Source organism: Azospirillum brasilense, assembly GCF_003349955.1.
Taxonomy (GTDB): domain Bacteria; phylum Pseudomonadota; class Alphaproteobacteria; order Azospirillales; family Azospirillaceae; genus Azospirillum; species Azospirillum brasilense_B.
This window is the reverse complement of sequence record NZ_QLKQ01000061.1, coordinates 1-45,561: the sequence shown is the minus strand read 5'-3', so window position 1 is coordinate 45,561 and position 45,561 is coordinate 1. Positions and strand designations below refer to the sequence as shown.

Below are 45,561 nucleotides of genomic sequence, written 5' to 3'. Positions count from 1 at the left end.
GCGCTGCGCCTCGCGGTGCGCGACCTGCGCGTCGCCTTCCCGCTGGGGCGGGGCTGGCGCGGCGAGGAGCGCTGGCTGACCGTGGTTGACGGCCTGTCCATCGCGCTGGCCGAGGGCGAGACGCTGGCCCTGCTCGGCGAGACCGGCAGCGGCAAGTCGGTGCTGGCCCGCGCCATCCTGCGGCTGGTGCCGCCGGTCGGCGGTCAGCTGTCCTGGCTGGGCACCGACCTCGCCGCCGCCCCGCCGGAGGCGATGCGCCGGGCGCGGCGGGACCTGCAAATCCTCTTCCCCGACCCGCTGGCCGCCTTCGACCCGCTGATGACCATCGGCGCGCAGCTCGCCGAGACGCTGGACTCGCTGCGGCCCACCCGATCGTCAGCCGACCGCGCCGCCCGGCTGGCCGAGGCGCTGGAGGAGGTCGGGCTGCCCCTGGCGGTCCTCGACCTTTATCCCGGCGCGCTCGGCCCGGCGGAGGCGGCGCGCGCCGGGCTGGCCCGCGCCCTGCTGCCGGAGCCGCGCCTGCTGGTCTGCGACGAGCCGGCGGCGGCGCTCGACGGGGCGGAACGGGCGGACTTCCTGGCCCTGCTGCGGGCGATCCGCCGCCGCCGCCGGCTGGCCCTGCTCTACGCCACCCAGGACGCGGCGGAGGGCTTGCGGATGGCGCGGCGGGCGCTGGTGCTCCTGCTCGGCCGGATCGTCGAGGCGGCGGACAGCGCGGTTCTGGCCGCCGGGGCGCGCCACCCCTACAGCCGCGCCCTGATCGCGGCGGCCGGTCTCGCCCGCCCGGCGCTGCACGGCGATCCGCCGTCGCCCCTGCGCCCGCCGACCGGCTGCGCCCTGCGGCTGCGCTGCCCGCTCGCCCATGACGGCTGCGCCCAGGTTCCCCCGACGCTCGACCCCGTGGCGCCCGGCCACCGAGTCGCCTGCCATGTCGCCCAGGATGGCGCCCAGGACGACGCGCAGGACGGTGCCCGAAACGGCGGAACAGCGTCCTAGGCCCCTGTCCGGAGCCCGCCGACGCCTTGGGCGCGGCCGCAATTCCGTCCCAAAAAGGTCTGAAACTGCGCGGGTTGGCAAGGAGGCGGGCACGGGATAACGTCCCCGGCCTTCACGCCCGCATTGCTGCAATCACGGAAAAGGACAGGGATGCTTCGCGCACGCACCCGGTGGACGGTCCCCTGCATGGGCGCACTCGCCGTCCTTCTGCTGCTTCTCGCCGGCTTCGCCGCACCGTCGCTGGCCGCCGGCCCCGTTCCGGGGGCCGCCATGCCGGCCCCCGCCGCAGCCCCCACCGAGTCCACAGCCTCGCCCGATCCGACGCCCGAGCAGATGCAGGCGATGATCACGACGCTGGAGGACCCGGCGGCCCGCGCCCGGCTGGTCGAGCAGTTGAAGGCGCTGGTCGCCGCCCAGAAGGGGCTTGAGCAGGCCAAGGCCGAGGAGGCCCCGGCCGCCAGCACCCTGCCCGAGACCATCGGCGCCAGCGCCCTGTCCTTCCTGGCCGAGCGCATGGACGTGCTGAGCCGCCAGCTCGTCCAGGTCGGCAACGTCTTCAAGGAGCTGCCCGGCGCCATCGACTGGGCGAACCGGCAGATGGTCGACCCGTCGGCCCGCGACCGCTGGGTGCAGATCGCCATCCAGCTGACGATGATCCTGACCGCCGGTCTGGCGATCCAGCGCGCCGTCGGCTGGCTGCTCGCCCGCCCGCGCAACGCGCTCGCCGCCCGCCGGGGCAGCACGGTGCTGGTGCGCTTCCCGCTGCTGCTCGGCCGCGCCCTGCTGGAGCTGGCGCCCATCGCCGCCTTCATCGTCGTCGCCTACGCCATCCTGTCGGTCAGCGAGCCGGGGCCGCGCGTCCGGCTGGTCGCGCTGGCCGTCATCAACGCCACCGTCATCCTGCAGATCCTGCTGGTCGCCGCCCGCATCCTGATCGCGCCCTTCGCGCCCTCCCTGCGCATGGTGCGGGTGGGCGACGCCAACGCCCAACGCCTCTACCGCTGGGTCCGCCGACTGGCCGCGGTCGGCGTCTACGGCTATTTCTTGGCCGAGGGCGCCTATGTGCTGGGCCTGCCGCTCGGCGCCTACGGCGCGCTGCTGAAGCTGCTGGGGCTGGCGATCGCCGGCATGCTGATCGCGCTGATCCTGCAGAACCGCCGCATCGTCGCCGACTGGATGCACGGCAACCCGCTGTCCGGCGACGGCGACCCGGCGGCCACCGCGGAGCGCGAGTCGGAGGGCCAGGGCGCCGTCCTGCGCTCCGCCCGCCGCCGCTTCGCCGACGTCTGGCACGTCCTGGCGATCATCTACGTCGTGGTGACCTTCGGCGTCTGGGTGCTGAACGTCTATGGCGGGTTCGAGTATCTGGCCCGCGCCACCGGAATCACCATCCTGGTCGCGGTGATCGCCCGGCTGCTGGTCAACGGCATCAACCGCGGCCTGCGCCGCGGCCTGCGCATGGTCCCGGAGAGCCAGGGCGCCCTGCCGCCGCTGAAGGACCGCGCGTCCCTCTACCTGCCCTTCCTGCACCGGGCGGTGAAGACGGTGATCTGGGTGGGCGCCGCGATGATGATCCTCTACGGCTGGGGCTTCGACACGCTGGCCTGGACGGACACCCGGCTCGGCCAGCGCATCCTGCGCAGCACGGTCACCATCGGCCTCCTGTTCGTCGGCTCCATCGTCGCCTGGGAGGTGGTGAGCGCGATGATCGAGCGCTTCCTCGCCTCCACCGACCGCAACGGCACGCGGATCGAGCGCAGCGCGCGGGTGCGCACCCTGCTGCCGCTGCTGCGCAACGCCTTCCTGATCCTCCTGGTGACCATGGTGTCGCTGATCACCCTGTCGGAGCTGGGCGTCAACATCGCGCCGCTGCTGGCCGGCGCCGGTGTGGTCGGTCTGGCCGTCGGTTTCGGCTCGCAGACCCTGGTCAAGGACATCATCACCGGCCTGTTCATCCTGTTCGAGGACAGCATCTCCATCGGCGACGTGGTGGACGTCGGCGGCGGCCACTCCGGCTCGGTGGAGGCCATCTCCATCCGCTCCATCCGGCTGCGCGACGGGTCGGGCGCCATCCACACGGTGCCCTTCAACTCGGTCAGCACCGTCAAGAACATGTCGAAGGACTTCTCCTACGCCCTGTTCGAGGTGCGGGTCGCCTACCGCGAAGACCCCGACCGCGTGATCGAGCTGCTGAAGGAGATCGGCGCCGGCCTGCAGTCGGACGCCCAGTTCGCGCCCGACATCATGGGGCCGCTGGAGGTGATGGGCCTGGACAAGTTCCAGCCCGACTCGACCCAGCTCATCACCGCGCGCTTCAAGACCCGCCCGACCCGGCAGTGGGGCGTGTCGCGCGAGTTCAACCGCCGCATGAAGAAGCGCTTCGACGAGCTGGGGGTCGAGGTGCCGACCGGTTCCATGCAGCTCATCGTCGGCGGGAACCATCCCGACCGCGCGCTGGCCGAGGCGCTCAGCCAAGGCTCGTAATCGGGAGCCGTGTGGCCGGGGGCCCTACGCCTCCGGCCCGCCGCGCTCCAGGACCGCGACGAAGGCGTCGACGACGCGCGGGTCGAAATGCCGACCCGACTCGGCACGGATCAGATCGACCACCGCCGCCGGCTGCCACGCCTCCTTGTAGGGGCGGCGGTGCAGCAGGGCGTCGTAGACGTCGGCGACCGCCACGATGCGACCCGACAGCGGGATGGCGTCGCCGGCCAGCCCACGGGGATAGCCGGTGCCGTCGAACTTCTCGTGGTGGCTCTCGGCGATCTCCGCCCCCATCGACAGGTAGCTGCGCCCGCCGACCGGGCCGGAGGCGTCGCGCAGGATGCGCCCGCCGATGGCGGCGTGCTCGCGCATCTGGGCCATCTCCCCGGGGTCCAGCTTGCCGGGCTTACGCAGGATCTGGTCGGGGATGGCGACCTTGCCGACGTCATGCAGCATGCTGGCCAGCCCGATCAGCTCGCAGAAGAGGTCGTCGGCCTCGCCCCCGCAGGCGCCCCGCGCCTGGAGTTCCCGCGCGATGGCGGTGGCCCAGCGGCCGATGCGCCGGACATGCTCCCCGGTGACCTCGTCCTTGTATTCGGCCAGCTTGCCCAGGGCGTGCACCGTGGCGATCTGGGCGAGGCGGAGCTGTTCGTAGAGGGACACGTTGTCGAACCCGACCGACATCCGGGAGCAGAAGATCTCCACCAGCCGCCGTTCCACCTCCGGCAGGCCGCCGTGCCCGCCGATGAACAGCGCGCCGGGGCCGGGGCTCTGGGTCTGGAACAGCGCGACGCTGTGGTCGTCGCGGTGCAGGCTGCGTCCTCGGGCCAGCGCGGCGGCGATGTCGGCGCAGGCCGCCTCGGGCAGCACAGCGCTGACCGGCCGGCCCGCCGCCCCGGCGAAAACGCCGGTCCCGCACAGCACCTCCGCCTCCCCGGTCCGGCCTTCCGGATTCAGGCCTTGCGGATTTAGGTCGGGCGGCACCGCGCAGAGAAAGGCGCCCGCCGCCCGCGGCAGCAGGGCGGCGGCGCGCTCCACCACGCCGAGGGCAAAGCGGTCCATCGAGCGCTGCTCGAACAGGGTGCCGGCGGCGTCGACGATCGTCTCCAGCCCCTGCCGGTTGCGCTCGATGGCGTCGATGTGCTGGTAGGAGCGCAGGGCGGCCACCGTGGTGGTGAACAGCTTCTGGGCGGTCAGCTCGCTCTTGGCCTTGTAGTCGTTGATGTCGTAGCTGACGATCACCTGCCGCTCCGGCGCCTGGCCGGGCTGGCCGGTGCGCAGGATGATGCGGACCCGCCGGTTGCCCAGCACCTCGCGGATGTGATGGACCAGCCGCAGGCCGGCGTCCTCGGTTTCCATCACCACGTCCAGCAGGACCGCGGCGATGTCGGGATGCCCGCTCAGGATCGCCCGCGCCTCGACCCCCGAATGGGCGGACAGGAACTGCAGACGGCGCCCGTCGAAGGTCACGTCGTTCAGCACCACGCGGGTGATCGCGTGCACCTCCGGATCGTCGTCGACGATCAGCAGCTTCCAGGGGGCGGCGGCGGGGCCGGACGTCGCGGACGACGGGTCCGGAGCGTCCTCGTCGGCGAACAACAGCTCGTCGTCATCGTCCTGGCCCCAGCCCTGGATGTCCGACATCGCCGCTCCCCGCCCCGCTCTGCCAAAGCTGCATGGCTACAATTCGATTCTCTTTTTCAACGTTTGTCGCGGTTCGTGTCAACCGGTCTGGTGCGCCGGCGCACACGACCGCAGTCGAAGGGAGGCTGCGGCGCCTTGTCCTTCCCCGTTCCGGCTACCGCCAAAGCGTCCACCCCGGCGCGTGTGGAGGGGTTGCGGCCCGCCCCGCACGGGGGATCATCGGGGACGGCGCGAGGCCGACAACGACGAAAACAACGGGGGCAGGCCATGATTCCGGACGCTTGGGACATCGAATTGCGCGAAGGGGCCATCGGCGTGGCCCGCCATCTGATCGAGACCGGCTGCGTCCGGTACGACCCGGACCATCTGTGCCGCCACGGCTCCGGGCTGGTCAGCCCGGTCCACCTGGAGGGACGGCGGCTGCTCTCCTACCCCGCGGTGCGCGATGAGGTGCTCGATTTCGCGCTGCGGATGATCGGGCAGGAGATCGGCGACGGCGAACTGGACGCCATCGCCGCCGCGGAGGGGGCGGGCGTGCCCTGGGCCGCGCTGATCGCCGACCGGATGGAGCTTCCCCTCGTCTTCGTGCGCAAGGAGGCGCCGGAGGGCCAGCAGGAGTACAAGCACCGGATCGAAGGGCGGGTCGAGCCGGGCTGGCGCGTGCTGCTGGTCGAGCAGATCGCCGCCGACGGCCACCGCAAGGCCCGCTTCGCCCAGCCGCTGAAGGAGGCGGGCTGCGACGTGCGCGACCTGTTCGTGCTGTTCCAGTACGGGATCTTCGACGAGATCCAGGAGCATCTGGCCCCGCTGGGCATCACCATGCACGCGCTGGCGACCTGGTGGGACGTGCTGGAGGTGGCGAACCGCGGCCATTACCTGGACGCCCAGGCCCAGGGCGAAATCCACGCCTTCCTGCACGATCCCAAGCGCTGGACCGCGGAGCATCAGAAAGGCCGGAAAAGCGAAAAGGCGGCCTGAGGCGGGGCAGGCCCCCTCTCCCACGCCAAGCGGGAGAGGGGGAACCGGTCACGGTCCGGCGACGCGGACCCACTGGTGGCCGGCGCGGGCGGTTTCGCCGCGGCGCGCGGCCAGGACGGCGGCGGCGTAGGGCACCGCCAGCAGGAGCTGAAGCCCGGCCCAGGCCAGCGCTTCCCAGTTCGGGCTGGTCCACACCACCTCATGCAGCGCTTCCAGGAAGGGAAGCTGCCCGTAGATCAGCGACTCCATCGGCACCACGCCCTCCGCCAGCACGGTCAGCAGCGCGCCGAGCAGCAGCAGGACGGCCAGCGCCGACTCCAGCGGCAGGCGGCGGACGGCGCCGCACAGACCCGCCGACAGTTCGGCCACCGGCACGGCGGGGCGGAACAGCCCGCCGATGCCCCAGGCGGCCAGCGCCCCCGTGCCCTCCGGACGCCGCGTGGCGCGCATGGCGCCGAGCGCCGGCAGGCCGAGCGCCGGCAGGGCGAAGTACCAGTTGGGGAAGTCGCGGTAGCGCCCGTCGAAGACGATCAGGACGCTCCAGACGATCCCCAGCAGGACGAGAACCACGGCGGCGGCCTTGCCCACCGTCTCCAGCCGCGACAGCGCCGGACGGCCGCGCAGCGGGGCCAGCGGCTCCAGCGCCAGCCCGCCGCTGCCCAGCGCCCGCCGGGCGGCCAGCAGGACGGCCACCGACAGCACACCCGTCGCCGCCAGCATGACGACCGACAGCGCCACGTCCTGCGGGTAATGCTTGCCGTGCAACGCCCCCCAGACGGCATGGACATAGAGGGTGGACAGCGCCTGCGCCAGGACGGCCAGGGCGGCGAAGGCCCCGGCGGTCAGCGGACGGCCGCGCAGGGTCAGCCCAACGACCAGAAGCAGCGCGAGGCCGGAGGAGACGCCGAACAGCATCGGCCATTGGCGGTTCTCCACCACCGGCCCGGCCAGGGCGAACTTCGCCTGACGGTCGGCGGTGTAGAGGCCCCAGTGTCCGCCCACCGTGCCCTCCAGCTTGGCCTTCCAACCCTGGTCGAAGGCCTCGATCACGTTGTAGTCGAAACCCTCCTGCTCGGCGAGGCGGACGAAGCCGTTGACGAACTTGGCCTTGTTGACCAGCCCGGTGACCGCGGCGCCGCGCGACCGGCCCTCCGTCGGCCAGCCGGTCTCGCCGACCAGGATCGGCTTGCCGGGGAAGCGCTGGGCGATGGTGCGGTAGCTGCCGCGGATGCGCTCCATGGCGCCGGCCACATCGGTCGGCACGTCCTCCCAATAGGGCAGCAGATGGATGGTCAGGTAATCGACGTGATCCGCGATCTGCGGGTATTTCAGCCACCATTCCCAGACGTCGGCGTAGGACACCGGCTGCTTCACCGCCGCCTTCACGCGGTCGATGTAGCCGGCCACCTGCTCCGGCGTCAGCTCGCGGCGCAGCAGCACCTCGTTGCCGACGATCACGCGGGTGATGACGTCCGGGTAGCGGTTGGCGAGGTCGATGAGGGAGGCGACCTCCTTCTCGTTCTTGTCCAGCCGGGACGACAGCCACGCCCCCATGGTGACCTGCATGCCGTGGCGGCGCGCCAGTTCCGGCACCACCTCCAGCCCCTCCAGCGAGGTGTAGGTGCGCACCCCCGCGACCTGCGGGGCGAGGGCCGCCAGATCCTCGTCGATCTGCTCGGTGCTGGGGAATGTCTGGGTCAGCGGGCTCTGGCCGTCGCGGAAGGGCGCGAAGGACACGCTTTTCAGCTTGCCGCCGGGCGGCGGGTCGAGCGGCACCGGCTGGTTCGGCAGCGACCAGACGGCAAAATTCGCGAGGCCGGCCACGAGCAGCACGGCGAGGATCGTGATGAGGCGCATGGAGGGGATGTCTACACCAAATGCGGGATCGGCAAAACGGTCTGGCGAACCGGGCAACTCCAGTAAGGAAAACGGGCGCGCCCCCGGGAGGGAGGCGCGCCCGTCAAGGACCAACCCGGCCCAACCGGGCCGGCTGGAGTTGATGACGTGCCATCGTCACGTCCCATCAACGAACCGCGGCCCGCTTTATTCCGGCAAATCCGTTCAGCGTTCCACAAAAGCCTTTTCGATCACGTAATGACCGGGTTCGCCGTTGTGGCCCATGGAGAAGCCCAGCTCGTCCATGATGCCGCTGGTCTCGTCCAGCATGGCCGGGCTGCCGCAGATCATCACGCGGTCGACCTCGCGGTCGAACGGGGCCAGCCCGACGTCCGCGAACAGCTTGCCGTTGCGGATCAGGTCGGTGATGCGGCCCTGGTTGCGGAACGGCTCGCGCGTCACGGTCGGGTAATAGATCAGCTTCTGCTTCACATCCTCCCCGAAGAACTCGTTCTCCGGCAGGACGCTGTTGATGATGTCGCCGTACGCCAGCTCGCCCACCGTACGCGTCGTGTGGGTCAGTATCACCTTGTCGAACCGGGCGTACATCTCCGGGTCCTTGATGATGCTGAGGAACGGGGCGAGGCCCGTGCCGGTGCTGAGCAGGTACAGGTTGCGGCCCGGCAGCAGGTTGTCGGTGACCAGCGTGCCCGTCGCCTTGCGGTTGACCAGCAGCGTGTCGCCTTCCTTCAGATGCTGGAGGCGCGAGGTCAGTGGGCCCTCCTGCACCTTGATCGAGAAGAACTCCAGCGTCTCCTCGTAGCTGGCGCTGACCAGGCTGTACGCGCGCAGCAGCGGCCGGCCGTTCACCTCCAGGCCGATCATGGTGAACTGTCCGGGATCGAAACGGAACGAGGGATCGCGCGTGGTGGTGAAGCTGAACAGCGTGTCCGTCCAGTGGTGAACGCGCAGGACGCGCTCATGAATCAGATTGCTCATGGAATCCGCAGGTCCGTTTCGGTGACCGGCATGCCGTGGCCGGTGTCGTTTCAGAAGCCAAGCCGTGCCGCATTGCAGCACACTTCTTTAACAACAAATTCGTCAACAGACCACTAATTTATACCAACAATTTTGTTGTGGCTTTTCGGTTACCACAAGACGATATCGCACAATAAACGGCGTTACTCTCCCGCCGGCGGGGCGAAGAGGTAGGGCGACAGACCGCGCAGATTCTCATCGACAATCAGGCGATGGTTCAGCGGCGGGAAGGCGCGCTGCGAGCAATCCAATCGTGGACAGAGCCGGCAATTCACACCGATGGGCGTCGCCGCCTCGGTGTTTTCGAGATCCACACCGTCCGCATAGGTGATCTGCGCGGCGTGCTGGAGATCGCAGCCCAGCGCGATGGCGAATTGCTGCGGCGGGCTGCGGAAGCCGCCGCCGGCCTTCACCACCGTGCGGGCGATGGAGAAATAAGTGGTGCCGTCGGGCATCTGGGCCAGCTGGCTGTGGATTTTTCCCGGCGTGCGGAAGGCGTCGTAGACGATCCAGCGGGCGCAGCCGCCGCCGAAGCGCGCCAGATGGAAACCGGCGCCGGAAAAGCGCTTGGACACGTTGCCGGCGCTGTCCACCCGCATCAGGAAGAAAGGAACGCCCTTCGCCCCCGGCCGCTGCAGCGTGGTCAGCCGCTGGCAGACCTGCTCGAACGAGGCATCGAACCGGCGCCGTAATATTTCGATGTCGTAACGGACCTGATTGGCCGCCTCCCAGAAGCGGGCGTAGGGCATCAGCACCGCCGCCGCGAAATAGTTGGCGAGGCCGATGCGGGCCAAGCGCCGCGCCTCGTCGCCCGTCAGGCCCGACGACTCGACGATCTGGTTCAGCAGGTCGCGGTGGCGCAGCAGGGCGATCTGGCAGGCGAGTTGGAAGTTGCGGCCGGACGGCGCCAGCATCTCCGACAACAGGATGCGCCGCCCGTGCCGGTCGAACCGCCGCACCGCGTAGCCCATGATGTCGGACGGCAGCAGCCGGACGCGGACGCTGTGGTTGTTCAGCAGATAGTCGGTCAGGCCCCGGTAGAGGTCGCCCTTCTCCAGCCGGCCCTCCTGCCACAGCTCCTCCGCCGCCGCCTCAAGTTCGGCGAAGTGGTTGGAATGGGCCTGGAACAGGTCGCGCACCTCGTCCTGCGGGAAGGAGGAGGTCTGGACCAGATGCAGCTTCTCGCGGTCGGCCACCCGCTCCGACAGGGTCTGCAGATCGTCGCGGCTGGTGCGGAAGGCGCGGTAGAGCGCCACCACCGCCTGCCCCAGCGTCGGGGCGACCGCCGCCAGTTCGCGGAAGTCCTGGTTCTTGATGTCGGAACCGTCGAACAGCGGGTCGGCGAAGACCTCGCGCAGGCCGGCGACGAGGCGGCTCTCCTCGTCCTCCGCGAAACTCTGCAGGTCCACCCCGAACTGCTGGCCCAGCTTCAGCAGCAGCGGCACGGTGACCGGGCGCTGGTTGTGCTCGATCAGGTTCAGGTAGCTGGGGGAGATGCCCAACTGCTCGGCCATCTGGGCCTGGGTCAGCCCATGGTCGCGGCGCAGCCGACGCACCTTCGGACCCAGCATCGCCTTCTTGTCCATGGCCACCCGAACTCCAGCTTGGCTGATTTACAATATTTACTGATTTACAGAACTTTTCTGACGGTAGTTTACAAACAGACCCTTTTACAAACAAGGGCATGTTGCAAGGCAGCGAAGGCCGTTTTAGTTGTTTTGTCAGGGCAAGCGCTCAAAAGCAGCGCAACGGTGATGAAAAGAAGGAAAACGACCATGTCGCTCGATGAAAAGACCAAGGCCGCTCTCCGCGCCGCGCGCTTCGAAGGCATCCGGCGCGATTACACCCAGGACGATGTGAAGCGCCTCAGCGGCTCGGTCAAGATCGAGTACACGCTGGCGGAACTGGGCGCGCAGCGCCTGTGGGAACTGCTGAACACCGAGCCGTACATCAACACGCTGGGTGCGCTCACCGGCAACCAGGCGATGCAGGCGGTGAAGGCCGGCCTGAAGGCCATCTACCTGTCGGGCTGGCAGGTCGCCGGCGACGCCAACCTGGCCGGCCAGATGTACCCGGACCAGAGCCTGTACCCGGCCAACTCGGTGCCGGCGGTGGTCGAGCGCATCAACAACACCTTCAAGCGCGCCGACGAGATCCAGACCGCCGAGGGCAAGGGCGACACCTACTGGTTCGCGCCGATCATCGCGGATGCCGAGGCCGGCTTCGGCGGCCCGCTGAACGTCTTCGAGCTGATGAAGGCGATGATCAAGGCCGGCGCCGCGGGCGTCCACTTCGAGGACCAGCTCGCGTCGGAGAAGAAGTGCGGCCACCTCGGCGGCAAGGTGCTGATCCCCACGCAGCAGCACATCCGCACGCTGAACGCCGCCCGTCTGGCCGCCGACACCATGGGCACCTCGACCATCGTGCTCTGCCGCACCGACGCGGAGTCCGCGCAGCTCATCACCTCGGACGTGGATGAGCGCGACCATCCCTTCATCGACTTCGACGCCGGCCGCACCTCGGAGGGCTTCTTCCGCCTGAAGAAGGGCACGGGCGTCGAGCATTGCATCGCCCGCGGCCTGTCCTACGCCCCCTACTCGGACCTGCTGTGGTGGGAGACCTCCCGCCCGAACCTGGAGGAGGCCAAGCGCTTCGCCGAGGCGATCCGCAAGGAATTCCCGAACAAGCTGCTGGCCTACAACTGCTCGCCGAGCTTCAACTGGAAGGCCAACCTGGACGAGGCGGACATCGCCAAGTTCCAGCGCGAAATCGGCGCCATGGGCTACAAGTTCCAGTTCGTGACGCTGGCCGGCTTCCACAGCCTGAACTACTCGGCCTTCAAGCTGGCCAAGGGCTACGCCGCGCGCGGCATGGCCGCCTACTCGGAGCTGCAGGAGGCGGAGTTCGCGGCCGAGGCCGAGGGCTACACCGCGACCAAGCACCAGCGCGAGGTCGGCACCGGCTACTTCGACGCGGTCGCCACGGCGATCTCGGGCGGCCAGTCCTCGACCACCGCCTACAAGGACTCCACCGAGGCCGATCAGTTCCATTGATCCAACCGCAGGGCGCGCCCGGTTCCATTCGCCGGACGCGCCCGCCTCGAACGAGACAGCACTTTGCCCCCGCAAAGTGTGAAAGGGTCATACGGCCGCCCATCGCGGCAGCCTTCCCGGCTCGGGCCGTATGACCGGTTTGCGCCGATCCCTTGGACGGTTGGCTTCGGCCCGCCGCCCCGGTGACCGGTGGTTCCCGATCCGGTGTGCGAGCCGGATCTCTTCGAACGGCTGACGCTATCGACTTCAAACGGCCGGGGGTCCGCCCCCGGCCGCTTCTTTTTGCGTCCGCCCGCTTTCCTCGCGACCATTCGTTGTCACAGCCGCGCCGTGACGGCATGGCTGACCTGCGCCATCCCGACCGCCACAATCGGGAAATCGTGATTAAGTCTTGAGCGCGACCGCGAAATCGCCGCTCCGGTTGCCATGCCCGACGGTGGGGAAGCTGCGTTGCAGTGCAGAATAAGCCATTGACTTGGGACCTCGTTGCCGCCACTTGTGTTCCATGCTCACCACAAACCGATCAGGGGCGTAATTGCCCCCCCGCCGGACCTCAATTGACGAGGGCCGGTTGCGGGTTCCATCGCCGCGCAAAGCCTTGCGCGGCGTGCGCCGTTTCTTTTCCCCGACGGCGCATTCCCGGCGATGGCCCGCGCACTCTGGTTGAACGATGAAAGGACAAGACAGTATGGATCAACCCCTCGCAGGAAAGAGCATTGCCATTCTCGTCGCCAACGGCTTTGAGGAACTGGAGATGACGGAGCCGCAACGGGCTCTCCTCAAGACCGGCGCTACTCTTCGTACGATTTCCCCCGAGCAGGGTCTGGTGAACGGCTGGCACGGCAAGTCCTGGGGCCATTACTTCCCGGTGGACAAGCAGGTCGGCGAGGTTCTGGGTGCCGACTATGACATGCTGCTGCTGCCGGGTGGCGAGCGCAGCGTCACCAAGCTGCAGCAGAGCGCCCACACCCGCCGCATCGTCGGCCACTTCCTGGACGCCGGCAAGCCGATCGCCGCGATCGACCAGGGCATCCAGCTCCTGGCCATCCCGGGCAAGCTGAAGGGCCGCACGCTGACCGCTCCGGAGGCCGTCCGCGCCGAGCTGGAAGCCGCCGGCGGCAAGATCAGCGACGAGGCCCTGGTGGTGGACAACGTGACCATCACGGCGCTGGGCCATGACGAGCTGGCCGCTTTCGTCGAGCAGGTCGTCAAGGTCTTCTCCGAGGCCGCCGCCGTGCGCAAGGCCGCCTAAGGCCAAGCCAGCTTAAGGCCAAGCCAGCGCGCCACGACAGGCCGCCCGTCTTTCCTGCGGGTATCGTCTTGTGGGTTCACGGCCGCCGCGCTTCCAGCGTGCGCGGCCGTTGCGCGTTTCGGGGACGCGTTTCCGGTCTTCGAAAACCCCGTTTCTCAGAGACGCTGCAGTCCCCCGCCGACCCGGCAGGGCGGGAAGGTCAGGCGCACCGTCGTCCCTGCCCCGACCCGGCTGTCGATGTGGAAGCTGCCGCCGTGCAGCGCGATCAGCGCACGGGTCAGCGGCAATCCCAGGCCGGAGCCGCGCTCCGCCGCCCGCTCGCGGCCCTGGTTGTTGAGACCCTGGTTGCGGCCGTGCACCTGCCCGAAGGCGTCCAGCGCCACCGGAATTTGTTCGGGGCGCATGCCGATGCCGTTGTCGGCGACGGTCAGCGCGATGCCGCCGTCCTCCGTCAGCTCCGCGCGCACCCGCACGCACCCGTCCTTGGGCGGCGAGAATTTGATGGCGTTGCCGATCAGGTTGGTCAGCATCTGCCGGATCTGCGAGGCGTCGCCGTGCAGGCTGGGCAGATCGTCGGGAATTTCCATGCACAGCGCGACCGCCGCCTCGCACGCCCGCGGCTGCATCATGCCGAAGGTCAGATCGACCAGCAGCGACAGGTTGCAGGCCTCCTCATGCAGGTCCATCCGCCCCGCCTCGATCCGCGCGAGGTCGAGCAGGTTGTTGATGAGGTCCAGCATGTAGACGCCGGCCGCCGCGATCTGCCCGGCATATTCGCGGTAGCGCGGGTTGTTCGGCCCCATCATCTCGTCGTGGATGATCTGGGCGAAACCGAGCACGGCGTTCAGCGGGGTGCGCAGCTCGTGGCTCAGATGGTGGACATAGTCGGACTTGCGCTGGTTGGCCTGCTCGGCCTCGTCGCGGGCGGCGCTCAACTCGGCCTCGCGGGCCTTGAGGTCGGTGATGTCGGCGCGGATGCCGACGGTGCCACCCTCGTGGGTTCGCCACTCCTCGATGCGGATCCAGCGCCCGTTGTGAAGCTCCATTTCCATGGGCGGGCCGGCGCTGCGGTGCTGCTCGAGGCGCCGCTCGACCCAGCCCTCCAGGTCGCCGTCCGGCACCCGATAGACGCCCCGCTCCACCCCGCCGCGCAACACCTCCTCGAAGCTGGCCCCCGGCGTGATGAGGTCGGTGTTGGCGGAGAACAACTCCCGATAGCGCCCGTTGCACAGCACCAGCCGGTCCTGGGCGTCGTACAGCACGAAGCCCTCGGTGATGCATTCGATGGCGTCGGAGAGCAGGTGATGGGCGCGCCGGGCCGCGCTTTCCGCCTCCACCCGCTCCGTGACGTTGCGGATGCTGCACATCACGCGGTCGCTGTCGGGCAGGGCGACCAGCCGCGCCTCGAAGAATTTGGTGCCCCCCGCCGCTCCGGCTCCCGCCTGACCAGCCCCTATCTGACCAGGAGGCGGCGGCAGGGAGAAGTCCAGGCCGATGACCGTCTGGCCCTCGTTCAGCCGGCCGAGCGCCGCGGCCAGCATCCCGGCGGCGGGATCGGGCAGAACCTCCTGGACGCGGTGGGCCAGGAAACGTTCGGCGGGGACGTTCAGGTCGCCGGGGCTGGCGGCGGCGAAGTCGAGGATGGTGCCGTCGCGCCGCAGTTCGAAGCGGATGTCGGGATAGGCGTAGGACAGCGCGATGAGCTGCTCGTTCAGCCGCATCATCTCCTGCCGGGCGCCGCTGTCGGCGGGCGCTTCCGCCAGGACCAGCCCGCCCGGACAAGGCGCCGGAGCCAGCCGGAGATCCACCTCCAGCGGCATGGTCAGGGGGGCGTGGATGACCGCCCGCGCCTCCACCGTCCGCCCCGCGGCGGCCTGCTCCAGCGCCGCGGGGAATCGGCCGGACAGCCCGATCCGGACGGCGGCGGCGGGCGCCTCGCGCTCCAGGCCGATCAACGCGCGGGCGGCGGCGTTCAGCCACAGGGTCAGGCCATCGGGATGGAGCAGCCACAGCGGCGTGGCGAGCGCGTCCAGCCATTTCAATGCCGCTGCCTCTGCCGGGTCCATTACCGTGTCCATTACCGTGCCCATGTCCAGCTCGTCCTTCTCCAGCCGGGGCCGTCCCAGCCCGGAAGGCGCCGCATCGGTGTGCGGGGCGACGGGCAGGGCGGTGGTCATGGGCGGCAACAGGACAGGTAATGCATAGCGGACATGCTACCAGAGCAAGACAGGGCGTGAACAGGGGCAGGGCAACCGTCCGAACCGTCTATTTCCGGCCCAGCGGTGGAAAATGGGAAGGATGGGTGACGGATCCGCCTTTCGCACCGCAGGAAACCGCAGGATCGGCGCTGACACCGGCCCCCATCCATGCATAAATCCGTACCGCTCACCAGAGACATCGCTGCCGATCCACCCCTTCGGAGGACCGCCATGGCCGACGAGAGTTCTCACGATGGCCCGCAGGACGTGCCGCAGGACGGCCGGATCCGCGACAAGCTGATCGCCACCAAGCAGCAATGGGCGCGGGAGGGCCGGGGCCTGACCGGGGAGACCGCCGACCCGGCGCGCGACCGCCTGCCGCCGGGCCAGCGCCTCGTGGAGACCTGGCCGGTGCTCGATCTCGGCATCGTCCCGCGGGTGAGCGAGGCGACCTGGACGCTGGCGGTGGACGGGCTGGTCGACACCCCCATCACCTGGAGCTGGGCGGATTTGCAGGCCCAGCCGCGGGAGCGCGTCGTTTCCGACATTCACTGCGTCACCACATGGTCGCGTTACGACAACCAATGGGAGGGGGTGTCCACGCGGCACCTGCTGTCGGTCGTGCAGCCACGGCCGGAGGCGCGCTTCGTCCTCTGCCATTCCTCCGACGGCTACACCACCAACCTGCCGCTGGAGGCCTTCGCGGCGGAGGACGCGCTGCTCGCCACCGGCTGGGAGGGCCAGCCGATCAGTCGCGACCATGGCGGCCCCGTCCGAGTCGTCGTGCCGAAGCTCTATTTCTGGAAAAGCGCCAAGTGGGTGAAGCGAATCGAGTTCCTGGCGGAGGACCGCCGCGGCTATTGGGAGGTCCGCGGCTATCACAATGACGCCGACCCCTGGCGGGAAGAACGCTACAGCGAGTAACCAGCGCAGAGGCTCGCCATTCCGGTCCGGCAACAATCCCGGAAACAATCGGCGCCAAGGGATGGCCGGCCGCCAAGAAAGGTTTGGTCGGGCCATTCCATGACGTGACTTCGCAAAATCGTGGCGTCTTTCGTCCGATTTGCGCCAGATCATTCCCCTGTTCCGCAATGCTGACGTAGCCGTACGGGCGTCGGGCGACTCACATTCGGACGCAAGGGATTAACCAATGACAGTGGACTCGGTCACGATTGCCCTGGTGGGCAGCGGTGGCGCCGGCGCGATGACCGCCGGACAGATGCTGCTGGATGCCGCCGCCAACGTGGGATGGTACGGATTGATGTCGCGGACCACCGGTCCGCAGATCCGTGGCGGTGAAGCCGCCGCCCTCGTTCGCCTGTCGCCGACACCCGTTCACGGTCCGGGGGACCGTTTCGACATCATCATCGCCTTCGATTGGCAGAATGTGGAGCGCTTCGCGGCCGAGCTTCCCCTGTCCGAGAAGAGCGTCATCATCACCGACCCCAGCCAGGGCGAGGTGCCCGCGGTCCTGGCCGCCAGCGGCGCCAAACAGGTCGAGCTGCCGATCAAGGAGCTGGCCGGGCGCATCCCCGGCGGGCGCGTCAACATGGTGGGGCTGGGTGCCGTCGCGGCGATCGTCGGCCTGCCGCGCGCCGGCATCGACGCGGTGATCCAGAAGGCGCTGGGCAAGAAGGGCGACGCCGCCATCCAGGCGTCCAACGCCGGCATCGACGCCGGGTCCAGGGAGGCCGCCGGCTGGAACCTCGGGCTGGAGCTCGCCGCCCCCAACAAGGAGGGCGCCACCCGCTGGAACATCTCCGGCAACGAGGCCGCCGGGCTGGGTGCCTTGAAGGGCGGGGTGAAGTTCTGCGCCGCCTACCCGATCACGCCGGCGACCGAGATCCTGGAATGGCTGGCCCCCAACCTCGCTAAGACCGGCGGCAAGCTGGTCCAGGCGGAGGATGAGCTGGCCTCCATCGCCATGTGCCTGGGCGCCTCCTTCAGCGGCGTGCCGTCGATCACCGCGACCGCCGGTCCCGGCCTGTCGCTGATGACCGAATGCATCGGCCTGGGAGTCGCCTCCGAGACCCCGGTGGTGATCGTCGACGTGCAGCGCGGCGGCCCGTCCACCGGCATCCCGACCAAGTCCGAACAGTCCGACCTGAACATCGCCGTCTATGGCCTGCACGGCGACGCGCCGCATCTGGTGGTCGGCCCGACCTCCATCGCCGACTGCCTGTTCACCACCCAGTGGGCGGTGCATCTGGCCGAGGCGCTGCAGACCCCGGCCATCGTGCTGTCCGATCAGGCGATGGGCCAGTCCCGCGCCATCGTCGACAAGCCGGCCGACGCCCCCCACAAGGCCAACCGCCTGCTGGCGACCGACCTTGGCGGCGAGGGCAAGTACAAGCGCTACGCCGACACCGAATCGGGCGTCTCCCCCGCCGCCATCCCCGGCATGCCGGGCGGCGAGCACACCGCCGACGGTCTGGAGCATGCCGAGAACGCCCTGCCCTCCTCGCAGGCGTCCGATCACCAGAAGCAGCTCGACAAGCGCCTGCGCAAGCTGACGTCCCACGACTATGGCGACGCCTGGGCCGACGTCGAGGGCGAGGGCGAGATCGCCGTCGTCACCTGGGGCTCCGCCACCGGCCCGTCGCGCGAGGCGGTGCGCCGGCTGGAGGCCGCCGGCACCAAGGCCCGGCTGGTCGCCATCCGCCTGATCTCCCCGGTCCAGCCGGCCAGGCTGGCCGCGGCGCTGGACGGCGTCTCCAAGGTCCTGGTCGTCGAGCAGACGCACGGCGCCCAGTTCCACAAGTTCCTGCGTGGGCATTACGACCTGCCGGGTGCTGTGTCGGTGTTCAGCCGCCCCGGCCCGCTGCCGATCCGCGCCCGCGAGGTGCACGAGACGCTTGTTTCCCTGATCTGACCGGCCGGAGCACGAAATCCATGGATACCCATCTGACCGACGATGTCGTGGGCCCGCTGCCCGGCGACTACAAGTCCGACGTGAAGCCCATCTGGTGCCCCGGCTGCGGCGACTATTCCGTGCTGGCCGGCATCACCCGCGCCATGGCGACCATGGGGCTGGAGCGCAAGGACACCGTCGTGGTGTCGGGCATCGGCTGCTCGTCGCGCATCCCCGCCTACACCAGCGTCTACGGCTACCACACGGTGCATGGCCGCTCGCTGGCCGTGGCGTCCGGCGTGAAGCTGGCCCGGCCCGAGCTGAACGTGCTGATCTTCGGCGGCGACGGCGACGGCTTCTCGATCGGCGGCAACCACTTCCTGCACGCCTGCCGCCGCAACGTCGACATGACCTACATCGTCATGGACAACCAGGTCTACGGCATGACCAAGGGTCAGGCCTCGCCGACCACCGAGGCCGACTGGTGCGAGTCGAAGCTGACCCCGGAAGGCCCGGGCGTCAATCCGATCCAGCCGGTCGCCCTGGCGCTGGCCTGCGGCGCCAACTTCGTCGCCCGCGGCTTCTCCAACAACCCGAACGAGGTCGCGCGCCTGATCGTGGAGGGCGTGCGTCACCCCGGCTTCTCGGTCATCCACATCCTGTCCCCCTGCGTCACCTTCCGCCCCGAGCAGCGCAACTGGAAGAGCACGGTCCACCCCTACGGACGCGAGCCGACGGACGACCCGAACGAGGCGATGCGCGCCGTCCTCGAGGACGACGGGTTCGGCCTCGGCATCTTCCTCGCCGGCAACCGCCGTCCGTTCCAGCCGGAATCGGCGGCCACCCGCAGCATCGCCCAGATCGAAGAGGGGTTCGCGGTATGAAGACGAAAGTGCTGAACGGGGCCGCCAACGTCGGCCTGTTCCTCGCCCACGCGCTGGCCCTGGAGATCGAGGCGGCGGAGCGCTACACCGAGCTGGCCGACAGCATGGAGGCCCACAACAATGTGGAAGTCGCCAAGCTGTTCCGCGATCTGTCCACCTATTCGGCCAAGCACGTCGAGGAGGTGAAGCAGATCGCCCGGGAATTCGGCGCGCTGCCCAAGGTCGCCCCCTGGGAGTTCCAGTGGGACGCCACCGCCGAGTCGCCGGAGTCCGCGGCCTTCGAGAACGCCCATTACCTGATGAAGCCGCACCACGCGCTGAAGATGGCGCTGCTGAGCGAGCATCAGGGCAACAACTACTACGCCTCGGTCGCCGCCGAGACCAAGGACCCGGAGGTCGCCCGCCTCGCCCGCGAGTTCGCGGAGGAGGAGGCCGGCCACGTCGCCCTGGTCCGCAAGTGGCTGGAGCGCTACCCGGCCCCGAAGGACGACTGGTCGGACGATCCCGACCCGCCCAACATCTCCGACTGAAACGCTTGGGCAAAAGGCCTTAAAGATTGAGGCGGGGCACCGCCGGATGGTAAGGACGGGACGGCCCAGCGCCGTCCCGTTTCCTTTTGGCCTTTGGTATGACCGACGGACTTCCGCAAACCGACCCCGCCGCCATCGTCCCATCCCCTTGCATCAGCGTCTGCAAGCTGACCGCCGACCGCGCCTATTGCATCGGCTGCCTGCGCACGCTGGAGGAGATCCGCGGCTGGAAGCACATGGACGCCGACCAGAAGCGCGCCCTGCTGGCCGATCTGGAGAACCGGCAGGCCGCCGCCGCGGAGTAGCGATCCCTCGCCACGTCAGGCCGGGGCGCCGCGCAGCAGGGTCATGCGGTCGCGGTCGGCGCGGATGCGGTCGAGATGCTGGACCGCCACCGCGGTGATCGGCAAGGGAAGCTCCTTGGCCAGAGCCTCTTCGTAGGCGCGGACGCACTCGCCCTCGCCGCGCTGCACCTCGGCGAGGATCGCCTCACGATCCTGACCCAGAACGTTGGTCTTCAGTTCCAGGAAGAAGCGGTGCGCGCCGCCCATCACGGTGCCGCCCATGTCCGGCGCCCCGCCCTGCTCGGCGACGAGGCGCTGCACCTCGCGCACGATGGCGCCACGCTGGGCGGCCAGATCGTTGAACAGGGCCTTCAGATCCTCGTCCTCCAAGGCTTCCGCGGCCTGACGATAGGCTTCATGGCTGTCCTCGACGATGCGGATCAAATCGTTGAGGGTATCGACGATCTGGTCTTTTCCCATCACGGCCGGTTCATTTGCCGACATGGCCGGTTCCTCCCCTGGCAGGCTGCCCAACCACTTGAAAACCTGCCGCCCCGGTGAAGGTTCCTCGATGCATCCGAAGGGTGCTCCGCTTGGGTTGGTCCGCATCGTCCGATGGTGACGAACCGCTGCTCCGCCTGTTGTCCGTCCATCCCCAATGGACTGTCCGATAACGCAACGAGGGAGAGGACCTGTGGCCAACACCACCAAGGAGACCCTGATCGACTGGCTCCGCGACGCCCACGCCATGGAGAGCCAAGCGGTCGAGATGCTGGAGCGGCAGGCGGAGCGCATCAAGAACTACCCGGACGTCCTCGCCAAGGTGCAGGAGCACATCGAGGTGTCGAACCGGCAGGCCGACCGGCTGAAGCAGTGCCTGCAGCGTCTGGGCACCGACACCTCGGCCATCAAGACCGGCGTCGCCATGCTGATCGGCAACGCCCAGTCGCTGTCCGGTGTGGTGGCGTCCGACGAGATCGTGAAGGCGTCGATCTTCGACTATTCCTTCGAGCATTTCGAAATCGCCAACTACCGCGCCCTCATCGCCGCCGCGGAGCAGGCCGGGGAGCCGGAGATCGCCCGCATGCTCCAACCGAGCCTGGACGAGGAGCTGGAAATGGCCGCGTGGCTGGAACAGCGCCTGCCGCAGCTCACCAAGACCTATCTGGAGCGCCGGGAAACCGCCGGCACCGCCGAAGCGAAGCGCTGATCGGAACGCAGCGCCAAGGCCGCGCCGGGGCACCGTTCCCGGCGCGGTTTCCGCTCGTCAGTGAAAAGCCAGCATCGCCCGGCGGCGAACCGGCGGGCGGGCGCGCCACAGGGCGAGCAGATGGCCGGACAGAGTCATCGCGTCCGACGCCAGCCCGAAGGCCGAACCAGCCAGCGCGTTGTGGCCGGCCCCGACCACCGTCGAGGACAGGAAGAACAGCCGCATCCGCCCGACGCGGCTCTGCCAGCGCCCGATGGTGCCCAGGATGAAGCCTGCCGCCGACAGGGCGGACATCGGCCCCTGCCACGTCGCCGCCGCGACGGCCAACGCCGCCGGGACGGTCAGGACGAACAGCGCGCGCAGCCAGAGCGGCCGCCGGTCCGGATAAGCGGCGGCCATCTGCACGAGGCCGAGCGCGCACATCAGCATGCCCGTATGGGCACCCAGGGCGAAGAAGTGGAGGACGAACAGCGCCCCGGCCCCGGCCTGCGCGGTCAGGATCGCCCGCCGGTCCTGAAGCAGCGTGGACAGGACGCCCAACGCCAGACCGGCAAGCCCGCTCACCGCGACCAGCGACAGGGACGGCAGGTGGTGCAACAGGAAAACCATGGATAACGCCTTCACCCTTCGGAAAATGCTGCGCCGCAGCAAAAAGCCGCGGCGAAGGGGGCGGACGCTAGGCGCGGATGGTTAACCGGCTGTGAATCGGGGTGTGATCAAGAGTGGGCGCGCCGCCCCGCAGGAGCGATTCGCGATAAGGGCAAAAAGCGTTTAATGCCAACGATCTCGCGACCTGTGGCCTGACCATGGGCATACCCCTGTGGTCGGGGGCACCCCATGGGCATTTCACCTTTGCGACGTTTCCCCGGGACGGCCGGGCGGTCATTCTTCGCACCGCAAGATGACACGCCCAAGAAAACACACGCTCTCACACGCTCTCGATGCCGTGCCTTCCCGAAACGCCGTGCCTGAGACGCCTCCTGGAATAAGACGCTCTGGATGAGATGCCCTATGACCCAGCTGACGAAACGGGACGCCGCACGCCGTCCCGCGCCACCCACCTGTTGCCATTGCGGGAAACCTTTGCGGGCCGGGGAACCGCATTGGGCCGGCGATAGCGAGAACCGCCCCTGGCACTATGGCTGCGCCGAGCGGGTCGGCCTGACCATGTCCTGGACGCGGGTCCGCCATCGCCGCGCGATCGTCGCGGGAGTTTGACCGCCTCGCGCTGTTGTCTCCCTGGCCGAGCTTCATCGGCAGGGCTTTCAAAAGGGGGAAGCATGAAGGGGACACCACAAAGCCTCTGGCTGTCCATGGCCAACCGGACGGCCAGCCAGGCCATCGGTTTCTGGAGCGGCGTGTTCGGCGCCGCCGCCCGGCGCAACCAGACCGCCCTGTTCAACGCCATGACCAAACCGCCCAAGCCGAAGCGCACGGCACGGAAAAAGAAAAGCGGCTGAGGGAAACCTTTGTCAGGCAAAGGCCAGAAAGCAGAAAAGCCGCCCAAGGGCGGCTTTCTTGTGCAGACTGGAAGGAATGGCGCGCCCGAAGAGATTCGAACTCCTGACCCCCAGATTCGTAGTCTGGTGCTCTATCCAGCTGAGCTACGGGCGCATTCCTGTTTGTCTTCCCGGCGGCGGCGGTAACCGTCCGTCGTCGAGGCGCGCAACTTACTCAAAAGGATTCCGGGCTGCAAGACCTTTTTTCGCCTTTTCACGCGGTCGATTGCCCGGCGGTGGGGCTTGCGGTATAAGCGGCGCACGTTTCTTTCGGAGTCCATAGCCGTGCCAGAAGCCGTTCCGTTCAACAAGCACTTCCCGGTGTCGTGGGAGGAGCTTCACCGCAACGCCAAGGCGTTGGCTTGGCGCCTGATCGACAAGGGTCCGTGGAAGGGCATCATCGCCATCACCCGCGGCGGTCTCGTCCCGGCGGCGATCATCGCGCGCGAGCTTGAGCTGCGCATGATCGACACCGTCTGCGTCTCCAGCTACGACCACCAGAACCAGCGCGAGGCGACGGTGCTGAAGGGCGTGGAGGGCGCCAACGCCGGGGACGGCGAAGGCTGGCTGATCATCGACGATCTGGTCGACACCGGGAAGACCGCGGTGATCGTGCGCAAGATGCTGCCCAAGGCGCATTTCGCCACCGTCTACGCCAAGCCGCTGGGCCGTCCGCTGGTCGACACCTTCATCACCGAAGTGAGCCAGGACACCTGGATCCACTTCCCGTGGGACATCGAGCTGCAATTCTCCCAACCGATCGCCAAGCAGCACCGCGGCGCGTGAAAATTGCCCTCTCCCCTCTGGGGAGAGGGTGGCCCGGAGGGCCGGGTGAGGGGGTTGCGCTTGTGCCGAACGTACCGCCACGCACATCCCCCTCACCCTAACCCTCTCCCCGGAGGGGAGAGGGGACAACTCCCAACCGCTTGACACTTGACACAAGCCTCCACCGTCTTGTGTCAACTCTACAGCAGCCCCGCCGAGCGGTGGCGCGGGTCGAGGGCATCGCGCAGACCGTCGCCCAACAGGTTCAGCCCCAGCACCGTCACCGCGATGGCCGCCCCCGGAAAGATCGCCTGGAGGGGGGCGGTGAACAGGAAGGTCTGCGCGTCGCCCAGCATCTTGCCCCAGGACGGGGAAGGCGGCTGGATGCCCAGGCCGAGATAGCTCAGCGCCGCCTCGTTCAACACCGCCACGGCGAACAGCACCGTCCCCTGGACGATCACCACCCCGGCGATGTTGGGCAGCACATGCACCAGCGTCACCGACAGGGGTCCCCGCCCCAGCGCCAGCGCCGCCCGCACGAAGTCCCGCCGCCAGACGGCCAGCGCCGCTCCGCGCGCCACCCGCGCGAAGACCGCGGCGTTGAACAGGCCGAGCGCCAAAACGACGTTCACCGCCCCCGCCCCCAGCGCCGCCGTCAGCAGGATCGCCGTCAGCACCGCGGGAAAGGCGAACAGCAGGTCGCCCAGCCGGGCCACCGCCTCGTCCCCCCAGCGCCCCCAGGCGGAGGCAGCCAGCCCCAGCGGCACGCCTAGCATAGCGCCCAGCGCCACCGCCGCCGCCCCGACGGCCAGCGAGTTGCGGGCACCGACCAGGATCATCGACAGCACGTCGCGCCCGAAATGGTCGGTGCCCAGCCAATGGACCGGCCCCGGCGGGCGCAGCCGGGCGACCACCCGCACCTGCTCCGCCGGGAAGGGCGTCCAGACCAACGACAGCAGCGCCGCCCCGACCACCAGCGCGGTGAGCAGCCCGCCCAGCAGCAGGCTGACCGGCAGCCGGCGCACCCGTCGCACGAATCCCCTCATACCGTCACCCGCGGGCGCGGATCGATGGCGGCGCAAGCGATGTCGACCAGCGCGTTGACCGCCACCACCGTCACCGCCAGCAGCACGACGACGCCCTGCACCACGATCAGGTCGTGCTGGCCGATGGCCTGATGGAGCAGCCGGCCCAACCCCGGCAGGGTGAAGACGTTCTCCACCACCACCGCCCCGGCGACGAGGAAGGAGAATTGCAGGCCGAGGATGGTCGCCACCGGGATCAGCGCGTTGGGCAGCACATGGCGCCGCAGCACCACGCGGCGCGGCAGGCCCTTGGCGACCGCCGTGCGCACATACTCCTCGCGCAGCGTGTCGAGCGCCGCGGTGCGGGTGATGCGCGCCAGGATCGCCGCCTCCGGCAGGGCCAGAGCCACGGCGGGCAGCAGCAGCGCCTTCAGCGCCAGCCCCGCCCCGGCCTCCCATCCCGGAAAGCCGCCGGCGGAGAACCAGCCCAGCCGAACGGAGAACAGCAGGATCAACAGGATGGCGAACCAGAAGCCGGGCACCGCGATGCCCATCTGCCCGAAGGCCATGACCGCCCAGTCCCCGGCCCGCCCCTGCCGCCCGGCGGCGAACAGGCCGAGCGGGATGGCGATTCCCGCCGAGAGGACCAGCGCCAGCCCGGCCAGCGGCAGGGTGATGGCCAGCCGGTCGGCGACCAGCCCGGCGACCGGGCGCGCGTAGGTCAGGCTGGTCCCGAATTCCCCGTGCAGCATCCCGCCGACCCAGCCGGCGTAACGGACGGGCCAGGGCCGGTCGAGCCCCATCTGGGCGCGCAGGGCGGCCACCGCCTCCGGCTGGGCGCTGGTGCCCAGCATCACCAGGGCGGGGTCGCCGGGGATCGCCTCCAGCACGGCGAAGACCACCAGCGTGGCCAGCCACGCCGTCAGCGCCAGGGTCAGCAGACGGCGCACCAGGAAGGCGAGCACGCGGGTCAGCCCCCGCCGTGTCCGGTCCGGCCGCGCCGGATCACTTCCACCGGACGCCCGTCACGTCGTTGGCCTGGATCGGGCGGTTGACCCACATGCCCTGCACCGCCGACTTCTGCACGGTGGCCGAGGGAAGCATGAAGAGGAAGCCGTTCACCGCGTCCTCGGCCAGGATGCGCTGCTGCTCGCCGTAGAGGGCGTTGCGCTTGGCGGTGTCCTGGGTGCGGTCCAGTTCCGCCCCCACGGCGTTGAACCGCTCGCTTTGGTAGTTGAAGTAGTAGTCGGGCCGCCCGTAGATGTCGATGTCCAGCGGTTCGGTGTGGGCGATCAGGGTCAGGTCGTAATCCTTGCCCTTGAACACCTTCTCCAGCCAGGGCGCCCACTCCATCGGCTCGACCGTCACGCGGATGCCGACCTCGGCCAGCATGGCGGCGATCAGCTCGCCGGAGCGGCGGGCGTAGATCGGCGGCGGCAGACGCAGCGTCGTCGCGAACCCGTCCGGCAGGCCGGCCTCGGCGAGCAGCGCCTTGGCCTTGTCCGGATCGTAGGGGTAGAGGGCGGTCAGGTCCACATAGCCCGCGCGGTGCGGCGGGAAGTGGCTGCCGATGGCCGCCCCGTTGCCGAACAGCACGCCGTCGATCAGCGTCTTGCGGTCGATGGCGTGGGCCATGGCCCGGCGCACCCGCAGGTCGTCGAAGGGCTTGCGGGCGTTGTTGGTGCCGAGGATCGTCTCTCCCTCCGTCGTGCCGACCATGACGGTGAAGGCCCCGTCGTCGCGGAACTGGGGCAGCGCCTCGTAGGTGTCGAACTGCGGGAAGCTGTCGATGTCGCCGGCCTTCAGCGCGGCGACCTGCGCCGCCGGGTCGCTGATGAAGCGGAAGGTCACGCGCTCCAGCGCCGGCTTCGGCCCGTCATAGTCGGGGTTGCGCACCAGAACCACCCGGTCGCCGGCCACCCAGCGCTCGAACTTGAAGGGGCCGGTGCCGACCGGGGTCTGCTTGTTGGCGCCCGCCGACTCCGGCGCGACGATGGCGGCGTCGCCCGACGCCATGTGGAAGAGGAACAGTCCGTCCGGCCGCGACAGCGTGACGACCACGGTCCGCGCGTCGGGCGCCTCGACCCCGGCGATGGCGGCGAAATAGCCCTTCTGCGCGTTGACCGACTCGGCCCCCCGCGCGCGGTCGAGCGAGAACTTCACGTCCGCCGAATCGGCGTCGCTGCCGTCGTGGAACTTCGCCCCCTTGCGCAGGTGGAAGGTGTAGGTCAGCCCGTCCGCCGACACCTGCCACTTCTCGGCGAGGCCCGGCACCACCTTGCCTTCGGCGTCGATGCGGGTCAGCGGCTCGTACAGGTTGGCGTAGGTCACCTCGTCGATGGCCGCGGCCGCGCCGGCCGTGGGGTCGAGGTGCGGCGGCTCCAGCCGCATCCCGACCACCAGATCCGTGCGGGGGGCCGCTTGAGCGAAGACCGGACCGGCGGCCAGCGCGCCGGCCAGCCCGAGGACCGCTCCCATGGTGATGGCGAGCGCGGTGCGCCTCTGGCGGTTCGGCATGACGGCTGTTTCCCCCAATCGTTGTCTCGGCGCGGGATGATGCGGTGAAGCCCCGCCCGAGTTCAAGACCGCAGGATGGCTTTTCCGCGGGCTTTTCCGCTCAGGCCTCCGCCAGGAAGGCGCCGTATTGGCGGGAAATCGCCTCCACCGCCGTGTCGAACAGCCGCTTGCCGTGCTCCGGCGAGGCGAGGCCGGGGGCGGAGCCGATGCGCCCGTCCGGGTGGCGCCGCCGGAAGTCGCGGGCGTCGTAGAAGCCGCCGGGCGACGCGGTCTCCGGGTCCATCGCCGCCGTCTTGATCGACTCGGGATAGGCGTACTGGGTCAGCGACACCTCGCTGGGCGTGGCGTGGGAGCCCTCCTTGCCGCCGAACAGCCCCCGCGACAGCCGCCCGATCTCCTGGTTCTCCCACCAGTTGACCAGGGTGCAGCGCAGCTCCGGCGCCTGCCGGCCGCGCAGGGCGCGGTTCTCCGCGTAAATCTCGTAGAAGGCGGCGCGGACCGACGCGACGTTGCCGCCATGGCCGTTGATGAAGAAGAAGCGCTCGAACCCATGCTCGGCCAGCGACATCACATAGTCGCGCAGCAGGGCGATCAGGGTGGAGGGCTTCAGCGTCATGGAGCCGGCGAAGTCCATGTGATGCACGGCCATGCCGACCGGGATGGTCGGCCCGACCATCGCCCCGGTGGCGTCGCCGACGCCGCGGGCCACCACCTCGGCGCAGATGGCGTCGGTGCCGATCAGGCCGTTCGGCCCATGCTGCTCGGTGGAGCCGATGGGCAGGATGATGCCCTTGGAGGTCTTCAGATAGGTCTCGGCCTCGGCCCAGGTGCTGAGAAGAAGCTGCACGGTCCCGGTCCCTCGTTCGGTGTGTCGTCTGCCAAAGATAGGGCGGATCGCCCGGCTTCCCAAAAGTCCGTTGCCGGCTCCCTCACCGACGAGGGGCTGGGTCGAGTGGAAATTCTTCCGGCACGATGCGCATTTGAGAATTTCTGATCATCCATATACAATTTTATGGCGTTTTTCACTCCATCCGGCCCAACCGGAACCCAAGGTCAACGACATGCATGCCGAGCCAGACGCCGCTGAAAGCAAGGATGATGTGTTTGTCGCCTACGCCTCGCGGCCACGGCAGCTTCTCATTTTATCGGTGCAGACCTTTTCAGCCGCTTGGGGATTTTATCTGTTCAAGATTTCCGAGATGTCGGCGCTCGGTGCGTGGCTGGGCATTGCCACAATCGTTGTTTCCGTCATGGCATCAGCAGAAACCATATCCCTTTTGATCTGGAAGGGTCCGATGATCAAAGCAGACGCAAACGGATTGTTCATTCATGGACAGACCATACAGCCGGTGCCATGGGAGAACATTGCGGCGGCCGATCATGGGATGGTGCTGAACACGCCTGGTGTTCCAACCACATACATATTGAAGGTCGCGGAAGCTGGCAGGCATCGTCTTCGGCCAAGTTATGCCAGCGCCTATACAAGGCGTCGACTGCGGCTCAGCAGTTTTGGCTCCACCGCATCGGGAAATGACGTCCGACGCCTTCTGAAAATCCATGTTCCGCATTTGCTCTGGCACATCGCAGCGGACAAGGCGGACAGGAGAGTTGTATAAAATCCACACAAATCCATGTCACGGGTTTTCCGGAAATCGGAACGTGGAGGTGGCGATTGCCGGTCTGGTTTGATCTGGCTGGTTGCCTTTCATCTTCTCCCGTCCGAGGCGGAAAGGCTTCATAAACGTGCGTCAATCAACGGAGCGGTTGACGCAACCCAGTTGACGGCGGCCGGAAGGGACCGGGTGTACGTGCGGCAACACCATGAATGCACCCGTTGCGCTGGCATGTTTCCGGAAGCTTTCATACACTCGCGTGCATTTCCAAAAGCATGGCGTCTGGCATGGTTGCGCGGATCAACACGGTTGCGTTTCAGGGCATCGAGGTTCTGGACATCGACGTTCAGGTTCAGATGTCCGGCGGCATCGTCGCCTTCACCGTGGTCGGCCTGCCCGACAAGGCGGTCGGCGAAAGCCGGGAGCGGGTGCGGGCGGCGTTGCACGCGCTCGGCCTCGCCCTGCCGGCCAAGCGGATCACCGTCAACCTCGCCCCGGCGGACGTGCTGAAGGAGGGCAGCCATTTCGACCTGCCCATCGCGCTCGCCCTGCTGACCGTCATGGGCGTTCTGCCCGATCTGGAGATGAGCCGTTACTGCGCGCTGGGCGAACTGGCGCTGGATGGGGCGCTGACCCCGGTGGCCGGGGTGCTGCCGGCGGCGATCAACGCGCTGGCCCACGACCGCGGGCTGATCTGCCCGGAGGCCTGCGGCGGCGAGGCCGCCTGGGCGGGCGAGGGTCTGGACGTGCTGGCGCCCGCCACGCTGCTCGCCCTCATCAACCATTTCCGCGGCCAGCAGGTGCTGACCCGCCCCCGGCCGCGCATTCAGGAGAGCGCCGAGGCGCCGCTCGACCTGCGCGACGTCAAGGGCAACGAGACGGCCAAGCGCGCGCTGGAGGTCGCCGCCGCCGGATCGCACAATTTGTTGATGATCGGACCGCCCGGCTCCGGCAAGTCGATGCTGGCCGCAAGGCTGCCGGGCCTGCTGCCGCCGCTCGACCCGGCGGAGGCGCTGGAGGTGTCGATGATCCACAGCGTCGCCGGGTTGCTGGAGGGCGGCAAACTGCTGCGCCAGCGCCCCTACCGCTCGCCGCACCAGTCGGCCAGCCTGCCCGCCCTGGTCGGCGGCGGGTCGCGCGCCAAGCCGGGCGAGATTTCGCTCGCCCACAAGGGCGTGCTGTTCCTCGACGAATTGCCCGAATTCCCGCGCGGCACGCTGGAGGCGCTGCGCCAGCCGCTGGAGACCGGCAAGGCGGTGGTCAGCCGGGTGAACCACCATGTGACCTACCCGGCGCGGGTGCAGTTGATCGCGGCGATGAATCCCTGCCGCTGCGGCCATCTCGACGACGCGTCGCTGGCCTGCGCCCGCGCGCCGAAATGCGCCGCCGACTATCAGTCCAAAATAAGCGGGCCGCTGTTCGACCGCATCGACCTGCACATCGACGTGCCCGCCGTCAGCCCCGCCGATCTCAGCCTGCCGCCGCCCGCCGAGGGCAGCGCCGAGGTGGCCGCCCGCGTGGCGCTGGCCCGCGCCATCCAGGCGGAGCGCTACGCCGGCTTCGGCCCCTTTCCCGAGGGCCGGGCGGTGCGCACCAACGCCGAGGCGGATGGCGAGCTGCTGGAAAAGGCCGCCGCCCCCGACCAGCCGGGCCGCGCCCTGCTGACCGACGCGGCGGAGCGGCTGAAGCTGTCCGCCCGCGGCTACCACCGCGTCATGCGCGTCGCCCGCACGTTGGCCGATCTGGACGGCGGGGGCGGCGTGCGCCGCCCGCACATCGCGGAGGCGCTCGGCTACCGCCGCATCGCCCCCGGTCGATGATGCTTTACTCCGCCGCCACGGCGTTGCCGTGGTTGGAATGATGGCCGTGGTCGTGCAGGCAACGGCGCAGGCGGAAAGCGGTGACGATGGCCAGCGCGCCATAGGCGATCAGATAGCTGCCCACGCCCAGCGCCAGGACCAGCAGGCCCAGGGACGGCAGGACCCACATGCCGAAACCGAACAGCACCGACAGGGCGCCGGCCACGCCCCAGGCCCATTTGCCGTGGCTGCGGTGCATCCGCCACGCCGTCATGATCTTGGCGAAGCCGGTGATGACCGACCAAGCGGCGATCACGAAGACCAGGGCGAACAGGCTCGCCGCCGGCCACAGCAGGGCCACCGCGCCCGCCACCAGACTGACCACGCCGTCCAGAAGGAAGGGCAGGCTTCGCTCGTGCGCCTGCGCGGCACGGATGCCGCCGACGATGGCGAACACCCCGTCCATCAGCAGGTAAGCCCCGAGAAGAATCGTCAACGTGGCGACCGTCGCCCCGGGCAGGAGAAAGGCCAGCAGGCCGAGGATCACCGCCGCGGCCCCGCGCAGCGCCAGCGCCCACCAGTTGCGCGCCAGCAGATCGTTCATGCCCTGGACTCGCCGGGCCTCAAACATCGCCTCCGTCGCCATGTCGCGTCTCCCCTCATCCGTTCGAGTGCAGCGGACGCGGGTGAACGCGCCCTATGCATCACGGCAACAGGATCAGGAGGACTTCGTTGCGGCGGCCGGTTGTCGCAGCGGCGGGATTCGCGCGACTTCCGTGCAAACCCACCGGGGCGGGTCAGTTGTTGCGGCCGTAGTCGCCCTTGCTGGGTTCGATGAAGTAGAAGAGCTTCGAGTCGAACTGCATGCCCTCGCGCGGGTTCATCAGCGCCACCTCGGTCGTCAGCCCCTGGGCGTCCAGCACCCGCCATTTGCGGAGCTGGAAGGGCCGGTCCTCGAAGACCAGCGTCAGGGTGCCCTTGCCGGGGTCCTTGGTCTCGGTCAGGCTGATTTCCACCAGCCCCGGCGCCTGATAGACGCCGGTCACCGTCACATCGCCGGACAGCCGGATGTTCTTGCGCAGGATGAAGTCGGCCAGCGTGCTGCCGATGGGGGCGCTGGACTGCTGCCGCATCTCCCCGTCCCAATAGAAGATGAAGGCGCCGTCGGCGACGACGAAGTCCTTCACCGGCGCGTCGTACTCCAGCCGCATCCGGCCGGGACGCGCGAGGTAGAAGGTGCCGGTGGTCTGGTGCCCGTTCGGGGCGACCTGCACGAACTTCGATTGCAGCGTGCCGATGCCGTTCAGGTAGCTTTCCGCCTGGGCCACCAGCGCTTGATCCTGGGCAGACAGGGCGGCGGCGCGCGGCGCGGCGAGCGCGGGGTCGAGGACCGCCCCCGCCGTGGTGACGGACAGAGCGACGGCGGCGGCGGCCAGGATGCGGCGGAACGGGATCTTCATGATGCCTGCTAGGTAACCGGACGTTCCGGGCGGAAATGGGGCGCGGCGGCGGTGGTTCCAAGGAGAAACAGCGCACTTGCGAAGACGCTCACGATGGCCCCCTCCCCAACCCTCCCCCTCTTCGAGGGAGAGGGGGCATGGGCGAAGCGGCGGCAGTCCCCTCCACCTCGAAGAGGGGGAGGGATAGGGAGGGGGCAAGCCCCTACTCACTCCTCGATGTTGCGGGCCAGCACTTCGCGCTTGCCGGCGTGGTTGGGCTTGCTGACCACGCCTTCGGTCTCCATCCGCTCGATCAGCCGGGCGGCGGAGTTGTAGCCGATGCGGAGCTGGCGCTGGATGAAGCTGGTGGACGCCTTGCGCTCGCGGCAGACCACCGCCACCGCCTTGTCGTAGAGGTCGTCGCCCGACCCGCCGCCGGCCCCCGACCCGTCGTCGAAGGAGCCGCCGTCCTCGTCGTCTTCCTCGGTGATGGCGTCGACGTAGCTCGGCTCGCCCTGGGTCTTCAGGAACTTCACCACCTGCTCGACCTCGCCGTCGGCGACGAAGGGGCCGTGGACGCGGGTGATGCGGCCGCCGCCGGCCATGTAGAGCATGTCGCCCTGGCCGAGCAGCTGCTCCGCCCCTTGCTCGCCGAGGATGGTGCGGCTGTCGATCTTGCTGGTGACCTGGAAGCTGATGCGGGTCGGGAAGTTGGCCTTGATCGTGCCGGTGATGACGTCCACCGACGGGCGCTGCGTTGCCATGATCAGGTGGATGCCGGCGGCACGGGCCATCTGGGCGAGGCGCTGGATTGCCGCCTCGATGTCCTTGCCGGCCACCAGCATCAGGTCGGCCATCTCGTCCACGATCACGACGATGTAGGGCAGCTCCTTCAGGTCGAGCGGCTGCTCCTCGAAGATCGGCTTGCCGGTGTCGGGGTCGAAGCCGGTCTGGACGCGGCGGGTCAGCAGTTCGCCGTCGGCACGGGCCTCGCGCAGGCGGGCGTTGTAGCCCTCGATGTTGCGCACGCCCAGCTTGGACATGTTGCGGTAGCGGTCCTCCATCTCCCGCACGGTCCATTTCAGGGCGACCACCGCCTTCTTCGGGTCGGTGACGACCGGCGTCAGCAGATGGGGGATGCCCTCATAGACCGACAGCTCCAGCATCTTGGGGTCGATCATGATGAAGCGGCAGCGGTCGGGGGCCAAGCGGTAGAGCAGCGACAGGATCATCGTGTTGATCGCCACCGACTTGCCCGAGCCCGTCGTGCCGGCGACCAGCAGATGCGGGAAGCGGGCGAGGTCGGCCACCACCGACTGGCCGCCGATGTCCTTGCCGAGCGCCAGCAGAAGCTTGCCCGCCGTCTTGTCGAAGACGTCGCCGGCCAGCAGCTCGCGCAGCAACACCGTCTCGCGCTTGGCGTTGGGCAGTTCGATGCCGATGACGTTGCGGCCCGGCACCACGGCGACGCGGACCGACACCGCGCTCATCGATCGGGCGATGTCGTCGGCCAGCCCGATGACGCGGGACGACTTGGTGCCGGGGGCCGGCTCCAGCTCGTAGAGGGTGACGACCGGGCCGGGATGGACCTTCTGCACCTCGCCGCGCACGCCGAAATCGGACAGCACGCCTTCCAGCTTCACCGCGTTCTCGCGCAGCGCCGCCTCGTCCACCTTCTCGCCGCGCACGCTGGTCGGGACGATCTGGAGCAGGTCGAGCGGCGGCAGCTCGTAACCGTCCGCCTCCTCCAGATTGAGGGCGGCCTGCTTGGTCGGGCGCCCCGGTTCGGCGGCCTTCTTGCCACCGGCGGGCGGGGCGACCACCGGAACGGCGCGGGTCCTGGCCTCCACGCGCGGCTCGACGCTGATGGAGTCGGACAGCCGTCCGCGCGGCGCGGCGCGCAGGGTGATGGCGCCACCGTCCTCGTCGGGTGTGTCGTCGAGAGTCGGGGCGACGGCCTTCCGGTCCGCGGCGGCGAGGCTGGGCTCCCGGCGCAGCAGGCCGCCGGTCTGGTGAACCGCGTTGCGCGCGGCCTCCGCGCCCTTGTCGCGCACGAAGGACACGCCGGCCCGCGCGCCCCGCCCGAGGCGGGCGAGGCCGGCGGCGGTCTCGCGCAGGCTGGCCGCCCATTCGCGGATCGACAGGCCCATGGCGACGAACAGGATCAGCCCGCCGGCCACCCCGGCCACCGTGCCGACCGCCGGGTTGCCGGGGCTGCCGAACAGCAGCTTGCTGACCCCGTCCAGAAGAACGATGCCGAAGCTGCCGCCGGGATGGCCATTCAGCGGGTCCTCGCCCCCGCCGCCCAGCCCGGCCAGGAACATGGCGACCAGAAGCACGCCCCACACCGCCAGCACGCTGCGGAACAGCGGGTGGCGGACGCTCTTCTGCAGGCTGAGGCGCCAGCCCCACATCATCGGAACCAGCGCCAGCAGATAGGCCGCCCAGCCCAGCGACTGGATCAGGATGTCGGCCAGATAGGCGCCGAACCGGCCGAACAGGTTGTGGATGTGGGCGTTCGCCGCCGGAACCGCGTTCCAAGAGGGGTCGGCCGGGTTGTAGCTGCCCAGGATGACCATCAGCACCAGACCGACCACGCCCAGCGCGAAGCCCGCCAGTTCACGCGCCCGCGCCACCACGAAGGCGCGCGTGGCGGGCGAGAAGAAGGGCGGCTTCTCCGGCCGCGCACTGGCGGGCCGTGCTCCGGCGCTTTTGCCGCTTCCGCTGCGGGGGCTTGCGGGTCGTGCCATGGGCAGAAGGTCCTCAAGAACGTGCTGAACCGGACCCGTCCTTCGGGGGCGAAAGACCGGGGTGACTGGGCAGGCTGAAGAGGGGCGGGGGCCATCCCCCCGCCCTTATCCCAGGATGCGGGCGATGGTGCTGCAGGCGTGGGCGACCGTCTCGGCGTCGTTCACCAGCGCGATGCGGATGAAGGGGGCGCCGGGATTGGCCTCGCCGGGGTTGCTGCGGGTCAGGTAGGCGCCGGGCAGCACGCGGATGCCGCCCTCCGCCCACAGGCGGCGCGTCGCCTCCTCGCCGTCGCCGACCTCCAGCCACAGGAAGAAGCCGCCGTCGGGCCGGTAGTAGCCGTAGCGCCCTTTCAGCGCGGCCTCCGCCGCGTCGAACTTGGCGCGGTAGAGCGCGCGGTTCTCCTCGACATGGGCCTCGTCCCGCCACAGGGCGGCGCTGGCCGCCAGCACCGGCAGCGGCATCCCGGCGTTGGAGTAGCTGCGCAGGCGGGTGAAGCGGGACATCAGCTCCGGATCGCCGGCCACGAAGCCCGAGCGCAGCCCGGCGGCGCTCGACCGCTTGGACAGGGAATGGAAGACCAGGATGTTCGCCCAGGGCTTCCCGTCATGGGCCAGCCCGGAGGCGACCTGGAGCGCGCCGACCGGCGGCTTGTCCAGGTAGATCTCGGCGTAGCACTCGTCCACCGCCAGGACGAAGCCGTAGCGCCGCGCCAGCCCGATCGCCCGCTCCAGATAGGCGGCGTCGGCCGCCGCCCCCTGCGGGTTGGCCGGGGTGCAAAGGTAGAACAGCGCCGTGCGCTCCAGCAGCTCCGGCGTCAGCGCGTCGAGGTCGGGCAGGAAGCCGGTCTCGCGGGTGGAGGGCAGGAACACCGGCTCCGCCCCGGCCAGCAGGGCCGCGCCCTCGTAGGGGGCGTAGAAGGGGTTGGGCATCAGCACGGCCGGCTGCCGGCCCGCCTTGGATTGCGGCACGGCCAGGAGAGCGAGCAGGAACAGCGCCTCGCGCGTACCGGACACCGGCAGGACGGACTTCTCGGCGTCGAACAGCCCGTCGGGCAGAGCGTAGCGGCGGGTCAGCCAGGCGCCCACCGCCTCGCGGAACTCCGGCGTGCCGCCGACCGGCGGGTATTTGCCCCACAAATGGGCGTTGGCGCGCAGCGTCTCGTCGATGATGGCCGGCGGCTGGTGCTGCGGTTCGCCCACCGACATCATGATCGGCTCGGCGTTGGCGCGCGGCGTCACCCCGGACAGCAGGGCCGCCAGCCGGGTGAAGGGGTAGTCGGACAGCCGGTCGAGCCGGTCGTTGACGAGAGCGAAGGTGCCGAGGTCCGGGAGCGACATGCCGCCGAGAATCCTTTCCATGAGGACGGCCCGGGAAGGCCGGGCCGGCCCCGAGGGGCACGACCCGTCAGGGGCCTTTTGGGGGCCTCTGCCCGATACGAAACGGAAACGATCCTACCGGCGGTGGAGTCCCGGCACAAGGGCACAAAACCGGACGAAGCCCGGTCAAGGGAAAGCATACGCCGCCCGTTCCGGCGGCCTCGGCGCCACGGCGGAAGGACTGGCGCGCCCGGCCTCAAGTCTCCGGGCAGATCATCGAGGACCCGCGGCAAGAAAAAGCGGACGCGCCTTCCCCCCTGGCGGGAGGGGCCGGACGATGACGCCCTGCCCGGTCCGCTTCCTCCAGGATGCCTCAGAGAGCTTCGGTGTTGGTCTCGCCGGTGCGGATGCGCACGGCCTGGGCGATGTCCAGCACGAAGATCTTGCCGTCGCCGATGCGGCCGGTGTTGGCGGCCTTCTGGATCGCCTCGACCACCTGCTCGTACTGGTCGTCGGACACCGCGACCTCGACCTTCACCTTGGGCAGGAAGCTCACGGAATACTCGGCGCCGCGGTAGATCTCGGTCTGACCCTTCTGGCGTCCGAAGCCCTTCACCTCGCTCACCGTCAGGCCCTGAATCCCGAGCGACGTCAGCGCCTCGCGCACTTCGTCGAGCTTGAACGGCTTGATGATGGCCATAACCAGTTTCATGTGGCTTCCCCTTGGGTATGCGTGTTTGCGGGCCCTTGCGGTCGCCCGGTCCCCCCTCGGCCGATCCCGCCGTGGCGGCGGGTTTTCCGAACGTGACTCGAGCGTGTTCGCCTCGACCATAAAAAGCAATGTCTTCAAAAATCGTGCCGGTTGCAGAATCGGCCCTTTTCAGCGGTTTTTGGCTGTTTCGCCGATCGATTGGGCAGGTTGTGCCCAATATTTACGCAAACCGGGTGCCGCGACGCCGCGCCGCTGGACATCCGGACCGGGCGGAACGATTGTTCGTACCCGTCTACACTGATCGAAGGGCAGCGCCATCATGACCGAATCGGGCACCACCGCAGCGCAGGAGATCACGACCGACGTCGTCGTGTTGGGCGGCGGACTGGCCGGGCTCAGCATGGCGGCGGCCCTGGCCACCGCGGGCGTTCCGGTGGTGTGCATCGACCGCGACAGCCCGGACCGGCAGGCGGGGGACGACTTCGACATCCGCACCACGGCGGTCGCCTACGCCTCGATGAAGGTGCTGGAGGGAGCGGGCGTGTGGAAGCACATGGAGCCCGACGCCGGCCCGATCCTCGACATCCGGGTGGCCGACCAGTTCTCGCCCCTGTTCGTCCATTACGACCACACGGAGCTGACCTGGGACGGCAAGAACCAGCCCTTCGGCTGGATTCTCGACAACAAGGACATGCGCCGCGCCCTGTTCGCCCGCGCCAGGGAACTGCCCGGCCTGCACCATCTGGCCCCGGCCCAGGCGGTGTCGATCGAGCGCAACCGCGCCGGCGCCACGGTAAAGCTGGCCGATGGGCGGGTGGTCAAGGCGCGGCTGGTCGTCGGGGCCGACGGGCGCCGCTCGCTGGCGCGGGAGAGCGCCGGGATCAAGCTGCGGACCTGGGCCTACGACCAGACCGCGATCATCTGCACGATCCGCCATTCGGAGCCGCACAACGGCGTCGCGGTGGAGCATTTCCTGCCCAACGGCCCCTTCGCCGTGCTGCCGATGACCGGGAACCGCTCCTCCATCGTGTGGAGCGAGAAGCGGTCGCTGGTCGACATGTATCTGAAGCTGCCCGAGGACCAGTTCATCGACGAGCTGACCCGGCGGTCGGGTGGTTATCTGGGCGACATCGAGCTGGTGACCCGGCGCGACGCCTGGCCGCTGTCGGTCCTGCTGGCCGAGCGCTTCATCGCGGAGCGCGTCGCCCTGATCGGCGAGGCGGCCCACGCCATCCACCCCATCGCCGGGCAGGGGCTGAACCTGGGCCTGCGCGACGTGGCGGCGCTCGCCGAAGTGATCGTGGACGCCCACCGGCTGGGGCTGGACGTCGGCTCGCCGGAGGTGCTGGCCCGCTTCCAGCGCTGGCGCCGCTTCGACACGGTGCTGCTGGCCGTGGTCTGCGACGGTCTGGTGCACCTGTTCTCGAACAACATCCCGCCGGTCAAGCTGGCCCGCGACGTCGGCATGGCCGTGGTCAACCGTCTGCCGCCGCTGAAGCGCTTCTTCATGCGGCACGCGATGGGCGTGGTCGGCGAGCTGCCGCGGATGATCAAGGGCGTGCCGCTGTAAGGAGTACGGGATTCTCGGGGGACAACAGGGTCTTCACGGATTGCACAGATTTTGACACGGATTACACGGATTTCTTTTGTTCGTGCCTCAGCGCTTGCCTTTTCGATCAGCACGCACTGGGCAAGCTCAAATAAAAATCCGTGTAATCCGTGCTCAAATCCGAGAAATCCGTGAAGACCCTGTTGCCCGACAAGACTCCCGAACTCACCCCAGCCCGTATTCCGACAGCGCCTCGTACACCGCGGCCCCCTTGCCCAGGTGGCTGCGGTAGAGCGTGAAATGCTCCACTCGGATCGGACCGGCGCGGAACATCCCGCGCTCCTCGACGAAGCGCCCGATCCGGTCCTTCGGCGCGTCCTTCAGCCGGGCGAGCGTGACGTGGGGCGAGAATTTGCGCTCCTCCGCCGGCAGACCGCAGCGGACCAGCGCCGACTCGACCTTGGACTGGAGGTGCGACAAGGCGTCGCTGCGCTCCACCCCGGCCCAGAGGACGCGGGCGTTGCGGCCGCTGCCATACACGCCCACGCCGTCCAGAACCAGATCGAAGGCCGGTGCCACGATCTGCGCCAGCGACTCGTCGATCTCCGCCGCCTGATCCTCCGGCACCTCTCCGATGAAGCGGAGCGTCAGGTGCAGGTTGTCCGCGTCGGTCCAGCGGGCGCCGGGCACGCCGCCGCCCAGCCCCGCCAGACGCCGGCGCACCTCCTCCGGAAAATCGAGGGCGACGAAGAGACGGATCATTGGCTTTCCGGAACGGTTACGGGCAGGGGTCGGGATAGCGGGCGTTGACCGCCTCGATGTCCTTCATCACCTCGTCCGACAGCGTGACGTCCACCGCCGCGATGTTGGACTTCAGGTCCTCCATGGTCGTCGCGCCGATCAGCGAGGACGCGACGAAGGGCTGCTGCAGGGTGAAGGCGATGGCCATCTGGGTCGGCGACAGGCCGTGGCGGCGGGCGACGTCCAGATACTCCTTCGTCGCCGCGTCGGCATTGACGGTGGCGTAGCGCGACTTGCGGTGATCCAGCGCGCGGCGGGTGCCGGCGGGAACGGCGCCGTCCAGATACTTGCCGGTCAGCGTGCCGGCGGCCAGCGGCGAGTAAGCCAGAAGCCCGACATCCTCGCGCAGCGACACCTCGGCCAGACCCTGCTCGAAGGTCCGGTTGAGCAGGCTGTAGGCGTTCTGGATCGAGGCGATGCGCGGCAGGCCCTTGTCCTCCGCCAGCTTGAGGAACTGCATCACCCCCCAGGGCGACTCGTTCGACACGCCGATGTGGCGGACCTTGCCGGACTTGACCAGCTCGTCGAGCGCCGACAGCGTCTCCTCGATGGGCGTGCCGTCCTTCTCCGGCCGGTGGACGTAGTTGCGCGCGCCGAAGCGGTTGGTCGAACGGTCCGGCCAGTGGAGCTGGTACAAGTCGATGTAGTCGGTCTGGAGCCGGCGCAGGCTGGCCTCCACCGCCGCGAAGATGTTGGCGCGGTCGAGCTTCGCCTCGCCGTTGCGCACCCAGGCGAAGCCGCCGTCGCTGGCCCCGACGACCTTGCTCGCCAGGATCACCTGATCGCGCTTGCCGTTCGCCTTGAACCAGGTGCCGATCACCTCCTCCGTACGTCCGTACGTGTCGGCGGTCGGGGGGATGGCGTACATCTCCGCCGTGTCCCAGAAATTCACGCCCTCGCCGAGCGCGTAGTCCATCTGGGCGTGGCCTTCGGCCTCGCTGTTCTGGCGGCCCCAGGTCATGGTGCCCAGGCCGATGGCGCTGACCGACAGGCCGGTGCGGCCGAGCGGACGGTATTGCATTTGGTTGTGGTCCTTAAAGGAACAGGGTGAGCACGCCCGTATATCCGTACAGGCGGGCGTTGGAGATTTCGCCGCTGGCGAAGAAACCGGCCAGCGGAATGTCGCCGAAGGTCTCGCGGATCAGCGCCAGCTCCTGGCTGCCCTCGCCGAACAGGCTGGGGCCGCGGGCGATGCAGCTGACGTAGAGGGCGCCCTTCGGGGTGGTCTTCACGCGCTTCTTCAGATTGGCCAGCATGCGGCGCATGTCGGACTCGGCGCTCTGCTGGTCGCGGCGGGTGAACAGGATGGGCTGGCCGCTCTGCACATGGTGGGCGACGGCGATCCAGCCGGCGCGCGGGTCGATGGCGATCAGGTCGCGGACCAGATAGTCCGCCGTGTCGCTGCCGGCGATCGGCAGGCCGGCGAAGATGTAGCCGGACACCCGCTTGAGGTCGCGGGCCAGCAACTCGCCGATGTCCTCCTTGAAGACCTCCAGCGCCGGGCGCCCGTCGATCTCCAGGACGACGTTGTCCTCCGCCGCGGTGATGGTGCGCACCGGGCCGATGGGCGTGCAGCCCTGGCTGAGCCCGGTGGCGACCGGCACCTGCGGCGCGAACAGCACGCCCGACACGCCGCCGTCGGCCACCGGCCCGCCGACCATCGTGGCGGTGTTGCCCGGAATGGTGAATTGCGGGAACTCCGACCGCGAGGCCGACAGGCCGCCGACCAGGAAGGCCCCGGTTGTTTCCGCCAGCGAAACGACCAGCCCGGCCAAGTCCTGGTGGCGCGGGTCGGCGTGGGCGAGCGCCAGCATGGCGCCGTGCTTGTCCAGCCAGCCGCCGGCCATGCGGCGCAGCGGCTCCATGTCGCCCGACACCACGGGGAACAGGCGGAAGCCCTCCGGCGGCAGGCGGGCGACCATCACGGCGATGCCCGGCTTGTCGAAGATCTCCTCGTCGTTGGCGCAGACGCCGATGCCGACCGTGCCCACCCAGTCGCGGATGCCGGTGACGCCGCGCAGCAGCGTGACCATGCTGGTGGCGTGTTCGGCCAGCGCGTCGGTGATGTAGAGGAAGCCGAGGTTGCAGCCCTCCACCGCGCCGAGTTCGTCCAGGCACGACTTGACGACGGCGCCCCATTCGGTGCCGGTGGCCGATGCGGCCTTGAAGTGGGTTTCGGTGGTGGCGGTGTCGCCGGCCAGGGTCGCCATGGGTGTCAGTCTCCGCTTTTGGCGATGCCGTCCAGAAGGCGGGCGACGTGGGGCGCGATGCGCTCCACGATCACCTTCACGCCGGCCGCGTTGGGATGGATGCCGTCGGGCTGGTTCAGCGCGGCGTCGGCCGCCACGCCGTCCAGGAAGAACGGGTAGAGCTGTACGTCGTACGCCTTCGCCAGATCGGGGTAGATGGCGTTGAAGCGGTCCATGTACGCGCGGCCCAGGCTGGGCGACGCGTACATGCCGGCCAGCAGAACGGGCAGCTTCTCGCCGGTCAGACGCTTCAGGATGGCATCGAGGTTGGCGCGCGCCGCGCCGGGGTCGAGGCCACGCAGCATGTCGTTCGCTCCCAACTCCACCAGCACGGCGTCCGGCTTGTCGGCCAGCGCCCAGTCGAGCCGCGACAGGCCGCCGGCCGTGGTGTCGCCCGACACGCCGGCGTTGACGACGGTCACGTCGTAGCCCTTCGCCCGCAGCGCCGCCTGCAACTGCGGGGTGAAGGACTGCGGTTCGGGAAGGCCGTAGCCGGCGGTCAGGCTGTCGCCGAGCGCCAACAGGGTGTAGGGCCCCTTCCCCGCACCCGTCTGGGCGAACACGGGCGCGGTCATGCCGATTCCCGCGCCAATTCCCACAACGACGGCGAGAGCGGCCAGACCCGACCGAAGGAGGGCCATGTTGAAATGGCGGCGCACCATGCCATATGGCGTGAGGTTTTCCCGCCCATTTCCCCGCCCGTTCCAGAGACGCATGCCAATGTCCCGACCCGATTCCGTTGAGTCCACCATCGTCGATCTCGACGAGGTGCATCTGAGATTGGACAGCGCGGCCGGACCCGTCAACATCCTGAGAGGCTTGAATCTCCGCATCCAGCCCGGTGAACGGGTCGGCGTGGTCGGCCCGTCGGGCTCCGGCAAATCGACCATGATGATGGTCATGGCCGGTCTGGAACGCCCCACGGGCGGGACCGTGCGCGTCGCCGGGCAGGATCTGGGCCGGCTGGACGAGGACGGGCTTGCGCGCTTCCGCCGCGACCATGTGGGGATCGTCTTCCAGGCTTTCCACCTCGTGCCGACGATGACCGCGCTGGAGAACGTCGCCATCCCCCTTGAATTCGCCGGGGCCGCCGACGCCTTCGACCGCGCGCGCGCCGGGCTGGAGGCGGTCGGGCTGGGCCACCGGTTGAGCCATTATCCGGGCCAGCTCTCCGGCGGCGAGCAGCAGCGCGTCGCCCTGGCGCGCGCCTTCGTGGCCGAGCCGTCGCTGCTGCTGGCCGACGAACCGACCGGCAACCTGGACATCGGCACCGGCGCCACCATCGTGGAGCTGCTGTTCGACCTCGCCGAGCGGCGGGGCACGACGCTGGTGCTGATCACCCACGACCCGTCCCTGGCCGACCGCTGCGACCGGACCGTGCGCCTGATGGACGGGCGCATCGTCGACGATGGCACGGCCGCCCGCGCCGAGCGCGAGCGCGTGGCCGGGGACTGAGCGTCCATTGAGGGAGTGGTCGCGTCGCGCCCCCCTCCCGACCTCCCCCCGCTGCGCAGGGGGAGGAGATGAAGCCCTCCCCTGCGAAAGCGGGGGAGGGTTGGGTGGGGGCCCCGACGCGACCACTCCCCACCATCACCCCACACTCCCCGGACACCCCGCATGACCAACCTCGCCCTCGCCTTCCGACTGGCCCGCCGCGAGTTGCGCGGGGGGCTGAAGGGGTTCCGCATCTTCCTCGCCTGCCTGACGCTGGGCGTCGCGGCCATCGCCGCGGTCAACTCCGTGTCCGGCGGCGTGCTGGCCGGTCTGCAGGCGGATGGACGGGCGATCCTCGGCGGCGACGTCGCGCTGCGCCAGATCTACGCGCCGCCGACCGACGAGCAGCGCGCTTGGCTGGAGCAGGCCGGACGCCTGTCGCAATCGGTGGAGATGCGCGCCATGGCACGCTCCGCCGACGACGAACGCTCCACGCTGGTCGAACTGAAGGCGGTGGACGGCGTCTACCCGCTCTACGGCTCCGTGGCGCTGGCGCCGCAGGGGGATCTGCACACGGCGCTGGCCAACCGCGACGGGCGCTGGGGCGCGCTGGTCGAGGACGGGCTGCTCGACCGGCTGGGGCTGAAGACCGGCGACACGCTGCGGCTGGGCGAGGGCGAATTCGCCGTGCGCGGCGTGCTGACGCGGGAGCCGGACCGGGCGTCCAACGGCGCCTTCTCGTTGGGACCACGGGTGATGATCGCCTTGCCGTCGCTGGAAGGCACCGGCCTGCTCCAGCCCGGCAGCATCGTCTATTGGACCGCCAAGCTGGCCCTGCCGCCAGGCACCGACGTGGCGGCGTGGCAGAAAGCGCTGGCGGCGCGCTTCCCCGACGCCGGCTGGCGGGTCCGCGACTTCACCAACGCCTCCCCGCAGATCGAGCGCTTCATCGACCGCATGACGCTGTTCCTGACGCTGGTCGGGCTGACCGCCCTGCTGGTCGGCGGGGTCGGGGTGGGCAACGCGGTGCGCAGCCATCTCGATTCGCGCGCCCGCACCATCGCCACGCTGAAATGCCTGGGCGCGCCGGGCGATCTGGTCTTCCAGGTCTATCTGCTGCAAATCCTGGCGCTGTCCGGGCTGGGCATCCTGCTCGGGCTGCTGCTCGGCGCGGTGGCGCCGCTGGGGCTGGGGTCGCTGCTCGATCAGGTGTTGCCGGTGCCCACCCGGATCGGCGTCTACCCGGGCGCCCTGGCGCTGGCCGCGCTCTACGGCCTGCTGACCGCCCTGACCTTCTCGCTGTGGCCGCTGGGCCGGGCGCGGGAGGTGCCGGCGGCGGCGCAGTTCCGCGACGTGGTCGCCCCCGCCGGGGGCCGCCCGCGCGCGGTCTATCTGGCGGCGATGGCGCTGACCGTCGCGGCTCTGGCCGGACTCGCCGTCGCCACCGCCCACAACAAGATGTTCGCCGCCTGGTTCGTCGGCGGCTCCATCGCCACCTTCATCGCCTTTCGCGTGGCCGCCTGGCTGGTGGTGCGCGGGGCCGCGGCGGCGGGGCGGCCGCGCCGTCCGGGGATGCGGCTGGCGCTCGCCAACCTGCACCGGCCCGGCAACCCGACCGGGGCGGTGGTGCTGTCGCTCGGCCTCGGCCTGACCGTGCTGGTCGCCATCGCGCTGATCGAGGGCAACTTCTCCCGCCGGGTCAACGAGACGATCCCCAAGGACGCGCCCAGCTTCTTCTTCGTGGACATCCAGCCCGACCAGTTCGAGCCGCTGAAACAGATGGTCAGCGCCCTGCCCGGCACCAGCGGATTCGAGGCGGTGCCCAGCTTGCGCGGGCGGATCGAGACGGTGAACGGCCAGCCGGCGGAAAAGGCGCTGGTCAACCCCGAGCAGTCCTGGGTGCTGTCCGGCGACCGCGGCATCACCTACTCCGCCAAGCTGCCCGAGCATTCGGAAATCGTCGCCGGCTCCTGGTGGCCGGAGGACTACACGGGGAAGCCGCTGATCTCCATCCACCAGAATGTGGCGAGCGCCTTCGGCATCGGTCCCGGCGCCACCATGGGGATCAACGTCCTGGGCCGCACCATCGAGGCGACGGTCGGCAACGTGCGCGCCGCCGACTTCTCGACGCTGGCCATCAATTTCGCCCTGGTCTTCGCGCCGGGGACGCTGGAGCGGGCGCCGCAGACCTGGATCGCCACCGTCCGCAGCACGCCGCAGGCGGAACCGGAAGTCCAGCGCTCCGTCCTGCAGCGCTTCCCCAACGTCACGCTGGTGCGGGTGAAGGACGCGCTGGACACGGTGGGCGCCATGCTGGGCCACATCGGCACGGCGGTGCGCGTCACCGCCGGGATCACGCTGGCCGCCGGCACGCTGGTGCTGGCCGGGGCGGTCGCCGCCGGGCACCGCCGCCGGGTCTACGACGCGGTGGTGCTGAAGGTGCTGGGCGCCACGCGGGCCGACGTGCTGAAGGCCTTCCTGCTGGAATACGGGCTTCTCGGCATCCTGACCGCGGCCATCGCCGGGGTCATCGGCACCATCACGGCCTGGGCGGTGATGACCTTCCTGATGCGCTGGGATTGGACCTTCCTGCCGTCGGCGGTTCTGACCACGGCCCTGCTCAGCACGGCGATCACTCTGGCCTTCGGCTTCCTCGGGACGTGGCGGGCGCTCGGCCAGCCCTCCGCCCCGCTGCTGCGCAACGACTAAAGCGGATTGCAATCCGCTTTGGACCGCGACGGCGGTCCCGGTCGCGCATGCGACCGGAGCCCGCCGGCGAATGAGGCGATAAGAGTCTAACAGGCCGCGGAAAAAGGCTATGCCCGGCCTGCCGGTCGTGATTCTCTCTGGTCGC

Annotated in this window: 38 protein-coding genes and 1 tRNA gene; 18 read left to right on the top strand and 21 right to left on the bottom strand. The window is 69.2% G+C overall.

Translation table 11 applies throughout. The features are described 5' to 3' along the window. Positions 1-996 (top strand): oligopeptide/dipeptide ABC transporter ATP-binding protein (locus DXK32_RS23200; protein WP_162801318.1); only part of this gene is annotated, 996 nt, incomplete at its 5' end. A gap of 186 nt (positions 997-1,182) precedes the next feature. Then, positions 1,183-3,480 (top strand): mechanosensitive ion channel domain-containing protein, encoded by a 2,298-nt coding sequence (locus tag DXK32_RS23195; RefSeq protein WP_247877300.1) that lies wholly within the window; start codon positions 1,183-1,185, stop codon positions 3,478-3,480. A 24-nt stretch (positions 3,481-3,504) separates the two neighbouring features. Here DXK32_RS23195 and DXK32_RS23190 read toward each other — a convergent pair whose 3' ends face one another. After that, complete coding sequence (locus DXK32_RS23190; RefSeq protein WP_114860668.1) at positions 3,505-5,124, bottom strand: response regulator; 1,620 nt, start codon at positions 5,122-5,124, stop codon at positions 3,505-3,507. Between the two features lie 267 nt (positions 5,125-5,391). On the opposite strand from DXK32_RS23190, the gene DXK32_RS23185 reads away from it, so the two are divergent. After that, positions 5,392-6,102, top strand: coding sequence for an orotate phosphoribosyltransferase (locus DXK32_RS23185; RefSeq protein WP_114860667.1), 711 nt, complete (start codon positions 5,392-5,394; stop codon positions 6,100-6,102). A gap of 48 nt (positions 6,103-6,150) precedes the next feature. On the opposite strand, the gene DXK32_RS23180 is transcribed toward DXK32_RS23185, so the two are convergent. The 3 genes from DXK32_RS23180 to DXK32_RS23170 all read right to left on the bottom strand — a co-directional run bounded on the left by DXK32_RS23180 (position 6,151) and on the right by DXK32_RS23170 (position 10,562). Beyond that, positions 6,151-7,959, bottom strand: coding sequence for a glycosyl hydrolase family 17 protein (locus tag DXK32_RS23180; protein WP_114860666.1), 1,809 nt, complete (start codon positions 7,957-7,959; stop codon positions 6,151-6,153). Positions 7,960-8,163: 204 nt separating this feature from the next. After that, positions 8,164-8,937 carry a ferredoxin--NADP reductase gene (locus tag DXK32_RS23175; RefSeq protein WP_114860665.1) on the bottom strand — a complete coding sequence of 258 codons (774 nt, stop codon included), beginning with the start codon at positions 8,935-8,937 and terminating at the stop codon, positions 8,164-8,166. Positions 8,938-9,119: 182 nt separating this feature from the next. Beyond that, positions 9,120-10,562, bottom strand: a complete 1,443-nt coding sequence (locus DXK32_RS23170) for a helix-turn-helix domain-containing protein (RefSeq protein WP_114860664.1) — start codon at positions 10,560-10,562, stop codon at positions 9,120-9,122. A 189-nt stretch (positions 10,563-10,751) separates the two neighbouring features. Here DXK32_RS23170 and aceA point away from each other — a divergent pair, with 189 nt between their 5' ends. Beyond that, positions 10,752-12,029, top strand: a complete 1,278-nt coding sequence (aceA, locus tag DXK32_RS23165) for an isocitrate lyase (protein WP_114860663.1) — start codon at positions 10,752-10,754, stop codon at positions 12,027-12,029. A gap of 688 nt (positions 12,030-12,717) precedes the next feature. Next, on the top strand, positions 12,718-13,281 hold the full coding sequence (locus DXK32_RS23160) for a DJ-1/PfpI family protein (RefSeq protein ID WP_014239063.1): 564 nt from the start codon (positions 12,718-12,720) through the stop codon (positions 13,279-13,281). Between the two features lie 155 nt (positions 13,282-13,436). On the opposite strand, the gene DXK32_RS33210 is transcribed toward DXK32_RS23160, so the two are convergent. Continuing rightward, complete coding sequence (locus DXK32_RS33210) at positions 13,437-15,458, bottom strand: PAS domain-containing sensor histidine kinase (protein ID WP_114860662.1); 2,022 nt, start codon at positions 15,456-15,458, stop codon at positions 13,437-13,439. A gap of 252 nt (positions 15,459-15,710) precedes the next feature. On the opposite strand from DXK32_RS33210, the gene DXK32_RS23150 reads away from it, so the two are divergent. The 5 genes from DXK32_RS23150 to DXK32_RS23130 all read left to right on the top strand — a co-directional run bounded on the left by DXK32_RS23150 (position 15,711) and on the right by DXK32_RS23130 (position 20,049). Continuing rightward, entirely contained in the window at positions 15,711-16,403 is a 693-nt protein-coding gene (locus DXK32_RS23150; RefSeq protein ID WP_114860661.1) for a sulfite oxidase-like oxidoreductase, read from the top strand. 226 nt (positions 16,404-16,629) lie between these two features. Further along, positions 16,630-18,351, top strand: a complete 1,722-nt coding sequence (locus DXK32_RS23145) for a 2-oxoacid:acceptor oxidoreductase subunit alpha (RefSeq protein WP_114860660.1) — start codon at positions 16,630-16,632, stop codon at positions 18,349-18,351. Positions 18,352-18,371: 20 nt separating this feature from the next. Further along, positions 18,372-19,214: a 2-oxoacid:ferredoxin oxidoreductase subunit beta gene (locus DXK32_RS23140; protein ID WP_051658017.1), complete on the top strand. Its 843-nt coding sequence runs from the start codon at positions 18,372-18,374 to the stop codon at positions 19,212-19,214. Then, positions 19,211-19,744, top strand: a complete 534-nt coding sequence (locus tag DXK32_RS23135) for a ferritin-like domain-containing protein (protein WP_114860659.1) — start codon at positions 19,211-19,213, stop codon at positions 19,742-19,744. The genes DXK32_RS23140 and DXK32_RS23135 overlap by 4 nt, the downstream gene beginning before the upstream one ends. Positions 19,745-19,842: 98 nt before the next feature. After that, on the top strand, positions 19,843-20,049 hold the full coding sequence (locus DXK32_RS23130) for a DUF1289 domain-containing protein (protein WP_114860658.1): 207 nt from the start codon (positions 19,843-19,845) through the stop codon (positions 20,047-20,049). A 15-nt stretch (positions 20,050-20,064) separates the two neighbouring features. On the opposite strand, the gene DXK32_RS23125 is transcribed toward DXK32_RS23130, so the two are convergent. Next, positions 20,065-20,532, bottom strand: a complete 468-nt coding sequence (locus tag DXK32_RS23125; protein WP_114860657.1) for a PA2169 family four-helix-bundle protein — start codon at positions 20,530-20,532, stop codon at positions 20,065-20,067. Positions 20,533-20,722: 190 nt separating this feature from the next. Between DXK32_RS23125 and DXK32_RS23120 the strand changes: the two genes are divergently transcribed. After that, positions 20,723-21,238: a ferritin-like domain-containing protein gene (locus DXK32_RS23120; RefSeq protein ID WP_114860656.1), complete on the top strand. Its 516-nt coding sequence runs from the start codon at positions 20,723-20,725 to the stop codon at positions 21,236-21,238. A gap of 57 nt (positions 21,239-21,295) precedes the next feature. On the opposite strand, the gene DXK32_RS23115 is transcribed toward DXK32_RS23120, so the two are convergent. Next, positions 21,296-21,847 carry a YgjV family protein gene (locus DXK32_RS23115; protein ID WP_114860655.1) on the bottom strand — a complete coding sequence of 184 codons (552 nt, stop codon included), beginning with the start codon at positions 21,845-21,847 and terminating at the stop codon, positions 21,296-21,298. 671 nt (positions 21,848-22,518) lie between these two features. Here DXK32_RS23115 and DXK32_RS32330 point away from each other — a divergent pair. Then, positions 22,519-22,698, top strand: a complete 180-nt coding sequence (locus DXK32_RS32330) for a hypothetical protein (protein WP_162801317.1) — start codon at positions 22,519-22,521, stop codon at positions 22,696-22,698. 77 nt (positions 22,699-22,775) lie between these two features. Here the strand turns inward: DXK32_RS32330 and DXK32_RS23110 are convergent. Then, positions 22,776-22,852, bottom strand: a tRNA-Arg gene (locus DXK32_RS23110). Positions 22,853-23,022: 170 nt separating this feature from the next. Here DXK32_RS23110 and gpt point away from each other — a divergent pair. Further along, entirely contained in the window at positions 23,023-23,523 is a 501-nt protein-coding gene (gene gpt / locus DXK32_RS23105) for a xanthine phosphoribosyltransferase (RefSeq protein WP_038530002.1), read from the top strand. Between the two features lie 179 nt (positions 23,524-23,702). Here gpt and DXK32_RS23100 read toward each other — a convergent pair whose 3' ends face one another. From DXK32_RS23100 to DXK32_RS23085, 4 genes are all read right to left on the bottom strand, one after another. Continuing rightward, positions 23,703-24,536, bottom strand: coding sequence for an ABC transporter permease (locus DXK32_RS23100; protein ID WP_247877299.1), 834 nt, complete (start codon positions 24,534-24,536; stop codon positions 23,703-23,705). Between the two features lie 8 nt (positions 24,537-24,544). Next, a complete protein-coding gene (locus DXK32_RS23095; RefSeq protein WP_114860653.1) occupies positions 24,545-25,492 on the bottom strand; it encodes an ABC transporter permease in 948 nt (315 codons plus the stop codon). 40 nt (positions 25,493-25,532) lie between these two features. Beyond that, positions 25,533-27,044 (bottom strand): ABC transporter substrate-binding protein, encoded by a 1,512-nt coding sequence (locus DXK32_RS23090; protein WP_114860652.1) that lies wholly within the window; start codon positions 27,042-27,044, stop codon positions 25,533-25,535. A gap of 100 nt (positions 27,045-27,144) precedes the next feature. Continuing rightward, complete coding sequence (locus DXK32_RS23085; protein ID WP_114860651.1) at positions 27,145-27,891, bottom strand: creatininase family protein; 747 nt, start codon at positions 27,889-27,891, stop codon at positions 27,145-27,147. Between the two features lie 214 nt (positions 27,892-28,105). On the opposite strand from DXK32_RS23085, the gene DXK32_RS32325 reads away from it, so the two are divergent. Beyond that, positions 28,106-28,660, top strand: coding sequence for a hypothetical protein (locus tag DXK32_RS32325; RefSeq protein WP_162801316.1), 555 nt, complete (start codon positions 28,106-28,108; stop codon positions 28,658-28,660). 284 nt (positions 28,661-28,944) lie between these two features. Beyond that, positions 28,945-30,477 carry a YifB family Mg chelatase-like AAA ATPase gene (locus tag DXK32_RS23080; protein WP_114860650.1) on the top strand — a complete coding sequence of 511 codons (1,533 nt, stop codon included), beginning with the start codon at positions 28,945-28,947 and terminating at the stop codon, positions 30,475-30,477. A gap of 4 nt (positions 30,478-30,481) precedes the next feature. Here the strand turns inward: DXK32_RS23080 and DXK32_RS23075 are convergent, their stop codons facing one another. The 5 genes from DXK32_RS23075 to glnK form a co-directional block, all read right to left on the bottom strand. Continuing rightward, a complete protein-coding gene (locus DXK32_RS23075; protein ID WP_114860649.1) occupies positions 30,482-31,102 on the bottom strand; it encodes an HdeD family acid-resistance protein in 621 nt (206 codons plus the stop codon). Positions 31,103-31,253: 151 nt separating this feature from the next. Further along, positions 31,254-31,916 carry a LolA family protein gene (locus DXK32_RS23070; RefSeq protein ID WP_114860648.1) on the bottom strand — a complete coding sequence of 221 codons (663 nt, stop codon included), beginning with the start codon at positions 31,914-31,916 and terminating at the stop codon, positions 31,254-31,256. 206 nt (positions 31,917-32,122) lie between these two features. Beyond that, positions 32,123-34,645: a DNA translocase FtsK gene (locus tag DXK32_RS23065; RefSeq protein ID WP_114860647.1), complete on the bottom strand. Its 2,523-nt coding sequence runs from the start codon at positions 34,643-34,645 to the stop codon at positions 32,123-32,125. 105 nt (positions 34,646-34,750) lie between these two features. Further along, complete coding sequence (locus DXK32_RS23060; RefSeq protein WP_247877298.1) at positions 34,751-35,983, bottom strand: aminotransferase class I/II-fold pyridoxal phosphate-dependent enzyme; 1,233 nt, start codon at positions 35,981-35,983, stop codon at positions 34,751-34,753. A 352-nt stretch (positions 35,984-36,335) separates the two neighbouring features. Next, positions 36,336-36,674, bottom strand: a complete 339-nt coding sequence (gene glnK, locus DXK32_RS23055) for a P-II family nitrogen regulator (RefSeq protein WP_035670687.1) — start codon at positions 36,672-36,674, stop codon at positions 36,336-36,338. Between the two features lie 319 nt (positions 36,675-36,993). On the opposite strand from glnK, the gene DXK32_RS23050 reads away from it, so the two are divergent. Next, positions 36,994-38,244 (top strand): UbiH/UbiF/VisC/COQ6 family ubiquinone biosynthesis hydroxylase, encoded by a 1,251-nt coding sequence (locus DXK32_RS23050; protein WP_114860645.1) that lies wholly within the window; start codon positions 36,994-36,996, stop codon positions 38,242-38,244. Positions 38,245-38,448: 204 nt separating this feature from the next. Here the strand turns inward: DXK32_RS23050 and thpR are convergent, their stop codons facing one another. The 4 genes from thpR to DXK32_RS23030 are packed head-to-tail and all read right to left on the bottom strand — an operon-like array spanning position 38,449 to position 41,848. Continuing rightward, positions 38,449-38,985 (bottom strand): RNA 2',3'-cyclic phosphodiesterase, encoded by a 537-nt coding sequence (gene thpR, locus DXK32_RS23045; protein WP_114860644.1) that lies wholly within the window; start codon positions 38,983-38,985, stop codon positions 38,449-38,451. Between the two features lie 16 nt (positions 38,986-39,001). Beyond that, a complete protein-coding gene (locus tag DXK32_RS23040; protein ID WP_114860643.1) occupies positions 39,002-40,045 on the bottom strand; it encodes an NADP(H)-dependent aldo-keto reductase in 1,044 nt (347 codons plus the stop codon). A 13-nt stretch (positions 40,046-40,058) separates the two neighbouring features. Next, positions 40,059-41,234, bottom strand: coding sequence for an FIST signal transduction protein (locus tag DXK32_RS23035; RefSeq protein WP_114860642.1), 1,176 nt, complete (start codon positions 41,232-41,234; stop codon positions 40,059-40,061). A gap of 5 nt (positions 41,235-41,239) precedes the next feature. Continuing rightward, complete coding sequence (locus tag DXK32_RS23030) at positions 41,240-41,848, bottom strand: arylesterase (RefSeq protein ID WP_247877297.1); 609 nt, start codon at positions 41,846-41,848, stop codon at positions 41,240-41,242. Positions 41,849-41,993: 145 nt separating this feature from the next. Here DXK32_RS23030 and DXK32_RS23025 point away from each other — a divergent pair, with 145 nt between their 5' ends. Both DXK32_RS23025 and DXK32_RS23020 read left to right on the top strand, forming a co-directional pair. Beyond that, a complete protein-coding gene (locus tag DXK32_RS23025; RefSeq protein WP_114860640.1) occupies positions 41,994-42,728 on the top strand; it encodes an ABC transporter ATP-binding protein in 735 nt (244 codons plus the stop codon). A 162-nt stretch (positions 42,729-42,890) separates the two neighbouring features. Beyond that, entirely contained in the window at positions 42,891-45,416 is a 2,526-nt protein-coding gene (locus DXK32_RS23020) for an ABC transporter permease (protein ID WP_114860639.1), read from the top strand. Positions 45,417-45,561: the final 145 nt, after the last annotated feature.

What these genes read in the sequence shown, in the direction of transcription:
- DXK32_RS23195 (WP_247877300.1), top strand. Translation starts at nt 1,183, where the DNA reads ATGGGCGCACTCGCCGTCCTTCTGCTGCTTCTCGCCGGCTTCGCCGCA.
- DXK32_RS23190 (WP_114860668.1), bottom strand. Translation starts at nt 5,124, where the DNA reads ATGTCGGACATCCAGGGCTGGGGCCAGGACGATGACGACGAGCTGTTG.
- DXK32_RS23185 (WP_114860667.1), top strand. Translation starts at nt 5,392, where the DNA reads ATGATTCCGGACGCTTGGGACATCGAATTGCGCGAAGGGGCCATCGGC.
- DXK32_RS23180 (WP_114860666.1), bottom strand. Translation starts at nt 7,959, where the DNA reads ATGCGCCTCATCACGATCCTCGCCGTGCTGCTCGTGGCCGGCCTCGCG.
- DXK32_RS23175 (WP_114860665.1), bottom strand. Translation starts at nt 8,937, where the DNA reads ATGAGCAATCTGATTCATGAGCGCGTCCTGCGCGTTCACCACTGGACG.
- DXK32_RS23170 (WP_114860664.1), bottom strand. Translation starts at nt 10,562, where the DNA reads ATGGACAAGAAGGCGATGCTGGGTCCGAAGGTGCGTCGGCTGCGCCGC.
- aceA (WP_114860663.1), top strand. Translation starts at nt 10,752, where the DNA reads ATGTCGCTCGATGAAAAGACCAAGGCCGCTCTCCGCGCCGCGCGCTTC.
- DXK32_RS23160 (WP_014239063.1), top strand. Translation starts at nt 12,718, where the DNA reads ATGGATCAACCCCTCGCAGGAAAGAGCATTGCCATTCTCGTCGCCAAC.
- DXK32_RS33210 (WP_114860662.1), bottom strand. Translation starts at nt 15,458, where the DNA reads ATGACCACCGCCCTGCCCGTCGCCCCGCACACCGATGCGGCGCCTTCC.
- DXK32_RS23150 (WP_114860661.1), top strand. Translation starts at nt 15,711, where the DNA reads ATGGCCGACGAGAGTTCTCACGATGGCCCGCAGGACGTGCCGCAGGAC.
- DXK32_RS23145 (WP_114860660.1), top strand. Translation starts at nt 16,630, where the DNA reads ATGACAGTGGACTCGGTCACGATTGCCCTGGTGGGCAGCGGTGGCGCC.
- DXK32_RS23140 (WP_051658017.1), top strand. Translation starts at nt 18,372, where the DNA reads ATGGATACCCATCTGACCGACGATGTCGTGGGCCCGCTGCCCGGCGAC.
- DXK32_RS23135 (WP_114860659.1), top strand. Translation starts at nt 19,211, where the DNA reads ATGAAGACGAAAGTGCTGAACGGGGCCGCCAACGTCGGCCTGTTCCTC.
- DXK32_RS23130 (WP_114860658.1), top strand. Translation starts at nt 19,843, where the DNA reads ATGACCGACGGACTTCCGCAAACCGACCCCGCCGCCATCGTCCCATCC.
- DXK32_RS23125 (WP_114860657.1), bottom strand. Translation starts at nt 20,532, where the DNA reads ATGTCGGCAAATGAACCGGCCGTGATGGGAAAAGACCAGATCGTCGAT.
- DXK32_RS23115 (WP_114860655.1), bottom strand. Translation starts at nt 21,847, where the DNA reads ATGGTTTTCCTGTTGCACCACCTGCCGTCCCTGTCGCTGGTCGCGGTG.
- DXK32_RS32330 (WP_162801317.1), top strand. Translation starts at nt 22,519, where the DNA reads ATGAAGGGGACACCACAAAGCCTCTGGCTGTCCATGGCCAACCGGACG.
- DXK32_RS23090 (WP_114860652.1), bottom strand. Translation starts at nt 27,044, where the DNA reads ATGCCGAACCGCCAGAGGCGCACCGCGCTCGCCATCACCATGGGAGCG.
- DXK32_RS32325 (WP_162801316.1), top strand. Translation starts at nt 28,106, where the DNA reads ATGCATGCCGAGCCAGACGCCGCTGAAAGCAAGGATGATGTGTTTGTC.
- DXK32_RS23080 (WP_114860650.1), top strand. Translation starts at nt 28,945, where the DNA reads ATGGTTGCGCGGATCAACACGGTTGCGTTTCAGGGCATCGAGGTTCTG.
- DXK32_RS23075 (WP_114860649.1), bottom strand. Translation starts at nt 31,102, where the DNA reads ATGGCGACGGAGGCGATGTTTGAGGCCCGGCGAGTCCAGGGCATGAAC.
- DXK32_RS23070 (WP_114860648.1), bottom strand. Translation starts at nt 31,916, where the DNA reads ATGAAGATCCCGTTCCGCCGCATCCTGGCCGCCGCCGCCGTCGCTCTG.
- DXK32_RS23065 (WP_114860647.1), bottom strand. Translation starts at nt 34,645, where the DNA reads ATGGCACGACCCGCAAGCCCCCGCAGCGGAAGCGGCAAAAGCGCCGGA.
- DXK32_RS23060 (WP_247877298.1), bottom strand. Translation starts at nt 35,983, where the DNA reads ATGTCGCTCCCGGACCTCGGCACCTTCGCTCTCGTCAACGACCGGCTC.
- glnK (WP_035670687.1), bottom strand. Translation starts at nt 36,674, where the DNA reads ATGAAACTGGTTATGGCCATCATCAAGCCGTTCAAGCTCGACGAAGTG.
- DXK32_RS23050 (WP_114860645.1), top strand. Translation starts at nt 36,994, where the DNA reads ATGACCGAATCGGGCACCACCGCAGCGCAGGAGATCACGACCGACGTC.
- thpR (WP_114860644.1), bottom strand. Translation starts at nt 38,985, where the DNA reads ATGATCCGTCTCTTCGTCGCCCTCGATTTTCCGGAGGAGGTGCGCCGG.
- DXK32_RS23040 (WP_114860643.1), bottom strand. Translation starts at nt 40,045, where the DNA reads ATGCAATACCGTCCGCTCGGCCGCACCGGCCTGTCGGTCAGCGCCATC.
- DXK32_RS23035 (WP_114860642.1), bottom strand. Translation starts at nt 41,234, where the DNA reads ATGGCGACCCTGGCCGGCGACACCGCCACCACCGAAACCCACTTCAAG.
- DXK32_RS23030 (WP_247877297.1), bottom strand. Translation starts at nt 41,848, where the DNA reads ATGACCGCGCCCGTGTTCGCCCAGACGGGTGCGGGGAAGGGGCCCTAC.
- DXK32_RS23025 (WP_114860640.1), top strand. Translation starts at nt 41,994, where the DNA reads ATGTCCCGACCCGATTCCGTTGAGTCCACCATCGTCGATCTCGACGAG.
- DXK32_RS23020 (WP_114860639.1), top strand. Translation starts at nt 42,891, where the DNA reads ATGACCAACCTCGCCCTCGCCTTCCGACTGGCCCGCCGCGAGTTGCGC.